The organism is Bradyrhizobium stylosanthis, assembly GCF_001641335.1.
Lineage (GTDB): Bacteria > Pseudomonadota > Alphaproteobacteria > Rhizobiales > Xanthobacteraceae > Bradyrhizobium > Bradyrhizobium stylosanthis.
In genome coordinates this window covers 279,495-334,230 of sequence record NZ_LVEM01000002.1, presented here as the reverse complement: position 1 = coordinate 334,230, position 54,736 = coordinate 279,495, and the positions used below count along the sequence as shown (strand labels likewise).

General features: G+C 65.5%; 59 protein-coding genes (2 of these 59 only partly in view). 32 read left to right on the top strand and 27 right to left on the bottom strand.

From position 1 onward, the window contains the following. A protein-coding gene (locus A7X65_RS13505) for a DUF4411 family protein (RefSeq protein WP_063685478.1) crosses the window boundary here: on the top strand, positions 1-116 show its final stretch. 394 nt of this gene lie to the left of the window's left edge; 116 of the gene's 510 nt are visible here — the last part of the coding sequence; the start codon falls outside the window, past its left edge; the stop codon is at positions 114-116. A 127-nt stretch (positions 117-243) separates the two neighbouring features. On the opposite strand, the gene A7X65_RS41645 is transcribed toward A7X65_RS13505, so the two are convergent. Next, positions 244-1,386 (bottom strand): hypothetical protein, encoded by a 1,143-nt coding sequence (locus A7X65_RS41645; RefSeq protein WP_167358241.1) that lies wholly within the window; start codon positions 1,384-1,386, stop codon positions 244-246. 279 nt (positions 1,387-1,665) lie between these two features. On the opposite strand from A7X65_RS41645, the gene A7X65_RS13495 reads away from it, so the two are divergent. From A7X65_RS13495 to A7X65_RS13475, 5 genes are all read left to right on the top strand, one after another. After that, positions 1,666-2,280: an ATP-dependent DNA ligase gene (locus A7X65_RS13495; protein WP_063685474.1), complete on the top strand. Its 615-nt coding sequence runs from the start codon at positions 1,666-1,668 to the stop codon at positions 2,278-2,280. A 37-nt stretch (positions 2,281-2,317) separates the two neighbouring features. Beyond that, complete coding sequence (locus A7X65_RS13490; RefSeq protein ID WP_156527789.1) at positions 2,318-2,839, top strand: hypothetical protein; 522 nt, start codon at positions 2,318-2,320, stop codon at positions 2,837-2,839. Next, positions 2,836-3,066, top strand: coding sequence for a hypothetical protein (locus A7X65_RS13485; RefSeq protein WP_063685470.1), 231 nt, complete (start codon positions 2,836-2,838; stop codon positions 3,064-3,066). The genes A7X65_RS13490 and A7X65_RS13485 overlap by 4 nt, the downstream gene beginning before the upstream one ends. Positions 3,067-3,160: 94 nt before the next feature. Continuing rightward, positions 3,161-3,673 (top strand): hypothetical protein, encoded by a 513-nt coding sequence (locus A7X65_RS13480; RefSeq protein WP_156527788.1) that lies wholly within the window; start codon positions 3,161-3,163, stop codon positions 3,671-3,673. A 230-nt stretch (positions 3,674-3,903) separates the two neighbouring features. Continuing rightward, positions 3,904-4,644, top strand: a complete 741-nt coding sequence (locus A7X65_RS13475; RefSeq protein WP_063685466.1) for a sulfate transporter family protein — start codon at positions 3,904-3,906, stop codon at positions 4,642-4,644. 41 nt (positions 4,645-4,685) lie between these two features. On the opposite strand, the gene A7X65_RS13470 is transcribed toward A7X65_RS13475, so the two are convergent. From A7X65_RS13470 to nth, 3 genes are read right to left on the bottom strand one after another with little or no spacing between them, the layout of a single operon-like run. Then, complete coding sequence (locus A7X65_RS13470) at positions 4,686-6,314, bottom strand: MFS transporter (RefSeq protein WP_063685464.1); 1,629 nt, start codon at positions 6,312-6,314, stop codon at positions 4,686-4,688. Continuing rightward, positions 6,301-7,428 carry an HlyD family secretion protein gene (locus A7X65_RS13465; protein WP_063685462.1) on the bottom strand — a complete coding sequence of 376 codons (1,128 nt, stop codon included), beginning with the start codon at positions 7,426-7,428 and terminating at the stop codon, positions 6,301-6,303. Before A7X65_RS13465 ends, A7X65_RS13470 begins: the two co-directional genes overlap by 14 nt. Before the next feature lie 23 nt (positions 7,429-7,451). After that, positions 7,452-8,213 (bottom strand): endonuclease III, encoded by a 762-nt coding sequence (nth, locus tag A7X65_RS13460; RefSeq protein ID WP_063685460.1) that lies wholly within the window; start codon positions 8,211-8,213, stop codon positions 7,452-7,454. Positions 8,214-8,235: 22 nt separating this feature from the next. On the opposite strand from nth, the gene A7X65_RS13455 reads away from it, so the two are divergent. Both A7X65_RS13455 and A7X65_RS13450 read left to right on the top strand, forming a co-directional pair. Further along, a complete protein-coding gene (locus A7X65_RS13455; protein WP_063685458.1) occupies positions 8,236-8,754 on the top strand; it encodes a DUF2244 domain-containing protein in 519 nt (172 codons plus the stop codon). A 55-nt stretch (positions 8,755-8,809) separates the two neighbouring features. Then, positions 8,810-9,706, top strand: coding sequence for a methylated-DNA--[protein]-cysteine S-methyltransferase (locus tag A7X65_RS13450; protein WP_063685456.1), 897 nt, complete (start codon positions 8,810-8,812; stop codon positions 9,704-9,706). A gap of 136 nt (positions 9,707-9,842) precedes the next feature. On the opposite strand, the gene A7X65_RS13445 is transcribed toward A7X65_RS13450, so the two are convergent. The 8 genes from A7X65_RS13445 to dnaK all read right to left on the bottom strand — a co-directional run bounded on the left by A7X65_RS13445 (position 9,843) and on the right by dnaK (position 17,260). Then, positions 9,843-10,466, bottom strand: a complete 624-nt coding sequence (locus tag A7X65_RS13445) for a 2,3-bisphosphoglycerate-dependent phosphoglycerate mutase (RefSeq protein WP_063685454.1) — start codon at positions 10,464-10,466, stop codon at positions 9,843-9,845. Positions 10,467-10,485: 19 nt separating this feature from the next. After that, entirely contained in the window at positions 10,486-11,301 is an 816-nt protein-coding gene (dapB, locus tag A7X65_RS13440) for a 4-hydroxy-tetrahydrodipicolinate reductase (RefSeq protein ID WP_063685452.1), read from the bottom strand. Positions 11,302-11,563: 262 nt separating this feature from the next. Further along, entirely contained in the window at positions 11,564-11,875 is a 312-nt protein-coding gene (locus tag A7X65_RS13435; protein ID WP_063685450.1) for a DUF1330 domain-containing protein, read from the bottom strand. An 82-nt stretch (positions 11,876-11,957) separates the two neighbouring features. Next, complete coding sequence (gene pyrF / locus A7X65_RS13430; protein WP_063685448.1) at positions 11,958-12,671, bottom strand: orotidine-5'-phosphate decarboxylase; 714 nt, start codon at positions 12,669-12,671, stop codon at positions 11,958-11,960. Positions 12,672-12,677: 6 nt separating this feature from the next. Beyond that, positions 12,678-13,256, bottom strand: coding sequence for an NADPH-dependent FMN reductase (locus tag A7X65_RS13425; RefSeq protein WP_063687666.1), 579 nt, complete (start codon positions 13,254-13,256; stop codon positions 12,678-12,680). A gap of 56 nt (positions 13,257-13,312) precedes the next feature. Next, positions 13,313-13,912 carry a class I SAM-dependent methyltransferase gene (locus tag A7X65_RS13420; RefSeq protein WP_063685446.1) on the bottom strand — a complete coding sequence of 200 codons (600 nt, stop codon included), beginning with the start codon at positions 13,910-13,912 and terminating at the stop codon, positions 13,313-13,315. Between the two features lie 88 nt (positions 13,913-14,000). Then, the gene (dnaJ, locus tag A7X65_RS13415) at positions 14,001-15,113 is read right to left on the bottom strand and encodes a molecular chaperone DnaJ (RefSeq protein ID WP_063685443.1); all 1,113 of its coding nucleotides are present in this window, start codon (positions 15,111-15,113) and stop codon (positions 14,001-14,003) included. A gap of 245 nt (positions 15,114-15,358) precedes the next feature. Next, positions 15,359-17,260, bottom strand: coding sequence for a molecular chaperone DnaK (gene dnaK, locus A7X65_RS13410; RefSeq protein WP_011083506.1), 1,902 nt, complete (start codon positions 17,258-17,260; stop codon positions 15,359-15,361). Positions 17,261-17,655: 395 nt separating this feature from the next. Between dnaK and A7X65_RS13405 the strand changes: the two genes are divergently transcribed. Together A7X65_RS13405 and pncA are read left to right on the top strand one after the other, a co-directional pair. Beyond that, positions 17,656-18,597, top strand: a complete 942-nt coding sequence (locus A7X65_RS13405; RefSeq protein ID WP_063685441.1) for a hypothetical protein — start codon at positions 17,656-17,658, stop codon at positions 18,595-18,597. A 253-nt stretch (positions 18,598-18,850) separates the two neighbouring features. After that, complete coding sequence (gene pncA / locus A7X65_RS13400) at positions 18,851-19,573, top strand: bifunctional nicotinamidase/pyrazinamidase (RefSeq protein WP_063685439.1); 723 nt, start codon at positions 18,851-18,853, stop codon at positions 19,571-19,573. Positions 19,574-19,726: 153 nt separating this feature from the next. On the opposite strand, the gene grpE is transcribed toward pncA, so the two are convergent. After that, a complete protein-coding gene (gene grpE, locus A7X65_RS13395) occupies positions 19,727-20,332 on the bottom strand; it encodes a nucleotide exchange factor GrpE (protein ID WP_063685437.1) in 606 nt (201 codons plus the stop codon). Positions 20,333-20,428: 96 nt separating this feature from the next. After that, on the bottom strand, positions 20,429-21,517 hold the full coding sequence (gene hrcA / locus A7X65_RS13390; protein WP_063685435.1) for a heat-inducible transcriptional repressor HrcA: 1,089 nt from the start codon (positions 21,515-21,517) through the stop codon (positions 20,429-20,431). Positions 21,518-21,685: 168 nt separating this feature from the next. Here hrcA and rph point away from each other — a divergent pair, with 168 nt between their 5' ends. The 3 genes from rph to hemW are packed head-to-tail and all read left to right on the top strand — an operon-like array spanning position 21,686 to position 24,246. Next, a complete protein-coding gene (gene rph, locus A7X65_RS13385; protein WP_063685433.1) occupies positions 21,686-22,399 on the top strand; it encodes a ribonuclease PH in 714 nt (237 codons plus the stop codon). Between the two features lie 10 nt (positions 22,400-22,409). Further along, entirely contained in the window at positions 22,410-23,045 is a 636-nt protein-coding gene (gene rdgB, locus A7X65_RS13380) for an RdgB/HAM1 family non-canonical purine NTP pyrophosphatase (RefSeq protein WP_063685431.1), read from the top strand. Between the two features lie 16 nt (positions 23,046-23,061). Then, positions 23,062-24,246, top strand: coding sequence for a radical SAM family heme chaperone HemW (hemW, locus tag A7X65_RS13375; RefSeq protein ID WP_063685428.1), 1,185 nt, complete (start codon positions 23,062-23,064; stop codon positions 24,244-24,246). A 117-nt stretch (positions 24,247-24,363) separates the two neighbouring features. Here hemW and A7X65_RS13370 read toward each other — a convergent pair whose 3' ends face one another. Beyond that, positions 24,364-25,599 carry a penicillin-binding protein activator gene (locus A7X65_RS13370; RefSeq protein WP_063685426.1) on the bottom strand — a complete coding sequence of 412 codons (1,236 nt, stop codon included), beginning with the start codon at positions 25,597-25,599 and terminating at the stop codon, positions 24,364-24,366. A gap of 339 nt (positions 25,600-25,938) precedes the next feature. On the opposite strand from A7X65_RS13370, the gene rsmI reads away from it, so the two are divergent. Genes rsmI through gshB form a run of 3 tightly spaced genes read left to right on the top strand, consistent with a single transcriptional unit; the run spans position 25,939 to position 28,232 of the window. Next, positions 25,939-26,889 (top strand): 16S rRNA (cytidine(1402)-2'-O)-methyltransferase, encoded by a 951-nt coding sequence (gene rsmI, locus A7X65_RS13365; RefSeq protein WP_063685425.1) that lies wholly within the window; start codon positions 25,939-25,941, stop codon positions 26,887-26,889. After that, complete coding sequence (locus A7X65_RS13360; RefSeq protein ID WP_063685423.1) at positions 26,876-27,277, top strand: YraN family protein; 402 nt, start codon at positions 26,876-26,878, stop codon at positions 27,275-27,277. Before rsmI ends, A7X65_RS13360 begins: the two co-directional genes overlap by 14 nt. Positions 27,278-27,287: 10 nt before the next feature. Next, a complete protein-coding gene (gene gshB / locus A7X65_RS13355; RefSeq protein WP_063685421.1) occupies positions 27,288-28,232 on the top strand; it encodes a glutathione synthase in 945 nt (314 codons plus the stop codon). A gap of 162 nt (positions 28,233-28,394) precedes the next feature. On the opposite strand, the gene A7X65_RS13350 is transcribed toward gshB, so the two are convergent. Next, positions 28,395-29,393: a helix-turn-helix transcriptional regulator gene (locus A7X65_RS13350; protein ID WP_245323504.1), complete on the bottom strand. Its 999-nt coding sequence runs from the start codon at positions 29,391-29,393 to the stop codon at positions 28,395-28,397. A gap of 334 nt (positions 29,394-29,727) precedes the next feature. On the opposite strand from A7X65_RS13350, the gene A7X65_RS13345 reads away from it, so the two are divergent. The 6 genes from A7X65_RS13345 (at position 29,728) to A7X65_RS13320 (ending at position 35,320) form a co-directional block, all read left to right on the top strand. Beyond that, positions 29,728-30,051: a hypothetical protein gene (locus A7X65_RS13345; RefSeq protein WP_245323503.1), complete on the top strand. Its 324-nt coding sequence runs from the start codon at positions 29,728-29,730 to the stop codon at positions 30,049-30,051. Positions 30,052-30,091: 40 nt separating this feature from the next. Next, positions 30,092-30,448 carry a BA14K family protein gene (locus tag A7X65_RS13340; protein WP_082884926.1) on the top strand — a complete coding sequence of 119 codons (357 nt, stop codon included), beginning with the start codon at positions 30,092-30,094 and terminating at the stop codon, positions 30,446-30,448. A gap of 467 nt (positions 30,449-30,915) precedes the next feature. Then, complete coding sequence (cpaB, locus tag A7X65_RS13335; RefSeq protein ID WP_063685419.1) at positions 30,916-31,731, top strand: Flp pilus assembly protein CpaB; 816 nt, start codon at positions 30,916-30,918, stop codon at positions 31,729-31,731. Positions 31,732-31,741: 10 nt separating this feature from the next. Then, positions 31,742-33,259, top strand: coding sequence for a type II and III secretion system protein family protein (locus tag A7X65_RS13330; RefSeq protein ID WP_063685417.1), 1,518 nt, complete (start codon positions 31,742-31,744; stop codon positions 33,257-33,259). Between the two features lie 40 nt (positions 33,260-33,299). After that, complete coding sequence (locus A7X65_RS13325) at positions 33,300-34,034, top strand: CpaD family pilus assembly protein (protein ID WP_063685415.1); 735 nt, start codon at positions 33,300-33,302, stop codon at positions 34,032-34,034. Continuing rightward, a complete protein-coding gene (locus A7X65_RS13320; protein ID WP_063685413.1) occupies positions 34,031-35,320 on the top strand; it encodes a CpaE/TadZ family protein in 1,290 nt (429 codons plus the stop codon). Before A7X65_RS13325 ends, A7X65_RS13320 begins: the two co-directional genes overlap by 4 nt. Before the next feature lie 34 nt (positions 35,321-35,354). On the opposite strand, the gene A7X65_RS13315 is transcribed toward A7X65_RS13320, so the two are convergent. After that, complete coding sequence (locus A7X65_RS13315; protein ID WP_063685411.1) at positions 35,355-36,152, bottom strand: tetratricopeptide repeat protein; 798 nt, start codon at positions 36,150-36,152, stop codon at positions 35,355-35,357. Between the two features lie 80 nt (positions 36,153-36,232). After that, on the bottom strand, positions 36,233-36,478 hold the full coding sequence (locus tag A7X65_RS13310) for a PilZ domain-containing protein (protein WP_018644993.1): 246 nt from the start codon (positions 36,476-36,478) through the stop codon (positions 36,233-36,235). A 220-nt stretch (positions 36,479-36,698) separates the two neighbouring features. Here A7X65_RS13310 and A7X65_RS13305 point away from each other — a divergent pair, with 220 nt between their 5' ends. From A7X65_RS13305 to A7X65_RS13285, 5 genes are all read left to right on the top strand, one after another. Next, positions 36,699-38,237 carry a YifB family Mg chelatase-like AAA ATPase gene (locus A7X65_RS13305; protein ID WP_063685409.1) on the top strand — a complete coding sequence of 513 codons (1,539 nt, stop codon included), beginning with the start codon at positions 36,699-36,701 and terminating at the stop codon, positions 38,235-38,237. A gap of 108 nt (positions 38,238-38,345) precedes the next feature. After that, on the top strand, positions 38,346-38,813 hold the full coding sequence (locus A7X65_RS13300) for a hypothetical protein (protein ID WP_063685407.1): 468 nt from the start codon (positions 38,346-38,348) through the stop codon (positions 38,811-38,813). A 135-nt stretch (positions 38,814-38,948) separates the two neighbouring features. Beyond that, complete coding sequence (locus A7X65_RS13295; protein ID WP_063685405.1) at positions 38,949-41,174, top strand: PAS domain-containing hybrid sensor histidine kinase/response regulator; 2,226 nt, start codon at positions 38,949-38,951, stop codon at positions 41,172-41,174. A gap of 338 nt (positions 41,175-41,512) precedes the next feature. After that, positions 41,513-42,142 (top strand): histidine phosphatase family protein, encoded by a 630-nt coding sequence (locus A7X65_RS13290; protein WP_063685403.1) that lies wholly within the window; start codon positions 41,513-41,515, stop codon positions 42,140-42,142. A gap of 111 nt (positions 42,143-42,253) precedes the next feature. Continuing rightward, positions 42,254-43,300, top strand: coding sequence for an AI-2E family transporter (locus A7X65_RS13285; protein ID WP_063685401.1), 1,047 nt, complete (start codon positions 42,254-42,256; stop codon positions 43,298-43,300). Between the two features lie 40 nt (positions 43,301-43,340). Here A7X65_RS13285 and coaA read toward each other — a convergent pair whose 3' ends face one another. The 7 genes from coaA to hisB form a co-directional block, all read right to left on the bottom strand. Next, positions 43,341-44,297, bottom strand: coding sequence for a type I pantothenate kinase (gene coaA, locus A7X65_RS13280; protein WP_063685399.1), 957 nt, complete (start codon positions 44,295-44,297; stop codon positions 43,341-43,343). Positions 44,298-44,317: 20 nt separating this feature from the next. Next, on the bottom strand, positions 44,318-44,644 hold the full coding sequence (locus A7X65_RS13275) for a phosphoribosyl-ATP diphosphatase (RefSeq protein ID WP_061023638.1): 327 nt from the start codon (positions 44,642-44,644) through the stop codon (positions 44,318-44,320). A gap of 76 nt (positions 44,645-44,720) precedes the next feature. Then, positions 44,721-45,494, bottom strand: coding sequence for an imidazole glycerol phosphate synthase subunit HisF (hisF, locus tag A7X65_RS13270; protein WP_063685397.1), 774 nt, complete (start codon positions 45,492-45,494; stop codon positions 44,721-44,723). A 3-nt stretch (positions 45,495-45,497) separates the two neighbouring features. Next, positions 45,498-46,241, bottom strand: coding sequence for a 1-(5-phosphoribosyl)-5-[(5-phosphoribosylamino)methylideneamino]imidazole-4-carboxamide isomerase (gene hisA, locus A7X65_RS13265; protein WP_063687657.1), 744 nt, complete (start codon positions 46,239-46,241; stop codon positions 45,498-45,500). After that, on the bottom strand, positions 46,238-46,888 hold the full coding sequence (gene hisH, locus A7X65_RS13260) for an imidazole glycerol phosphate synthase subunit HisH (RefSeq protein ID WP_063685395.1): 651 nt from the start codon (positions 46,886-46,888) through the stop codon (positions 46,238-46,240). The genes hisA and hisH overlap by 4 nt, the downstream gene beginning before the upstream one ends. Continuing rightward, positions 46,885-47,415 (bottom strand): DUF2628 domain-containing protein, encoded by a 531-nt coding sequence (locus tag A7X65_RS13255; RefSeq protein ID WP_063685393.1) that lies wholly within the window; start codon positions 47,413-47,415, stop codon positions 46,885-46,887. Before A7X65_RS13255 ends, hisH begins: the two co-directional genes overlap by 4 nt. A gap of 63 nt (positions 47,416-47,478) precedes the next feature. Further along, complete coding sequence (gene hisB, locus A7X65_RS13250) at positions 47,479-48,072, bottom strand: imidazoleglycerol-phosphate dehydratase HisB (protein WP_063685391.1); 594 nt, start codon at positions 48,070-48,072, stop codon at positions 47,479-47,481. A gap of 240 nt (positions 48,073-48,312) precedes the next feature. On the opposite strand from hisB, the gene hslV reads away from it, so the two are divergent. The 5 genes from hslV to A7X65_RS13225 all read left to right on the top strand — a co-directional run bounded on the left by hslV (position 48,313) and on the right by A7X65_RS13225 (position 52,658). Then, positions 48,313-48,873, top strand: a complete 561-nt coding sequence (hslV, locus tag A7X65_RS13245; RefSeq protein ID WP_063685389.1) for an ATP-dependent protease subunit HslV — start codon at positions 48,313-48,315, stop codon at positions 48,871-48,873. Between the two features lie 3 nt (positions 48,874-48,876). Beyond that, positions 48,877-49,362 (top strand): GNAT family N-acetyltransferase, encoded by a 486-nt coding sequence (locus A7X65_RS13240; protein WP_063685387.1) that lies wholly within the window; start codon positions 48,877-48,879, stop codon positions 49,360-49,362. Then, complete coding sequence (locus A7X65_RS13235; RefSeq protein ID WP_063685385.1) at positions 49,359-49,976, top strand: DUF2585 domain-containing protein; 618 nt, start codon at positions 49,359-49,361, stop codon at positions 49,974-49,976. The genes A7X65_RS13240 and A7X65_RS13235 overlap by 4 nt, the downstream gene beginning before the upstream one ends. A 53-nt stretch (positions 49,977-50,029) precedes the next feature. Beyond that, positions 50,030-51,334, top strand: a complete 1,305-nt coding sequence (gene hslU, locus A7X65_RS13230) for an ATP-dependent protease ATPase subunit HslU (protein WP_063685384.1) — start codon at positions 50,030-50,032, stop codon at positions 51,332-51,334. 199 nt (positions 51,335-51,533) lie between these two features. Then, on the top strand, positions 51,534-52,658 hold the full coding sequence (locus A7X65_RS13225) for a hypothetical protein (RefSeq protein WP_063685381.1): 1,125 nt from the start codon (positions 51,534-51,536) through the stop codon (positions 52,656-52,658). A gap of 52 nt (positions 52,659-52,710) precedes the next feature. Here A7X65_RS13225 and A7X65_RS13220 read toward each other — a convergent pair whose 3' ends face one another. Together A7X65_RS13220 and mltA are read right to left on the bottom strand one after the other, a co-directional pair. Further along, on the bottom strand, positions 52,711-53,301 hold the full coding sequence (locus A7X65_RS13220; protein ID WP_063685379.1) for a Smr/MutS family protein: 591 nt from the start codon (positions 53,299-53,301) through the stop codon (positions 52,711-52,713). Beyond that, a protein-coding gene (gene mltA / locus A7X65_RS13215) for a murein transglycosylase A (protein WP_063685377.1) crosses the window boundary here: on the bottom strand, positions 53,298-54,736 show its 3' portion. It continues 91 nt past the right edge of the window; the window shows 1,439 of its 1,530 coding nt (coding positions 92-1,530); the start codon falls outside the window, past its right edge — the gene reads right to left on this strand; its stop codon occupies positions 53,298-53,300. Before mltA ends, A7X65_RS13220 begins: the two co-directional genes overlap by 4 nt.

Below are 54,736 nucleotides of genomic sequence, written 5' to 3'. Positions count from 1 at the left end.
CCAACCGGAAGGTGCCCGACGTTTGCAATCAATTCGGCATTCGCCCGATGGACAGCTTCGGGTTGATCAGGGCTCTGGATTTCTCAACGTCTTGGCGTGCCGCAGCAGGCGTGTGACCCTGATCCGATACGGGAACAATCCACGGGGAGACACGCATAACGAGGGTCTTCCGCGAGCGCTGGAGTCCCAATCCAAGCCAGCGCCTGGGCCACCATCAAGGACAGTCAGCAGGAAAAGGCGCGGCTATTTGCTTGTTTGTCGCGGCGTCACGTGAGGTCCGAGGGAATTTGGCAGCACTTGCTGGACTTTTTGCCTGACCAGATCTTCCTCGAAATCGTGCTGAAACGAACTGCCGTTCTCGTAAGAGATGACGAGACGAAACTTTCCCCACTGATCGAAGAAATCACGAACGGTCAAAGCCGGTTCGAATGTGAGATCGAGTTGGACCGGCGCGTCTGTCGGGACGTCGACATCGGTTACGGGAAGTTCCTTGCCGACCGAATGAACGGCCGCCTTCAACTGTTCCGTGTGTCCAGTTAGCCCGGAAATGACGTAGGCCTCTCTGAAGCGAAAGGGCATCAAGCTTTGGCCCTGAAAGATCAACCCGTTGACTGCGGCCGTTGGCCCACCGCCAGACCCGACAATAAGCTGGCCGTTCAAGCTCCAATCCATTGGGCCAGATGTCGTCGATGGTACTGGCTGACCCGCTGGGCTCGATGATTGCGAACCACCTTGCCGAGCATTTGCTAAATCCCGACGGACCGAAGCTAGCTCGTCCGCACGCGCATCCCGCTGTTTAATGGCCTCGGTCAATTGCGATTGAAGAGGTGCTTTGGCTTCAGAAACTGCCGTATCCAGTTGAGCTTGCGTATAGCCCTCAGCTTTGTTGCGGACCAGCCATCCAACCGATGCAGCCGGTACCACAGCAACCAACAGCAGAAGAAGCAGCCAGGCGGGCTTGCTGTTAGAGAGGGTGACAATCTTCCCCGCGAGCACTTCGTGGTTGGGTTTCCATTTTGGCCATGTGAGGCCTGCAGCTACTAGGACAGCGGCTATAGTCCAACAAGCGAGGATGCACGCACCGACCAAGTACCAATTCGGATGCTCGCTCTTAAGCGCGACGGCAACGGAAACGGAGGGCGGGACAGTGAGGAAGGCGCCCCCCAGCAAAGGAAGGAAGCGTCCGACGAACGTATCGTTTGGCGATGTTGAAGGCTTAGGCTTCACTCCAGCCAGCACCCCTTCCATAGCCTTCGTCATCTCTGGAGAAGGCCCCCGGGCCAACTCGGCCGCCTTGGCCAATTCGGCAGGATCAAGCCGTTCTGCCATAGCTTTCACTGTCGACTGAAGACTTGCCGAAGACTGCTGGCTCGCTGATTTTGCCACCTCGCTCGCCCGGCCGCGAGACGGACCCAACATTTGCCTTTTGAGTGCGGCGTGAGGATCGTTGCGCCCCAGCACATCTGAAGCCGAGACTCCCACAGCATGCCGCTGGTCGTCGCTCCGCGACGCCTCCGGAGCGGGAGCTTTCGTGGCTGGCTGCTTGTCTTGGTCGTCAGGCACGGTTGCCCCTCCGAAGAGACTCACTCTCCGGTAGCTCGCCTAGGAACCGGAAGGCCGTCAAGGGAGATTCGCAATTTGGCCGCAAATCCCTATCTTTAGGCCATGCGCAGCACGTTTGAGTTTGCCCTGGCGGTCAAGGCGGCCGAGGTTCCTTCTGGTCCCGACTGGCTTCATGAAATCAAACACGATGGCTACCGGATGATGGTAATCCGGGAGGGCAAGGTCGTGCGCGTCAGGAGCAAGACCGGGCTCGATTGGACGAAGCGCTTTCCCTGGATCGTCGAGACCGCGCTGAAGCTGCGCCCGGATCGGTTCGTGATCGATGGCGAGGCGGTGGTCCTGGGCGTGGACGGGATATCCGACTTCGATGCCCTGCAGTCCGGCAAATACAATGACGAGGTCCAGCTCTACGCCTTCGATATGCTCGCGGGCGAAGGCGACGACTATCGCAAGCTGCCGCTGTTCCTCCGCAAGCAGAACCTGGCGCGCCTCCTGGTTCGCCGCCCCGAGGGCATCCAAGCCGCGCCCTTCGAGCAGGGCGAGATCGGGCCCGACCTATTCCGCGCCGCTTGCAGGATGGGCCTTGAGGGCCTGGTGTCCAAGCATCGCGAGCGCGCCTATCGCGCGGGCCGGTGCGATCATTGGGTGAAGGTAAAAAACCACGATCATCCGGGGTACGGCCGCGTCAAAGACGTTGCGCGAGCGAAGCGCCGATGACAGTGGTATTTCCTCATCGTCAATGATGGAAATTGCAATGGCCCTTCCAAGCCGCGCTCAGACCTTCGCGTTCGAAACCTGCCGGGATTTACTGGATAAACTTGAGAGGGAAATCGACCGATATCAAAAGGTCGACGGCCGCGACGAGGATGGGCCGGAAGCTCTCTTAGAACTGGTGGATCAGCTAAGGGACAGCGCATTCAACGCAGCCGTGACGGCTTGGCAATTGTGCGATTGGGTGTTCAACGACATGACGCCCGAGCAGCGTCAGAAGGCGAAGATCAGCAGCCTTGGTGATCTGCAGGCATACGCGAGGGACAATTGTCGGGCACTTTACCTCTGTCGGCACGCCGCCACGGCGTCCAAGCACTGGGAAGTCAGCCATAAACCTGATCCCGACGTTCAGGTTGAGGTTTGGCACGACGAAACAGGCTGGACCATCCACTTCGTTGACGGGGCGAACAGTCAGTCCGCCTACGTTGTTTTCGAGTCCGCGCGCGCGTTTTGGAATGAATTTATTCGCGGCCATGGCATAGGCAAAGGACAGGACGAGCTATGACAAAATTTCTGAAGCAAAAAATCGAACAGACGCAGCGCGACATTCAAACCATCCGAGAGAGTCTGGCCGCCTCTCGCGAGGAAATGGCGAGCAACCCGAGCAGAGCGCGCGAGATCGTTAAGGAGAATGTGGACGCCATCAGAGAGGGATGGCGTCTGAAGGACGAGTTGAAGCTGCTGCAAGAGGAGCTGGAGCGCCACCAAGCAGCAGGCCCTGGCCCCTCTTAGTTCCGGTTTCCACAGCGACGTTATCTTAAGCGCTGGCCGGGTAGACCATGGCGCTTGTATGCTCCCAGGAGTTGCGAGGGTCGGGAGCGCGGGGATGGGGCATATTGAGGCAACGGGCTGGATCGCGATCTATGCTGCCGTGGTGTCGACGTGCGCGTTTGCGCTCAACTTCAGAACGTGGATCGAGAACAGGCCCCTGCTACACCTGAGCCTTATGGTCGACGGCATGATCGTGAGCCCAGGAAGCGGCGTCGAGGAAAAGGACCTAACGATCCTAACCGTGACCAATCGCGGTCGCGCGCCGACGATGATCACGAACATGGTCATCTTCGAAATGAACTCGTGGTGGCAGCGGATAAGGATCAGGCCCGAGAAAAGCTTCGTCGTCGCCAACCCTCAAATGGCCGGTTATCCGCCGAACGTTCCGGGCGATTTGGAGCCCAACAAGAAATGGACGGGGTTCGCGCGCCCTCGGCGCGACTTGATGCCGGACTGGCCTAACCACCGATATTGGATCGGCGTCTATACCAGCCATCGCGACCGCCCGTACTTGATCAGGCTGCCCAAGGCCAAGCCCGGACCACCGGAGAATTCCAAGAAGGTTTAGGCGCGCCGGGGATCGAGCCGCGCAAGGGGCGCGCGGCGAAAAAATACTTGGAAACGCCTGGAAAAAGCATTTCCCGACACTGGGCCGACACTAGCGGCGTCTGCTATTGAGTTCATTGACCTTTTCCCCCCGTGGCGTATCCCGCAAGGGGAGAAGGTAGAGAAGCCGCCCTTGCCGAAGCCACATTGCATCTCTACCTCTCGCGCAGAGTTTACCTCAGAGGGTCCCCCATGCTGGATGCCGCCGTGAAGGCGCTGTCGCAAATGATCTCGCCGCCGATGCGCACGATCCTGTGGCGATCGATCGGGCTCGCGCTCGTGCTGATCACCGTGTTGGCCATCGGCCTGCAGCGGCTGCTGAGCTGGTTTGCGACCTCCGGCGAGGTCTGGCTGGAGGGCCTCCTCGGGCCGGGCTGGCATTCCTCGCTCGAGGTCCTGTCCTGGATCGTCTCGATCGCGGCGGGGCTCGGCGTCGTGTTCGGCGGTATATTCCTGATGCCCGCGATCACCTCGCTGGTGGCGAGCCTGTTCGTCGACGACGTCGCCGACATCGTCGAGCGCGAGCATTATCCCGCCGAGCGGCCGGGCACGGCGCTGCCGTTCAGCCAGGCGATCTTCGAGGGCGTCAAGACGGCGCTGCTGACGATCCTGGTCTATCTCGCCGCGCTGCCGCTGGTGCTGTTCGCCGGCGCCGGCTTCCTGATCTTCTTCCTTGCCGCCGCCTGGCTGCTGGGCCGCGAATATTTCGAGCTCGCCGCGATGCGCTTCCGCTCGCCGGAGGAAGCCAAGGCGATGCGTCGCGACAATGCCGCGACCATCTTCACCGCCGGCCTCTTCATCGCCGCCTTCGTCTCGATCCCGATCGTCAATCTGGCGACGCCGATCTTCGGCATGGCCTTCATGGTCCACATGCACAAGCGCCTGTCGGGCCCGCGCCCCGAGCTGATCGAGCCGGCCCGGCAGATGCGGTGACAGTGCGCTCCCTCTCCCGCTTGCGGGAGAGGTAACCGGCGCTACGCGACCCGTACGCCGCACTTCCGCAGCAGCATCTTGGCAAAGCCGAACGGGGCCGGTGTGAACGGGCCCGGCGGCGCGCGGGTGATCAGCGCGATGAAGCCGAGCGCCGATATCGCGAGCCAGAAGCACAGCCAGAAGCCGTCGATATAGGCGAGCACGTTGGCCTCGCGCTGCACCAGTCCCGCGAGCGTGCCGACCGCGCGCGCCTGCGCCGATCCGGCCCCGTGAGGGACAAAATGATCGGCAAGCCGCTTCAGCATCAGCACCACGTCGACATCGCCAACGGCGAGGTTCTGGCCGATATAGAAGGAATGCACCTGCTCGCGGACACGCAGCCAGGTTCCCATCAGCGCCACGCCGATCTCGGCGCCGCCGAGCCGCATGATCTGGATATAGGCGGCGAAGGAGGTCGCGCGGCTCGGATCGGAGTTCGACAGCAGCGTGATGATCAGCGGCAGCAAGGTCAGCGACTGCCCGATCGCCTGGAGCACCACGATGCCGATGAAATCCTCGCGCGCCCAGACATGAGTGAGCTGGGTGCCCCAGAGATTGGCGGCAGCGAAGCAGGCAAAGCCGAGCACAGTCACGGTACGGGTGTCAAAATGGCGAAGCAGCCAGATCGAGAGCGGCACCAGCACGAACATCGGTAGCGCGCCCCAGGTCAGCAACAAGAGGCCGCTCTGCTCTGGCCTGAGCAGACCGACAGTGCCGAGAAAGTTCGGCACCAGCGACGAGTTGGAGAGGCTGGTCAGCGTGTAGAGCAGGATCAAGACCAGGCCCAATCCGATGTTGCGCGAGAACAGCACATCCACATGGGCCCAGGGTTGGCGCACCAAAGATTCGTTGATCAGGAAGCCGGCAAACAACACGGCTCCGCCAATGAGCAGTGCCATCACCGTCCCGTTGCCGAGCCAGTCGAGGCGATTGCCCTGATCGAGGCCCGCGTAAATCATCGAAACCGACGTACCGAGCAGCAGCATGCCGCCCCAATCGGCCTCGCGCAGCAATGCGCGGTTCACGGCCTCGCTCGGCGTGCCCAGATAGACCATCAGGCCCATCAGCGGCGCGATCACCACGCTCTGCCAATAGACCCATTGCCAGCCGAGATGATCGACATAGAAGCCGACCAGCGAGCTCGACGTATCAAACGCAAAACCGACGCGGATCGAATAGAGCGCGATCGCCGGCAACCACCAGCGCATCGGCAAATTGCGAAAGATGATCATCAGCGTCGCCGGCACGAAGGTGCCAAGCAGGAGGCCGTGCACGACGCTGAGCGCGATCAGTGTCGTATAGTCGTGCACGAGGGGGACGATCAGCGAGATCACGGCATAGATCAAACTCGGGATGCCGAGCACGCGGCGAAGACCGAACACGGTTGCGAGCCACGGCACCGCGGGTGCGATCAGGATCTGCGATCCGATGCCGGCGGTGGACAGCCACGCACCCTCGTCGAATGAAAGCGAGAACGCGCCGCGCAGATCCGGCAAGCCGACTGTGGTCAGGCGGCTGTCGACATTGGTGAGAAACGAGCCCAGCAGCACCGCCGCCACCGCGAACAGCGGCTGGGGTGCGATGCCGCCGCGCGAGACCGGTCCGCGGCGGGCATCGTCATTTTCCGCCATCGCCGCCCGCAGTATTGATGCTGGTCACCACCGACATGCCCGGCACCAGCCGCGCCAGCAGCGGCTGGTTGGCGTCGAGCTGGATGCGCACGGGAATGCGCTGCACGACCTTGGTGAAATTGCCGGTCGCATTGTCGGGCGGCAGCAGCGCGACCTGCGCGCCGGTCGCCGGTGCGATGCGCTCGACCTTGCCGCGCAGCTTCTCGCGCGGGAAACTGTCGACGGTGATTTCGACCGGCTGGCCCGGCGCCACATGCGTCAGCTGGGTCTCCTTGTAGTTCGCGATCACGTACACTTTCGGCAGCGGCACGACGTTGATGAGGTTGGTGCCGATATTGACGTAATCGCCGGGCTGCACCTGGCGCTCGCCGACGACGCCGTCGAACGGCGCGGTGATGGTCGTATAACCAAGCTTGAGCTTCACGCTTGCGAGCGTCGCCTTGGCCGCCTCGACATCGGCGGCACGCTGCTTCCTGGTGCCCTGCAGGACCTCGAGCTGGTGCTGCTGGGCGGCGATCACGGCGCGGCTGGCGCGCACGTCGGCCTGCGCCTTGGCGTAGCCGGCAACCGCCTGCTCGAACCGCTGGCGCGTGCCGGATTCGGTCTGCGACAGCGATTTCTGTCGATCCTGCTCCTGCTGGGCCTCGATCTCGAGCGCTTCCGCCGAGAGCCGCGCGGCCTGGGCCTGCGCGATGGTCGCATATTGCAGCTCGATCTGGTTGGAGAGATTGTCGAGCACGGCTTGCGCGGCGGCAACCGCGGCCTCGGATTGCGCGACCTGTGCCTGATAGTCGGCGGGATCGATCTGGATCAGGAGATCGCCGGCCTTGACGCGCTGGAAGTCGGTCACCGCCACGGTCAGCACCTCGCCGGAGACGCGGCTCGACAGCCGCGTCAGTTCGGCGCGCACATAGGCGTCATTGGTGGTCTGGACCACTTCATTGCCGACCCATTCATCGAAACGCAGCGTCGCCAGCGCGACGAAGCCGAGCGCGACGATCACGGCAAACAACGGGATCGCGAGCCGGCTCCACAGCGAGGTCGCTGGCGGTTGGGCGGGCTTTGGCGGCGGCGCGGCAGGCGGTGGCGGCGAAATTTGTTCCTGCTGACTCACGGATGACCCCAAACCGTTTTGTCCTAGACCGTCTTCTCCGGCCACCGGCAGAGATCGTTGATCAGGCACACCTCGCAGCGCGGCTTGCGCGCGAGGCAAGTATAGCGGCCGTGCAGGATCAGCCAATGATGGGCATGCAGCATGAACTCGGCCGGGATCACCTTTTCGAGACCAAGCTCGACTTCGAGCGGCGTCTTGCCGGGCGCAAGTCCCGTGCGGTTGCCGACGCGGAACACATGCGTGTCCACCGCCATGGTGTGCTCGCCGAAGGCCATGTTGAGCACGACGTTGGCGGTCTTGCGCCCCGCCCCCGGCAATGACTCGATCTCCGCGCGCGTGCGCGGCACCTCGCCGCCGAAATCGCTGAGCACCTTGGCCGACAGCGCGATGACGTTCTTCGCCTTGGTGCGATAGAGGCCGATGGTCTTGATGTACTCGCGAAGACGCTCCTCTCCGAGGTCGAGCATCTTCTGCGGCGTGTCGGCGATCTCGAACAGGGCCCGCGTCGCCTTGTTGACGCCGGCATCGGTGGCCTGCGCCGACAGCACCACGGCGACCAGCAGCGTGAACGGGTTGACGTGCTCGAGCTCGCCCTTCGGCTCCGGATTGGCCTTGCGGAAGCGGCAGAAGACCTCGCGGATCTCCGCCGGCGTCCAGGGTTTCATGGCCTTGAGCGATTTCTTTGCCGGGGCCGATTTCCTAGCGGGCTTGGCGACGGCCGCCTTTGCCTTTTTCTTCGGCACGGCGGCTTTGCGCGGGACCGGCTTGCGGGTGATTTTCGCCATGATCGGGATATACTGAGGGACGATGAGCACAGGCAACGAAATTGAGCGCGAGAACGAACCTCAGATCTTCTCCGCGCTGCTGACGCCGCACCGCTCGCTGAACCGCACCGGCTTCCTCGCCGTGATGCTGTTCCTGAGCGTCGTCAGCTTTGCCACCGGGATCGCCTTCCTGATGAAGGGCGCCTGGCCCGTGCTCGGCTTCTTCGGCCTCGACGTGCTCGTGGTCTGGTGGGCCTTCAAGGTCAATTTCGGCACCGCCCGGGCGCGCGAGGAGATCACCGTCACGACCTCCGAACTGCGCGTGAGGCGCATCAGCCATCATGGCCAGGTCGCCGAATGGACCTTCAATCCGCTCTGGGTCCGCCTCGATATGGAAGTCGACGAGGATTTCGGCATCGAGCACCTCTATCTGATCTCGCGCGGCCACCAGATCCGCATCGCGAGGTTCCTCGGGCCTGAGGAAAAGGCAAGTTTTTACAAAGGCTTGGTCGAGGCGCTCAACGCTGCCAAGCGCGGGCCGACCTACAACCCGATCAACTGACGTCGCGTCGGAAATCGGGTGGTTTCAAGCCCGCCCCTCTCCTACATTTCCGGCCATGATGACACTCGCGATCCATGACCAGCGCCTGGCCAAGCCGGGCCCCCAGAACGCAGCGCTGCGCGACTATGATTCCGTGCGTCGGGCGATCGCGTTCATTTCCGAGAACTGGCGCGCGCAGCCGACCATCGAGGCGATGGCGGATGCGGCCGGCGTCACGCCGGATGAACTGCACCATCTGTTCCGCCGCTGGGCCTCGATCACGCCGAAGGCATTCATGCAGGCGCTCACCCTCGACCACGCCAAGGGGCTGCTGCGGGATTCCGCCAGCATCCTCGATGCGGCCCTCGACTCCGGGCTCTCGGGTCCGGGCCGGCTGCACGACCTCTTCGTCACCCACGAAGCGATGTCGCCGGGCGAGTGGAAGAACGGCGGCGCAGGGCTGACCTTGCGCTACGGCTTCCACCCCTCGCCGTTCGGCACCGCCATCGTGATCGCGACCGACCGCGGCCTTTCGGGCCTCGCCTTCGCCGATCCCGGCGAGGAGAAGATCGCGCTGGCCGACATGACGCGGCGCTGGCCGAACGCGACCTATGTCGAGGATCACGAGGGCACCGCGCCGCTTGCCGCGCGCATCTTCGACAGCAAGCTCTGGCGGCCCGACCAGCCGCTGCGCGTGGTGCTCATCGGTACCGATTTCGAGGTGCGGGTGTGGGAAACGCTGCTGAAGATTCCGATGGGCCGCGCGGTGTCCTATTCCGACATCGCCTGCAACATCAGCAACCCGAAGGCCTCGCGTGCCGTCGGCGCCGCCGTCGGCAGGAATCCCGTCTCGTTCGTCGTGCCCTGCCACCGCGCACTCGGCAAGAGCGGCACGCTCACCGGCTATCACTGGGGCATCACCCGCAAGCAGGCGATGCTGGGCTGGGAAGCCGGGCGGGTCGGGGTGCAGTAATCGCCGTCCCGGCAAAGGTCTCGTAGGGTGGGCAAAGGCGCAAAGCGCCGTGCCCACCAATTTGTCTTAAGTCGCCGACGCTACGTGGGCACGCTTCGCTTTGCCCACCCTACGGCACCGTGCGTGCTGCGAAAGCCTACCCCGCCAGATCCAGCTTCGACGCCACGGTCGAATCCGCGTTGAGCCGGTAGATGATCGGCACGCCGGTCGCGAGCTCGCGCTTCAGGATGCCTTCCGGCGAGAGCTTCTCCAGCACCATGATCAGTGCGCGCAGCGAGTTGCCGTGGGCGGCGACGAGGGTGCGCTTGCCGTTGAGCACGCCGGGCAGGATCTCCTGCACGTAGTATGGCAGGGCGCGCGCCAGCGTGTCCTTCAGGCTTTCGCCGCCGGGCGGCGGGACATCGTAGGAGCGGCGCCAGATCAGCACCTGGTCCTCGCCCCACTTCTTGCGCGCGTCGTCCTTGTTGAGGCCGGAGAGATCGCCATAGTCACGCTCGTTCAGCGCGAGATCCTTCGAGGTCGGCAAGCCCTTCTGGCCGAGCTCGCCGAGGATGAGGTCGAGCGTGTGCTGCGCGCGTGTCAGCACGGAGGTGTAGGCGACGTCGAACACGAGGCCCTGCGCCTTCAGCTTGCGGCCGGCTTCCTTGGCCTCTTTGACGCCGAGCTCGGTGAGGTCGGGGTCCTTCCAGCCCGTGAACAGGTTCTTCAGATTCCATTCGCTCTGGCCATGGCGCACGAGCACGAGGAGTCGTTCACTCATCAACTGATTTCCATGTTGTTCAGATGTCGGATAGGCCGAGCACGTCGGCCATGGAGTAGTGCCCCGGCGGCTTGCCGTGCGCCCACAGCGCTGCCTTGAGCGCGCCGTGCGCGAACAGCATGCGGTCCTCGGCCTGGTGAGACAGCGTCAGGCGCTCGAACGGCCCGAGGAAGGTCACGCTGTGATCGCCGGCCACGGTGCCGCCGCGCAAGGAGGCGAAACCGATATTGCCCGGCCGGCGCGCGCCGGTAATGCCGTCGCGGCCGCGCTCGGAATGCTCGTCGAGGGTGACGCCGCGGCCGCTGGCTGCGGCCTGGCCCAGCATCAGCGCCGTGCCCGAGGGCGCATCGACCTTCATGCGGTGATGGGTCTCGACGATCTCGATGTCGAAGCTCTGGTCCAGCGCCTTGGCGACACGCTTGACCACGGCGGCGAGCAGGTTGACGCCCAGGCTCATATTGCCCGACTGCACCACGACTGCGCGGTTGGTGACGCTCTTGATCACGGCGTTGTCGGAGCCCGACAGCCCGGTCGTGCCGACGACATGCACGAGGCCGCGCTCGGCGGCGATCGCGACATTGGCGATGGTCGCGGCCGGCACGGTGAAATCGAGAATGCCGTCGGCCTCCTTCGACATCGCCCAGAGATCGGCCGACAGCTTGACGCCGTTGGCGGGGAGCCCTGCGAGCACGCCGGCATCCTTGCCGAGCAGCTCCGAGCCCGGCGCCTCCAGCGCGCCCGCCAGCACCGCGCCTTTGCTCTCGGCAATCGCCCGCACTAGCGCGCGGCCCATCCGGCCGCCGGCTCCTGCAACAATCAAGCGCATGTCGGACATGGTGTAATCCTCTTCGGAGGCCGTTGTAGCGGGGGGATGGAGTTCCGGCAACCGAGGCCCACGCGCGGGACGCACGCACCCACCCTCCCCTGGAGGGGGAGGGTCGATCGCGCGCAGCGCGAGCGGGGTGGGGTGACGGTGCCTCAGCGACGAACAGTGCCCGCATGGAGAGATCACCCCACCCCGCTGCGCATTTCGCTTCGCTGTATGCTCAGCGACCCTCCCCCTCCAGGGGAGGGCAAGAGAGCGCCGCAGTCGAAATCTACGACTCCGCCGGCTGCGGGCCGTCATAGCCCTCGATGATGATGAGGTCGGCCACCGAGTGCGGCTGGCGCACCTTGATATTGGCCTGGTATTCCGGCGAGTTGTAGCAGTCGATTGCGGTCTGGTAGCTTGGGAATTCGATGACGACGTTGCGGGTGCGGCTGGCGCCTTCGACGGTGGTGAACTTGCCGGCGCGGACGACGAAGCGGCCGCCCCACTTCTTGAAGATGGGACCGTTGGCGACGGCATAGGGCTTGTAGCCCTCGTCGCTGCTCACATCGACGCGTCCGATCCAGTAGCCCTTTGCCATTGTTCTTCTCCCTTGTTGTCGGTGGTTGGCAGTCTCTATTTGAGCATGATCTGATCGGAAAACCGCTGCACACTTTTCCGGATCATGCTCCAAGCGCCTGCGCGATCTCGGCGTGAATGGCTTCTGCCGTCGCCTTGGGGTCGGCGGCCTCGACCACCGGCCGTCCGACGACGAGATAGTCGGCGCCGGCGGTGATCGCGCGGCCCGGCGTCATGATGCGTTTCTGGTCGCCGCTGGCCGAACCCGCCGGGCGGATGCCGGGTGTCACGAGCGTCATCTGGTGGCCGACGATCTTGCGAAGGCTGCCGACTTCCTCGGGCGATGACACCAGCCCGTCGATACCGAGAACCTGCGCCTGCTGCGCGCGCGCTTCGACCAGCTCGGAGACACCGAGCCGATAACCTGCGGCGTGCAGATCGTCCTCGTTGTAGGAGGTCAGCACCGTCACGGCGAGAATCTTCAGGCTGGCACTGCCGCGTCCCTCGACGGCGCCTTTCATGGTCTGCGGATAGGCATGCACGGTCACGAAAGTTGCACCGAGCTTGGCAACGCTCTCGGTACCGCGCGCGACAGTGTTTCCGATGTCGTGCATCTTGAGATCGGCAAACACCTTCTTGCCCTTGTCGGCGAGCTTGCCGATCAGCGGCAGGCCGCCGGCATAAGCGAGCTGATAGCCGATCTTGTAGAACGAGACGCTGTCGCCGAGCCTTGCGATCATCGCTTCCGCGGCCTCAACGCTCGGCAGATCGAGCGCAACGATCAGGCGGTCTTTCGGGGCGATTTCGGCTGGCGTCATGTCACCTCACATCATGCGTTGGGAAATATCGATCAATTGCGCAACCAGCTCCTTCAGCCCTGCGATATCGCTCTCGTGCTTCAGCCTGTCCATATCGTCATAGGCTTCGTGGGCAAAGGCGAGCGTGAGCTGGCTGGCAATCACATTGGCGTGGCAGGAGGTCAGGATCAGGCGCAACGCCTGGAGCGCGCGGGCGGCGCCGAGGCGGCTCTGCGATGCGCCTGCGAGCGCGAAAGCACGGCCGCGAAACACCTCGCCGCGCGCCTCGTGCAGTTCGTGGACGCGGCTGACCCAGTCGATCGCGTTCTTGAGCAGCGGCGGCACCGAGGCATTGTATTCGGGCGAGACGATCAGCACGCCATGATGCGCGCCGATCATGCGCTTGAGATTGATCGCGTGCTTGGGCACGCCGGATTTCGCCTGGAGATCGCCGTCGTAGATCGGCAGCGGAAAGTCGGCGAGCGAGATCCGGGTGACGTCGACGCCGGCCTGGGCGAATGCATGGGCGATGACCGCCGCCAGCTTCGCATTGTGCGAGCCGGTGCGCAGCGAGCCGGGAATGACCAGGATCTTCGGAGCTGACATCCAATCCAATACGTTCGGCGAAACGAGCCCGCCGCGCATAGAAGGAGCCGGCGGAATTAATCCTTGCGATACACCCAGACGCGGGCCGGCGGAAGGTTCATCCAGATCCGTTCCGAGGCCTCTGTGGACACGCCGGGCAGCGATTTCGGGATCGGCGGCACCACCGCATAGGTGAATTGGACGAAGGGCGCGCCGGGCGCCAGTGCCGTGAAGGCGTCGCGAATGAGCCGCAGCCGCGTCAGCATCGGTTTCGTGACGAGCGGCAGGCCGGACACCACGGCCGAAGCCGGCGCACCCAGCACGTTCCAGAGCGTATCGCGCAGGCGGTAGGCATCGCCCTGCACGACCTTGGCTTGCGGGTAGCGATCACGCAGCAGCGCGCAGAAGCCGGGATTGTATTCGACGAGGACGAGGCGCTTCTGATCGACGCCGCGCTCGATCAGCGCCGAGGTGATGGCGCCGGTGCCAGGCCCGAGCTCGACCACGGGCGCGTCGGAATCGACGTCGACATAATGAGCCATGGTCCGGGCCAGCAACTTGCCCGACGGCATCACCGCGCCCATGTGGAGGGGCTTTTCGATCCATGATCTCAGAAAGCGCACCTCGTCATCGAGACGAGGCTTCTTCAACGCACGCGCGGACGATGGCAATGGCATGTCAGGACCGGACGGGACCGCGGGACCGCGGCGTGTCAGAAAATGGTCATAAAGACGTATAGGCCGCAGGCGGTATGGTCAAGCCGAGTCAGTTCGCTCGATTACCGAAGAAGTCCTTGACCTTGGCGAAGAAACCCTCGGCTTCCGGCTGGGTATTCCCGGAGGAGAGCTTTTCGAACTCGGCCAGCAACTCCTGCTGCTTCTTGGTGAGATTTTGCGGGGTCTCGACCACGACCTGGACGTACATGTCGCCGGTCTGGCGCGACCGCAGCACGGGCATGCCTTTTGATGCAATGCGGAATCGGCGGTTGGACTGGGTCCCGGCGGGCACCTTCACCTTCGCCTTGGCCTTGTCGATGGTGGGCACCTCGAACTCGCCGCCGAGGGCGGCCGTCACCATCGAGATCGGCACCCGGCAATGCAGGTCCGCGCCGTCGCGCTGGAAGAACTGGTGCTGGGCCAGCGACAGGAAGATGTAGAGGTCGCCGGGCGGACCGCCGCGCACGCCGGCCTCGCCTTCGCCGGCGAGCCTGATCCGCGTGCCGTCCTCGACGCCCTGGGGAATGTTGACCGACAGCGTCCGCTCGCGCGTGACGCGGCCCTGGCCCGCGCAGGACGGGCAGGCGTCCTCGATCATCTGGCCGCGGCCCTGACAGCCGTGGCAGGTGCGTTCGAGCGTGAAGAAGCCCTGCGACTGCCGCACGCGGCCGGCGCCGCCGCAGGTCGAGCAGGTCTTCGGCTTGGTGCCGGCCTTGGCACCGATGCCCGAGCAGGTGACCGAGACCGGGATCTCGATCTGCGCGGTCTTGCCGCCAAAGGCTTCCTCGAGCGTGATCTCCATGTTGTAGCGCAGGTCGGCACCGCGCTCGCGGCCGCCACGGCCGCGCTGCCCGGCCATGCCGAACAAATCTTCGAAGATGTCGGAGAAGGAGGAAGCGAAGCCCGCACCGAAACCGGCACCACCGCCACCCTGCTCGAAGGCCGCGTGGCCGAAACGGTCGTAGGCGGCGCGCTTGTCCTTGTCCTTGAGGACTTCGTAGGCCTCGTTGATTTCCTTGAACTTGACCTCGCTGGTGTCGTCCCCGGGATTGCGATCGGGGTGGAACTTCATCGCCAGCTTGCGAAAGGACGATTTCAGGACGGAATCGTCAGCGGTGCGTTCGACTTCGAGGGTTTCGTAATAGCAGCGCTTGGTGGACATGGCAGGCTCGGTCTATCCAATCGCGAGTCAAGTCGGAGCGAAACAACGTCGCCACGCGACGATATAGGCAGCCTTCCGCGTCGTGGCAGAGGGCTGCATGGCAGCGTTGAGAATAACGGCTGGGAATTGATCGATCGTAACGGGCATCCCGCCCGTACCGCCCGACACGACAGCCTCCCCCCTGAAGGGGGAGGCCGGTGAAGCGTGTGGGGTCCAAGCCGTCCGCATCATGACCCTCTTGGGGCTTATGCGGACTTCTTGTTGTTCTTGTCGTCGTCGACTTCGGTGAACTCCGCGTCGACGACGTCGTCCTTGGCCGCATCCTTCTTGGCGTCGGCCTCGGCCTGCTGCTTGTACATGGCCTCGCCGAGCTTCATCGAAGCCTGCGCCAGCGTCTGGGTCTTGGCCTTGATCGCCTCGGCATCGTCGCCCTTCAGCGCTTCCTTGAGGTCGCTGACGGCATCCTCGATGGCGCGGCGCTCGGTCTCAGCGACCTTCGAACCGTGCTCGGCCAGGGCCTTCTCGGTCGAATGCACCAGGCCATCGGCCTCGTTCTTGGCAGTGACGGCCTCGCGGCGCTTCTTGTCCGCCTCGGCATTGGCCTCGGCGTCCTTGACCATCTTCTCGATGTCGGCTTCCGACAGACCACCAGAGGCCTGGATGCGGATCTGCTGCTCTTTGCCCGTGGCCTTGTCCTTGGCCGAGACGTTGACGATGCCGTTGGCGTCGATGTCGAAGGTCACCTCGATCTGCGGCATGCCGCGCGGAGCCGGCGGAATGCCCATCAGGTCGAACTGGCCGAGCATCTTGTTGTCGGCCGCCATTTCACGCTCGCCCTGGAAGACGCGGATGGTGACGGCATTCTGATTGTCTTCAGCCGTCGAGAACACCTGGCTCTTCTTGGTCGGGATCGTGGTGTTGCGGTCGATGATGCGGGTGAACACGCCGCCCAGCGTCTCGATGCCCAGCGACAGCGGGGTGACGTCGAGCAGCAGCACGTCCTTGACGTCTCCCTGGAGCACGCCGGCCTGGATCGCGGCACCGATCGCCACGACTTCGTCCGGGTTGACGCCCTTGTGCGGCTCCTTGCCGAACAGCTGCTTCACGACTTCCTGGACCTTCGGCATGCGCGACATGCCGCCGACCAGCACCACTTCGCCGATCTCACCGGCGGTGACGCCGGCGTCCTTCAGCGCCTTGCGGCAGGGCTCGACGGTCTTCTGGATGAGGTCGTCGACCAGCGCCTCGAACTTGGCGCGGGTGAGCTTCATCGTCAGATGCTTCGGGCCGGTCTGGTCCGCGGTGATGAAGGGCAGGTTGATCTCGGTCTGCGTCGTCGACGACAGCTCGATCTTGGCCTTTTCAGCGGCTTCCTTCAGGCGCTGCAACGCGAGCTTGTCGTTGCGCAGGTTGATGCCCTGCTCCTTCTGGAACTCGTCGGCCAGATAACCCACGAGGCGCATGTCGAAGTCTTCGCCGCCGAGGAAGGTGTCGCCGTTGGTCGACTTCACCTCGAACACGCCGTCGCCGATTTCGAGAATGGAGATATCGAACGTGCCGCCGCCGAGGTCGTACACGGCGATCGTGCCGGTCTTGGTCTTGTCGAGACCATAGGCGAGCGCAGCCGCGGTCGGCTCGTTGATGATGCGCAGCACTTCAAGGCCAGCGATCTTGCCGGCGTCCTTGGTCGCCTGGCGCTGGGCGTCGTTGAAGTAGGCGGGAACGGTGATGACGGCCTGGTCGACCTTCTGGCCGAGATGGGCTTCCGCGGTCTCCTTCATCTTCTGCAGGATGAAAGCGGAGACCTGCGAGGGCGAGTAGGTCTGGCCGTCGGCCTCGACCCAGGCGTCGCCGTTGGAAGCCTTCACGATCTTGTACGGAACGAGCTTCTTGTCCTTCTCGACCATCGGGTCGTCGTAGCGGCGGCCGATGAGGCGCTTCACTGCGAAGAACGTACGCTCGGGATTGGTGACGGCCTGGCGCTTGGCAGGCTGGCCGACGAGGCGCTCACCGTCGTCCGTGACGGCGACGATCGAAGGCGTCGTGCGCATGCCTTCGGAATTCTCGATGACTTTGGCGTTCTTGCCATCCATTACGGCGACGCACGAGTTCGTGGTGCCGAGGTCGATCCCAATGACCTTTCCCATGGTCCTGATATCCTTGTTTTTGCGGCAGGTTGGCTGGGCCCAGAAGGCACCCGAACCGAAACCCCCTAAGATCAAACATCCGCGATATTGCGATGATTGAGGCTCATATAGGAGGGGGGGAGGGGGCCGCAAGGACCGAAACCACGTTTCGGCCGTGAAAACATTAGGTTTTAAGAGATGATATCCGGGCTCAACCGCCCTTGCGGGTGAGGAAATATTAACAGGTCCGGTGATCCGCCACCCCCGGCCGCTGCAATCCGCCCCACCCTGTTACGGCAGGGCCAAACCCGCTAAAAGGCGGGCCGGCCTGCAGCCCCCGCCAAGGCTGCTTCGCGCGACAAAGCGCCCTTTGGCCGACCATCGAACGGCCTCAATGTGAACCAATCAGAGTGCCCATGAAGCTGACCCGCCCCCTCGCCGCGCTCGCCCTGCTCATTGCCTCCACGCTTCCGGCCCTGGCGGCCGATGCCGTTTTCCCGCCGGGCCTGCGCCTCGGCATGGTGCCGCTGGTCGGTCTCAGCACGGCCAAGACCTTTCCGGGCTTCGAGAGCGAGGACGGCAACGTCAAGGTGTTGATCACCGAGCTGCCGCCGGCGGCCTATGGCGAGGTCGTGAGCGCCTTCAATGCCAATCCGGCCGGCACCGGCGGCGTCAAGCAGGACAAGATCGAGACGCCCGCGGGCCTCGCTTATTTCACCACCGAGAGCGGCAAGGCCGGCGACACCCCGGTGAAGCGCTATTCGATGATCGTGCCGGGCGCCGGCTTCTCCGGCTATGTCGCGGTCCAGATCCCCGAGAATGCGACCAAGATCTACACCGACGAAGCCGTGCGGCAGATGTTTGCGAGCGCCACCACGCGCAAGCAGGTTTCGGCCGAAGAGCAGATCGCGCTGATGCCGTTCAAGATCACCGATCTCGCCGACTTCAAGGACATCCGCACGCTGGCGCCGGGCTCGAGCATCATCCTGGCCGACGGCAATGAGGGCTCGGGCTATGAAGCCAAGCCCTTCATGATCCTCGGCCTGATCGGCGCGACCCCGCAAGCCGCCGACGACCGCGCGCGCTTTGCCCAGGAGGCCGCGCTCCAGATCCCCGGCGTGCGCGAATCGCGCGTGACCATGTCCGAGCCGATCCGCATCAACGGCCAGCAGGGCTTTGAGACCCGGATCGACGGCGTCAGCGGCAAGGACAAGGTGCCGGTGACCGTGGTGCAGTGGATCCGCTTCTCCAGCGGCGGCGCCTCGCTGCGCATCATCGCCAGCGCCCCCCGCGACCAGTGGCAGGCCGCCTTCACCCGCTTCCGCGCCGTGCGTGACGGGATTCAGCCGAAGGGGTAAGGCGAAGGCGCCGCAACACACTCGCTGTCGTCCCGGCGCAGGCCGGGACCCATAACCACAGGGAGTGGTTGTCTGGCGAGCTTTTAACTCCGAGTCATCGCAAAACTATTGCTGCGGCGTATGGGTCCCGGCCTTCGCCGGGACGACAGGGCACGCCCAACCGCTCACCAAAGCCGGCTGCATTTTCGGGCTTCAGTTCGCTCGCGCCCGGAACTAGGCTTCGCCTCCATTGGCTCACGAGGGGAGGCGAACGATGCTGGATCGGCGACAGATTTTAGCAGCACTTGGAACGACGGCGCTCGCGACGCTGGCGCCGTCCGCGCTGTTGGCGGCCGCGTCGATCAAGCCGGACGATGCCTCCGCGCTGCTCGTGATCGACGTGCAGAACTGCTTCCTGCCAGGCGGAAGCCTCGCGGTGAAGGAAGGCGAGCAGGTGGTGCCCGTCATCAACAAGATGGCAAAATCGTTCGCGAACGTGGTGATGACGCAGGACTGGCACACGCCGGGCCACGTTTCGTTTGCTTCGACCCATTCCGGCAAGAAGCCGTTCGAGACCGTCGATCTCGCTTACGGCAAGCAGGTGCTGTGGCCGGACCATTGCGTGCAGGGCACCGACGGCGCCGCGCTGTCGAAGGACCTGTCGATCCCGCACGCCGAGCTCATCATCCGCAAGGGTTTTCACAAGGACGTCGACAGCTACTCGGCCTTCCTCGAAGCCGACGGCAAGACCTCGACCGGACTCGCGGGCTATCTGAAGGGCCGCAAGATCAAGCGCGTCTTCGTGGCGGGATTGGCAACGGATTTCTGCGTCGCCTGGACCGCGCTCGACGCGCGCAAGGCGGGCTTCGAAGTCTATGTCGTGGAGGACGCCTGCCGCGGCATCGATACCCAGGGCTCGCTGGCAAAGGCCTGGGCCGACATGGCCAAGGCCGGCGTGAAGCGGATTCAGTCTGCGGATATCGCGGCGAGCGCGTAGCCGGGGCGCACGCCGGCCAGACCCTCATCCTGAGGAGCGCGCCACTTCGCGCGCGTCTCGAAGGATGAAGGCCGAGATGATGCAGCCGGGCCTGCATGGTTCGAGACGGCGCTGGCGCGCCTCCTCACCATGAGGGTTGGGAGCTGACGTCGCTCAGTTCACTTCGTTGCTGTTCGCCGCCGGCGCGGGCTTCGCGCCGCCCTTGGCGACACCGACCAGAGCGGGGCGCAGCACGCGCTCGCCGATGGTGTAGCCGGCCTGCATGACCTGCACGACGGTACCTGACGGCACCGACGCATCAGGCACCTCGTACATCGCCTGATGGAAGTTCGGATCGAACTTCTGGCCCTGCGGATCGAGCTTCTTCACGCCGTGCTTTTCAAGTGCGCTGAGCAGCGAGCGCTCGGTGAGCTCGACGCCCTCGATCAGCGCGGTCAGGCCGGGATCGGCCGCCGCTCGCGCTTCGGCCGGAACGGCATCGAGCGCGCGCTGGAGATTGTCGGCGATGTCGAGCACGTCGCGGGCAAAGCCGGTGATACCGTAGAGCTTGGAGTCGGCGACTTCCTTGGCGGTGCGCTTGCGCAGGTTCTCCATCTCGGCCAGCGTCCGCAGCATGCGGTCGCGGGCCTCGGCGGCTTCCTTCTGCAACAGCTCGACCGAACCCGGCTCGGGATCGTCGGGCATGATGTAGGGTTTCGACACCACGGGCTCGCCGCTCGGCGCGGTCGTGTCTTCGGGTTGCCGGTCTCGATCGGTCATCGGCTCTAATCTCGAACTCGTTTCCAGGGATTGTTGGCCCGGATATCGTGCCTAAAGCTCCGAAAATCAAGCGCCCGTGATCGGCGCAAATGCCGGTCAGCCCCCCAGCAGGCGGCTGACGATGCGGGCGGCATAGTCCACGGTCGGGATCACGCGGGCGTAATTCAGCCGCGTCGGCCCGATTACGCCGAGAACGCCGACGATGTGGCCGGCGGCATCCCGATACGGCGAGATGATCGTGGAGGAGCCGGACAGGGAAAACAGCTTGTTCTCCGAACCGATAAAGATGCGCACGCCCTCGGCGGTCTCGGCGCGGCCGAGCAGGTCGATCACGCCGCGCTTGGTCTCGAGATCGTCGAACAGCAGGCGAACCCGCTCCAGATCCTCCAGCGCGTGCAGATCCTCCAGCAGATTGGCATGGCCGCGGACGATGAGCTGGCGGTCCTCGCTCTCGCCGCCGGACCAGCTGGCGATGCCGGCCGAGATCACCTTCTGGGTCAGCTGGTCGAGCTCGGCGCGGGCCTCCCCGAGCGCGGTTTCGAGCTCGAGCCGCGCCTCGGCCAGCGTGCGGCCGCGGATGCGCGCATTGAGGAAATTGCCGGCCTCGGTCAGCGCCGACGAGGGAACTCCGGGCGGCAGCGTCAGCACGCGGTTTTCGACCTGGCTATCCTCGCCGACCAGGATCACCAGCGCCTTTTCCGGTTCCAGCCGGACGAACTCGATGTGCTTCAGCCGCGCATTGGATTTCGGCGTCAGCACCACGGCGGCAGCCCGGGTCAGGCCCGACAGCCGCGTCAGGGCCTGATCCAGCGCCGCCTCGACCGACTGGGCCTGGCCGACGGAGGTGAGCTGGCTCTGGATCGCCTGCCGTTCGGCATCATTGAGGTCGCCGACCTGCATCAGGGCGTCGACGAAGAAGCGCAGGCCGAGTTCCGTCGGCAGCCGGCCGGCGGAGGTGTGCGGGGCGTAGATCAGGCCGAGCTGTTCCAGATCGGCCATGACATTGCGGACCGAGGCCGGCGACAGCGGCATGGCGATCAGGCGGGAAATGTTGCGCGAGCCCACCGGCTCGCCGGTCGCGAGATAGCTTTCGACAATTTGACGAAAGATGTCGCGGGAACGCTCGTTGAGCTGGGCGAGGCCTGCGCGCGGCGCGATCAGATGGATCGGATCGTGATGGGCCACAGACGGTAACTCCTCTCAGATACTCATAATTTGTCCATCCAGGACGGTTCTGACAAGCGTGGCGTTTGCGGGGTGGAAAAGCAGGGGTGAAAAAGCCTTGCTGCCCACCCTCACCCCACCTACAAGCACCGCGAACAGCCCATTTCCGAGATTTCTGGAGGATTTCCCATGCGGCCAAGCCGCCGTGCGCCCGACGAATTGCGCCCCGTGACGCTCGAGCGCGGCGTGGTCAAATATGCGGAAGGCTCCTGCCTCGTGAAATTCGGCGACACCCATGTGCTGGTCACCGCCACGCTGGAAGACCGCCTGCCGCCGTGGCTGAAGGGCCAGGGCCGCGGCTGGGTCACCGCCGAATACGGCATGCTGCCGCGCGCGACCTCCGAACGCACCCGCCGCGAGGCCTCCGCGGGAAAACAGAGCGGCCGCACCGTCGAGATCCAGCGCCTGATCGGCCGCTCGCTTCGCACCATCGTCGATCTCGAGGCGCTCGGCGAGCGCCAGATCACGGTCGATTGCGACGTGCTCCAGGCCGACGGCGGCACCCGCACGGCCTCGATCACCGGCGCCTGGGTCGCGCTCGCCGATTGCATCAACTGGATGAAGGCGCGCAACATGATCAAGGCCAACGTGATGCGCGACAACGTCGCCGCGATCTCCTGCGGCATCTACAATGGCACGCCGGTGCTGGACCTCGACTATGCCGAGGATTCGGAAGCCGAGACCGACGCCAATTTCGTCATGACCGGCGATGGCCGCATCATCGAGGTGCAGGGCACGGCGGAACGCGAGCCGTTCACGCAGGACGAGTTCCTGAAGCTGATCGGCCTTGCTCAGAAGGGCATCGCGCGCCTGGTGGACTTGCAGAAACTGGCCGTCGCGTAGTCAATAAGCCATGCACCGCCGAATCACCGGAAAGCTCGTCATCGCGACTCACAATCCCGGCAAGCTCGCCGAGATGAAGGAGCTGCTCGCGCCTTACGGCATCGAGGCGGTGTCGGCCGGCGAGCTCGGCCTTGCCGAGCCCGATGAGACCGGCAACGACTTCCGCAGCAATGCCGCGATCAAGGCGATCGCGGCGGCGCAGGCGGCCAAGCTTCCCGCGTTCGCCGATGATTCCGGCATCGTGGTCGACGCGCTCGACGGCGCCCCCGGCATCTACAGCGCGCGCTGGGCCGGCCCGGGCAAGGACTTCAACGCGGCCATGGCACAGATCGAGCGCCTGCTGCAGGAGCGCGGCGCCACCACGCCCGCAAAGCGCACCGCGCATTTCGTGTCCGCGCTCTGCGTCGCCTGGCCCGACGATCATCTCGAAGAGGTCGAGGCGCGCGTCGACGGCACGCTGGCCTGGCCGCCGCGCGGCACCGCCGGCTTCGGCTACGATCCGATGTTTTTGCCCAATGGTTACGACCGCACCTTCGGCGAGATGACCAGCATCGAGAAGCACGGCCTGCCGCCGCTTGGCCTTGGCCTGTCGCATCGCGCCCGCGCCTTCGTGAAACTGGCGGAGATCTGCCTTGAGCCGCGATAGAGCGTTTTCGAGCGAAGTGGATACCGGTTCGCGCCAGGAAAACGCGTCAACAAAAGAATCTGAAGCTTTCGGCGTCTACGTGCACTGGCCGTTCTGCCTGTCGAAGTGCCCCTATTGCGACTTCAACAGCCATGTCCGCCACGCCGCGATCGACGAGGCGCGCTTCGCCTCCGCCTTCGCGCGCGAGATCGCAACGACCGCCGCGCGCGCGGGCGGCCGCGAGGTCACCTCGATCTTCCTCGGCGGCGGAACGCCGTCGCTGATGCAGCCTTCGACCGTCGGCGCGGTGCTCGATGCCATCGGCAAGCACTGGACCGTCGCTGGCGACGTCGAGGTCACGCTGGAAGCCAATCCGACCAGCGTCGAGGCCACGCGTTTTGCCGGCTATCGCGCCGCCGGCGTAAATCGTGTTTCGCTCGGCGTGCAGGCGCTGGACGATGCCTCGCTGAAGGCACTCGGCCGCATGCACAGCGCGCGCGAGGCGCTCGATGCCGTCGCCATCGCACGCCGCTCGTTCGAGCGCTATTCGTTCGACCTGATCTACGCCCGTCCCGACCAGACGCCGGCGATGTGGGCCGACGAGCTGCGGCACGCCATCGATGAGGCGGCCGAGCATTTGTCGCTCTATCAATTGACGATCGAGGAAGGCACGCCGTTCTTCGGCCTGCACCAGGCCGGCAAGCTGAAGACGCCGGACGAAGCGCTCTCGCGCGCGCTCTACGACATCACCCAGGAAACCTGCGACAAGCTTGGGCTGCCCGCCTACGAGATCTCCAATCACGCGCGGCGCGGCGCCGAGTGCCGGCACAATCTGGTGTACTGGCGTGGCGAGGAATATGCCGGCGTCGGCCCGGGTGCCCATGGCCGCCTCGACATCGACGGCGTGCGCCATGCCACCGCCACCGAGAAGCGTCCCGAAGCCTGGCTGATGCGGGTCGAGACCAACGGCGACGGCGTCGTCACCGACGATCTCCTCAACAGCGAAGAGCGCGCCGACGAATTCTTGCTGATGGGATTGCGTTTGGCCGAGGGCATCGACCCCGAGCGCTACAAGGCGCTCTCCGGCCGCTCGCTCGATCCCAAGCGCATCACGCTGCTGCGCGAAGAAGGCGCGATCACGGTGGATGCGACGGGCCGCCTGCGCGTAACGAGCAGCGGTTTCCCGGTGCTCGATGCGGTGGTTGCGGATCTCGCGGCGTAGCGAGATGCCGTAGGGTGGGTTAGCCGAAGGCGTAACCCACCAACTTCGTTCGGTGTGTGCGGAAGCATGGTGGGTTACGCCTTCGGCTAACCCACCCTACAGCACCGTCGTCCCGGACTACGCCCCAAAACTCTTCGGCGAGCCCGCGACCGCGACGCCGCCGCCGGTCGTCACCTTCATCACCGCGAGCCCACGTTCGTTGGTACCGTCCGCGCGGAAGCGGAACAGGCCGTCGATGCCGGCGAAGCCGGAAGGATTGGTGAGCACGTCGGGCGAGAAGCGCGTGGTGCCTTGCGTGCGCGCGAGCGCGGCGACGAGGGCGACCGCGTCATAGGCGAGCGTTGCGGTGCGGATCGGCTCGCCGCCGAACTTGGTGCGGTAGCGGCCGGAGAAGGCGCGGAAGCCGGCCGGATCCGGCGCGGCGTAGAGGCCGCCCTGCAGCGCCGGGCTCGCATAGACGCGCGGATTGTCCCACAGGCCGGTGCCGAGCAGCTGGATGTTGCGCAGATTCGCGCCTGCCGCGGTCATCGCGTCCGCCACTTGAACCACGGCATCGCCGTCATCGGCGATGAACAGCGCATCGGCGCTGCCGAGCTGCTGCGCCACGGTGCGCGCCGGTGCGGCGCGATCGGCGCCGTATTTCTCGAACGCGACGATGCGGCCGCCGCGCCGCGGCACCGCCGCCTTCACCGCGGCCTCGACCACATTGCCATAGGCATTGTCGGGTACCAGCACAGCGAAGGAGCGCTTTCCGATGCTGGCGGAATATTCGACGATGCGGTTGACGTCGGACTCCGGCAGGAACGAGAGCAGATAGACGCCGCGGCCGGCGATGCTGGAATCGGTCGAGAACGCGATCACCGATATGTTTCGCGTGCGTGCGACCTGAGCCACCGCCGGCACCGACTGCGCGAACAGCGGCCCCAGGATGATCTCGGCGCCTTCGTCCACCGCCTGCTGCGCACCGGCTTGCGCGCCTTGCGGGCTGCCATTGTCGTCCTTGATCAGGAGCTGGATGTTCGGATTCTGGAACTCGGCCAGCGCCATCTCGGCGGCATTGCGCATCGATTGCGCGGCAAGGCCGGCGTTGCCCGAGGCCGAGAGCGGCAGGATCACGGCGACCTTGACCCCGCCGGTGCCGGCGGTCGTCGCCTGTTGCGGCGGACCGGCCGGCTGGGCCGGCGGCGCGGAGGAGCTGGAGAACGGGTTGGAGAACTGGCTGAGGCTCTGCTGCACGCCGGCGCAGGCCGACAACAGGGGCGCACCGAGCAACAGTCCGAGCGCGCTCCGTCGGGTTGCCCCTGACGGCAGGCGGCCCTGAACAGGAGATTTCGGATCACTCGGGCCCAGCATGGCAACTTCTCTTCTGACCAGCGATCGCCAGCCGGTCACAACATTCTTGGCCGCGACACAAGCCGCGGATTCAGGCATATTGTCGGCAAATAGTTAACCAAAACAAAAGGATAATAACCACTTAACACGGCTGCGTTCCCGTCCTGGCCAGCTCTTCGCCGCTCCTCACACAGCATCAAGGCGGTGTTTCCGTCGCGAATATGGCGCGAGGGCCCACACTCCCTCGTGACGTGATCCCGGATCGATCACATTCCCGTCCGTTCCTCACCCCTCACCTCGGCGCGATCTTTTCCAGGGGCTGTTCCCAGCCCTGCGGATCGTGCCTAAGTTGGCTTCATTATGCGCGCAAAGCCGGCCCCGATAAATACGCCTGAAGGCCCAGACGCCGCCCCGCGCGGCTTCTCCATCGATGCCCATCGGCTCCCGGCCCCGAAGGCGGCGCCGGGCCTGCATCTGGTCGCGACCCCCATCGGCAATCTCGGCGACATCACCCTGCGGGCCCTGCAGACGCTCGCCGGGGTCGATGTCATCGCTTGCGAGGACACCCGCATCACGCGCCGCCTGACCGAGCGCTACGACATCTCGGCCCAGCTCAGGCAATATCACGAACACAACGCCGAGGCCGCGCGCCCGAAAATCCTGGAGGCGCTGGCGGCAGGTGGTTCGGTCGCGCTGGTCTCGGACGCCGGCACGCCGCTGATCTCCGACCCTGGATACAAGCTGGTGCGCGAGGTCTGCGCCGCCGGCCATGCCGTCTACGCGCTGCCCGGTCCCTCCTCGGTGCTGGCGGCGCTGTCGGTCGCGGCATTGCCGACCGACCGTTTCTTCTTCGAAGGCTTTTTGCCGGCCAAATCCGCCGCGCGAAAATCGCGTTTGGCCGAGCTCGCTCGTATCGATGCCACGCTGGTGATGTTCGAATCCGGCAACCGCGTGCAGGATACGCTGGCGGAGCTTGCCGAGATCATGGGGACGCGCGAGGCCGCGATCTGCCGCGAACTCACGAAACTGCACGAGGAGATATCGCGCGCGACGCTTTCAGAGCTGGCGCGCGACGCCGACGGGCTGGAGACGCGCGGCGAATTCGTGCTGGTGATCGCGCCGCCGGCGGCCGATGCGGAGGTGCTGACGTCGGATGCGCTCGACGATCTCCTGCGCGACCAGCTTGCCGCGCACAGCGTCAAGGACGCCGTGGCGCATGCGGTCGCGCTCTCGGGCCGGCCGCGCCGCGAGGTCTATGCCCGCGCGCTCGAGCTCGCAAAAGACTCGCGGGGCGGCGATGGCGAAGACTGAGACCCCTGCGGAACCGAAGGTCGCCTCGCCCGAGCGCGTCGCCGCGTTCCGCACCGGTATCTCGGCAGAGAGCCGCGCCGCGGCCTTTCTCATGGCCAAGGGCTATCGCATCCTCGCCAAGCGCTTCCGCACGCCGCATGGCGAGATCGACCTGGTGGCGCGCCGCCGCAACCTCATCGCCTTCGTCGAGGTCAAGGCGCGTGCCAGTCTCGACGATGCGGCCTATGCGGTGACGCCGCGCCAGCAGCAGCGCATCATCGACGCCGCCCAAGGCTGGCTCGTGGCGCATCCCGAGCATGCCGAATTCGAATTGCGATTCGACGCCATGCTGATTGCGCCGCGCTCACTTCCGCGCCATGTGTTGGCGGCATTCGACGCCTCGACCTGAAAGGCAGACCATGAAACTGAACGTCGCCGTCCAGATGGACCCCATCGCCCGCATCAACATCAAGGGCGATTCCACCTTCGCGCTGCTGCTGGAGGCGCAGAAGCGCGGCCATGGCCTGTCCTATTATACGCCCGACAAGCTCTCGATGGTCGGCGAGGAGATCGTGGCCCCGGTCCAGCTCCTCACGGTGCGCGACGAGCCCGGCGATCATTTCACGCTGGGCGAGCCCCGGCGCGAGGCGCTCAACGATTTCGACGTGGTGCTGCTGCGCCAGGACCCGCCGTTCGACCTCGCCTACATCACCTCGACGCACCTCCTGGAGCGCATCCATCCGAAGACGCTGGTGGTCAACGACCCCGCCTCGGTGCGCAACGCGCCGGAAAAGCTGTTCGTGATGAACTTCCCGCAGCTGATGCCGCCGACGCTGATCTCGCGCGACCTCGACGAGATCAACGCCTTCCGCGACAAGCACGGCGCCGTCGTGATGAAGCCACTGCACGGCCATGGCGGCGCGGCGGTGTTCCGCGTCATGCCGCAGGACATGAATTTCGGCTCGCTGTTCGACATGTTCTCGGTGACGTTCAGGGAGCCGTGGGTGATCCAGCAGTTCATTCCCGAGGTGAAGCACGGCGACAAGCGCATCATCCTCGTCAATGGCGAGTTCGCCGGCGCGGTGAACCGCGTGCCGGCCGCCGACGACCTGCGCTCCAACATGGTCCGTGGCGGCGCGGCGCAGGAGACCGAGCTCACCCCGCGCGAGCGCGAGATCTGCGCCACCGTCGGCCCGGCGCTGCGCGAGCGCGGCCTGCTGTTCGTCGGCATCGACGTCATCAACGGCAATCTCACCGAGATCAACGTGACCTCGCCCACGGGCATCCGCGCCATCGCGCGGCTCGGCGGCCCTGACGTCGCGGCGAAGGTCTGGGACGTGATCGAGCAGAAGCGGAAGAAGTAGGGCGCGCTACTCTCTCCGTCGTCCCGGCGAAAGCCGGGACCCATAACCACAGGCCGCGGTTTGACGAAGACTGGTCGCGCGGCAATTCTACAGCCCGCAATCGAGAGATCTCGCGGTATGGGTCCCGGCCTCCGCCGGGACGACGCCGTTGAGACTGTTCGTTCAGCCGCAAAAGCCCCGCGCGCGCCGGACCGTCTCTGACGGATACAGGCCGAATGCCGAGCGGTACGACGCCGCAAACCGGCCCATATGGGTAAAGCCCCACTTCAGCGCGACCTCGCTGACCGGAAGCAGATTCTCCGGGCGCGACAGCTCGTCGTGGATCGCCTCGAGCCGGATTTTCCTGAGATAGGCGACGGGCGTCGTCCCGTGGATCCTGCGAAAGCCCGATTGCAGCAACCGGCTGCTGATCCCGGCATTGCCGGCGATATCGGCGATCGTCAGCGGCAGATGAAGATTGGCCCGCATATACTCGACCGCCCGCCTGACATGGCGAGGCGGCGCATCCATGGGATGGCGGCTCAAGCGGTCGGTCAGCCGGTGCGGAACATTCTCGAGGATCAGCTGCATCGCGGCTTCCGAGAGCAGCGCGCTGGCTTTCGGCGAGCGCGCCAGGATTCCGTCGTGCAGGCCGGCGGTACTGGCACGAATGAGCTGACACAGGAGCTGCCCGGCACTGCTCGACACATCGAGCTTCGGCGTCAGATCCAGATCTTCCAGCGCCGCGTTTCCGAACGTCGCGGACAGGGCCCTGGTCACCACATCCGTATGCAATGTCAGCGTGACGCTCGAATATCGTCCATCCACCGCTTCGACGCTCTGCTGCCGCAGATTCGGAAGCGACACGATCGCCACGTCGGATGAGGTTCGCTGTACGCTCTTTCCTGCAATGACGATCTCGGCCTTGCCGGCATTCAGCACGCTGATCGCGAGCTCGCCCGACGAACCGCCATACGCATAGCGCCAGTCCCAGCCTGCGGACAGCTCCGCCCGCACCACATCCATGCCGGCGCCGACCGCAACGTCCGCATGCCAGCGAAACGATCCGTCAGGCTTCGGCGCCGATTGCGCGTTGATCCCATGCGGCCGGAGCATGTCGAGCAGATCCTGAAACGACGACCCCGATCGTGCGGGCGGCGCGGCGATTATGTCTTCGACCATGGTGTCCATCGTTCGGGGCGTCCGTTCGTGCGGTAGATGCATCATCAGGCTAGCACAATTTGGGTGAATTCAGGCCCGGCGCCCGCGCCCGATATCCGATTGCCGCACCAAACATCCACATCGCGCAGGCGCGCGGCGGCAGTCCGGCCGGATTGCGAACGCCTCCATCCCGAATGCGACGGCGTGCATGGACTTGCGGCGCGGTTGGCCTAAATCCCCGCGACTGCGTCAAACAGGTATTGAAAGCATGCTGACAAGAACAATTTGCGCGCTCGCGCTCATGGCCCTTTCGTCGATGCCGGCGCGGGCCGAGAGCTGTGCAGATCACTATCAGATGAGCGGCGTTCCCCTGGTGACGGGCACGACCCACAAGGTCTGGATGATCTTCCCGTCCGCCAATCCCGCTGCCGCTCTCGACAAAGTCTCCCGCGCCGTGCTGGCGGAGGGCTTTGTCGACGTGAACGTGGACAAGGCGCTGGGCACACTGACCACGCAGCAGGAGACCACCGGGTCCGGACGGCCGCAGACGTTGCGCGTCGTCGTTCGCAAGGAGGGCAGGGGCAGCCGCGTCGATGCGGTCTTCATCATGCCGCCGGGCCAGGTGGCGCCGGGCATCACCGCCAATCTCTGCCGCGTCGTGGATGCGGCCGGCCGGTAGCGCGGCCATCCGTGAAGTTGCAAGCGAAACAGGAAATCCAATGCGCATCGATCATGTCTTGAAGCTTGTCTTGATGACCGCCGCCGCAATGCTCCCGGCCACCGCGAACGCCGCTCCATTGCAGAGCATCGCGCGTGCCGCGGGTGAGGTCCCGGCGCTGACCGAGAAAGTCTGGTGCCGTTACGGACCGTGCTATGACAACGGCGCCGGTGTCGGCGGACTGGTCGGCGGCCTCATCGGCGGCGCCATCGCGGCCGGTGCCGCGACCGCCGCCGCGCAGCAGGAAGCGGCGGCCGCCCAGCAGCACGCGGCGTCGTGCGCCCAGCGTTACCGCTCCTACGATCCGGCATCGAACACGTACGCGGCAAAGGACGGCCGGCGGTATCCCTGCCAGTAAGTCCAGCAGTGCATTGCGCACAACTGCGCCTCCAACGTCGTCCCGGCGAAGGCCGGGACCCATAACCACAGTCCGTGGTTTTGCGAAGATTGGTCGGCCGGTTCTATTACCGTCATACTCGAAGCACCTCGCGGTATGGGTCCCGGCCTTCGCCGGGACGACACTGGTGATGTGGCGCACTGCTTCCATCTCACGACCGCGAGCACGCAGCTCCCGACATACGAGTCACTAACCACCCGTTCACCATGACGCCCCGCGCCTCGTTCGAACGCGGGAGCGCACACGCGTGAAACTACGGGGCCACTGGCCGACCGGATAACGCGACGTTCACCATCTGCTCAAAACTGGCAGCATCACTGGCCATCACGTTCGGGCTCGCAACAACCCTTATACTTTTACTCCCTACTCATCGACACGGGGGAACCCGCCAGGTGCGGTTCGAGTGCCCCGCGTAAGAGTAGAAGTGTATGAACACCGCACGCATTGTCGTTCTCGTCATCGCGCTGGGCGCCGGCGGCGTCGCCGCGTATCTGGCGAGCGGCTATCAGAATGCGCCCGCGCCCGTCCATCCCGTCGCCGAAAAGCTGCCGACGGTCGAGGTTCTGATCGCGAAGAACGACATCCAGCTCGGCCAGGCCGTGAAGCCTGACGATCTGCAATGGCAGTCCTGGCCGGCGGCGACCGCGAGCAACGCCTTCATCCGCCGCGATGCCAGGCCCGACGCCCAGAACCAGATCGCCGGCGCGATCGCACGCGTGCCCTTGATGCAGGGCGAGCCGATCCGCGAGCAGAAGCTGGTGCGCGCCGAAGGCTCCGGCTTCATGGCCGCGATCCTGCCGTCCGGCATGCGCGCCGTCTCCACCGAGATTTCAGCCGAGACAGGCGCCGGCGGCTTCATCCTGCCGAACGACCGCGTCGACATCGTGCTGACGCGCCGCCTGAAGAATCCCGACGCCAACGGCGCGCTCGCGGGCAACGACCTCATCCTGTCCGAGGTCATCCTGACCAATATCCGCGTGCTCGCGATCGACCAGGCGCCGAAGGAAAAGGACGGCCAGAACGCTGTGCTCGGCAAGACCGTCACGCTCGAGCTGAAGCCCGACCAGGTCGCCACGCTGTCGGCCGCGCGCCAGGGTGGCACGCTGCAGCTCGCGCTGCGCAGCATCGTCGATGTCAATGCAACAGAACTCACCGCCGAGGACCTCGCAGCCAAGCGGTCCGGTGGCGGGGTCAACGTGATCCGTTACGGCGTGCAGGCGCGGCAACTGACGTCACAGAAGTGATGGGGTTAGGATGAACTACGGGGATGATCGGACGGGCCTGCGCATTCGGGGGAACAGCGCATGCACGTTCTGGACGGGGGCGATGCTGATCCTGGGGCTGCTCGCAGCGCCCGGGCTGGTCAGCGCCGCGGAAGCGCCGGTCGGCGACCAGGCGCCGCTGCAGGTGCCGGATCTCGGCCTGACGTCGGTCGGGTCGATCGCGCCGGCGAAGACACGTTTTCTCTCGCTCGGCGTCGGCAAGTCGGTCGTCATCGACCTGCCGCGCGAGGTCAAGGACGTGCTGGTGGCCGATCCCAAGATCGCCAATGCGGTGATCCGCTCGGCCCAGCGCGCCTACATCATCGGCGGCACGGTCGGCCAGACCAACGTCGTGTTCTTCACCGCCGACGGCCAGCAGGTCGCCGCCTATGACATCGCGGTGAAGCGCGACCTCAACGGCATGCGTACGGCGCTGCGCCAGTCCCTGCCGGGCGTGCAGATCGAAGGCGTCGGCGACAGCGTGATGCTGACCGGTTCGGTCTCGAGCCCGGTCGAGGCCCAGCAGGCCGGCGACGTCGCCGCAAAGCTGGTCGGCGGCTCCGACAAGGTGGTCAACAACATCGTCGTGCGCGGCCGCGACCAGGTCATGCTCAAGGTCGTCGTCGGCGAAGTGCGCCGCGACATCGTCAAGCAGCTCGGCGTCGATCTCAGCGCCAGCCTGAACGCCGGCACCGCGGTGGTGAACTTCAACAATTCGAATCCGTTCACGATGTCCGGCGGCCCGCTCGTCGGCACCAACGGGCTCGGCGTCGCCGGCCTCGCCAAGGGTATTGCCACGGTCAGCGCCACGATGCGTGCGATGGAAAGCGCCGGCGTGATGCGCACGCTGGCCGAGCCGAGCCTGACCGCGATCTCGGGCGAATCCGCGACCTTCATCGCGGGCGGCGAATTCCCGATCCCGTCGGGCTACGCCTGCGATCCCGTCACCCATGTCTGTACCACCCAGATCACCTACAAGAAGTTCGGCATCTCCCTGAACTTCACGCCGGTCGTGCTCAGCGAAGGCCGCATCAGCCTGCGGGTGATGACCGAGGTCTCCGAACTGTCGAACCAGCAGGCGATCACCGTGACGCAGGCGGTGTCGTCGAACACCACCAACTCGATCACCATTCCCTCGATCCAGACCCGCCGCGCCGAAACCACGCTGGAAATTCCGTCGGGCGGCTCGATGGCGATGGCCGGCCTGATCCAGCAGCACACCAAGCAGGCGATCAACGGCCTGCCCGGCGTCGACCAGGTGCCGATCCTCGGCGCGCTGTTCCGCAGCCAGGACTACGTCAACAACGAGACCGAGCTGATGGTGATCGTGACGCCCTATGTGGTGCGCGCGGTGGCCCAGAAGGAATTGTCGCGGCCCGACGACGGCTTCGCGCCGGCCTCGGACGCGCAGACGGCGTTGCTTGGCCGCATGAACCGCCTCTATGGCATCGCCCGCCGCGTCGATCCGATCGACGGCGTCCGCGGCGATTTCGGCTTCATCATCGACTGAGACGACCGGCTTGGGGAACGGGGCAAGAGGGGATCAAGCGATGACGAAGATGACAGCCGATCGACGTCGCGGCCTTGGCATCGCACTGGCGCTGACGGGACTCTCCGTCTTGCTCGGCGCCTGCAACACCACCGGCGAGATCGTCACCCAGACGGTCCCGACCGACTATCGCCAGCGTCACCCGATCGCGGTGCAGGAAGCCAAGAAGTCGATCGTGATCTTCGTCGGCAAATCGCGGGGCGGCCTCTCCGATGCGCAGCACACCGACGTCGCGGGCATCGCGCGCGAGTGGGTGCGCGAAGGCACCGGCTCCGTGGTCGTGGACGTGCCGGTCGACGCTTCGAATGCGCGCGCTGCGGCGGCGACCTATCAGGAAATCCGTTCCGTGCTGGCGTCCGGCGGCGTGCCCTCGCGCGCAATCGTCAGGCATCCCTACCGGCCCGAGGATCCCGGCCTGCTGCCGACCATCCGCCTCAGCTATTCCCGCATCGCCGCAGTCGCGGGTCCCTGCGGGCTGTGGCCGGAGGACGTCGGCCCGAGCATCCTCGACCCCGGCTACAACGAGAACCGGCCGTACTTCAATCTGGGCTGCGCCAGCCAGCGTAACCTCGCGGCGATGATCGACAATCCCGCCGACCTCGAGCAGCCGCGGGCCGAAACCCCGGTCTATACCGCACGGCGTGACATCGCTTTCGATCGCTATCGCAAGGGCTCGCCGGTCGGCACCCCCAGTCCCGACGCCGAGAAGGCCAAACTCAGCGAAACAGGCAAATGACAGGCTTCAACGACGAAGAAGCGGACGACCCGCAGCACCCCGAGGAACACATCGCGCCGGTTCCTCGCATCTCCGTGCAGGCGTTTTGCGAGACCGACCAGACGCTCAAGGCGGTGACCGCGGCCGGCGAGGATCGCCGGCTCGCCAAGGCGCATCTCACCGCCAGGGAAGGCGGCCTCGCGGCGGCGATCGAAGTCTATGAGTCGATGCCGACGCCGAACGTGATCGTGATCGAATCCGACGGCACGCGCGACATCCTCGAAGGTCTCGACGATCTCGCCGGCGTCTGCGATCCCGGCACCCGCGTCGTCGTGATCGGCAGCCCCAGCGACACCGCGCCCTATCGCGAGCTCGTGCGCCGCGGCGTCAATGATTATGTGGTGGGCCCGGTCGAAACGCTCGACGTGGTCCGCTCGATCTGCAGCCTGTTCTCGGCCTCCGAAGCCATCATCACCGGCCGCGTCATCGCGGTGGTCGGCGCCAAGGGCGGCGTCGGCGCCTCCACCGTCGCGCACAACGTGGCCTGGACCATCGCGCGCGACCTTTCGCTCGATTCCGTCGTGATCGATCTCGACCTCGCCTTCGGCACTGCGAGCCTCGACTACAATCAGGACCCGGTGCAGGGCATCGCCAATGCCGTGCTGTCGCAGGAGCGTCCCGACACCGCGCTGATGGAACGCCTGCTCGCCAAATGCAGCGAGCGCCTCAGCCTGCTCGCCGCGCCCGCCACGCTCGACCGCGTCTACGATTTCGGCGCCGAAGCGTTCGATGCGGTGTTCGACACGCTGCGCATGACCACGCCCTGCATCGTGCTCGACGTTCCCCATCAATGGTCGGGCTGGACGCGGCGCGCGCTGGTCAATGCCGACGACATCGTCATCGTGGCCGAGCCTGATCTCGCGAACCTGCGCAACACCAGGAACATGCTGAGCGTGCTGAAGGCGGCGCGGCCGAACGATCGGCCGCCGCTGTACTGCATCAACCAGGTCGGCATGCACAAGCGCGCGGAGATCGAGGTCAAGGCGTTCGCCAAGACCATGGAGAGCCAGCCGATCGCGGTGATCCCGTTCGATTCGAAGCTGTTCTCGACCGCGGCCAATAACGGCCAGATGATCGCGGAGGTCGCCAAGAACCACCGCACCACCGAGCTGTTCCAGAACATGGCGAACCGCCTTGCCGGCCGCGGCGAGGTGAAGAAGCCGAAGCGCTCGCTGCTCGGGCCGCTGCTGAAGAAGCTGAAGGGCCGGTCCGGTCGCGGACCCGCCCCGCATCGCAAGGCGTCCTAGGAAACAGGAATCGCAAGGATCGGAAGAGGGCGGACTATTTGTCCGCCCTTTGCTGTTTCTTGGCCAGCACCTGCCGCAGCGCCGTGACCTTGGCCGCGGCCTGGTCCGGCGGCAAATCGGCCTTCACGAGGATTTCGGCTTCGGCCTCGCGGCCCTGCAATCCCAGCACGAGCGCGAGATTGGCGCGGACCCGCACATCGTTCTGATTGCGCTGATAGGCGCGGCCGAGCACCTGTTCGGCCTTCGAGAGGTTGTTTTGCAGCATGTAGGACAGGCCGAGGTTGGACAGGACCTGCGGCTCGTCCGGCACGATCTTCAGCGCGCTCGCATAATATTGCTGCGCTTCCTCGTTGCGGCCGAGCTGGTCGAGCGCCGCGCCCTGCGCCGACAGGATGCGCCAGTCGGGATCCTCGGGCGAATGCGCGCGGCCGAGCACATCGAAAGCCTGCTGGAAATTGCCGTTGTCGGCGAGCGCGCGGCCGTAGCCGGCGAGCAGCGCCTTGTTGCTGGGATGGGCGAGCACGGCCTGCTCGAGCACCGCGACGGCCTGGGCACGCTGGCCGCTGGCGCGCAGCGCCTTGCCGTACTCGATCGCGATGGCGGGATCGCTGGGCTTGGCGCGATAGCGCTCGCGCAGCGCGTCCATATCCGGCCTCGCCTCGGCCCTGGCCTCGGACTTGGCGTCGGCCTTGCCGGCTGTTTCCGTCCTGCCGCCGAGCGCGCCGGTGACGTCCTCGATGCCAGTCGTCTGACAACCGCCGAGGGCAACCACGATGAGGGCGGGAAGCAGCAATCTCGCCGGGGGGGAGGCGAGAGACGAACGCTTGGACATACTCTGATCACTCGGCAACTGATCAGAGATGCTTGCCGATTAACGCTAAAGTCCCGTTAAGGACGCGCGTCCGTGGGGGGTCAGTCGACGAATTCGGCGCCGAATTCGCAGCCGATGCGCCAGCGCAGGCGGCATTGGCGGGAGTAATCCGGCGCGAAGATGATGGTGAATTGCGGCGGCACTTCCAGGAATTCCGCCACGACCTTCACGCCCCCGTCCGAGATATCCGTGATCGTGCAATCCCGCGGCAGCGAGCCCGCGCCAAAATGGATCTTGGCGAGCCGGCTGCACACCCGACGTTCGCTTCTCCGGCGATTTGCAAGCATTTGAACTCTTCACCCGTTAGACCACGGCCCATCCCGCACCCAAGGAATAGCGAACATTCGTTGGGATGTGCTGAGGACAGAAGCTTGCATTCGAGGCGTAGTGTCTGCGTCCCGTTGACGATCGGTTAGGGCTCGCGCCCGGGCTTGTTCCCGTAATGTTCTTGCGGAACGCGGCGCATCCTGCTACCCTTGATTGTGCAAACGGGCAGGCTGGTTCGGCATGGTTCAACGGGTATCCACCGTCGCCTTTGAGGGGATCGAGGCCCGCGCGGTCGACGTGCAGGTGCAGGTCGCGCCGGGCCTGCCGGCCTTCGCCATCGTCGGGCTGCCCGACAAGGCGGTATCGGAGGCGCGCGAGCGGGTGCGCTCGGCGCTGATCGCCTCGGGGCTGGCGCTGCCGGCGCGGCGGATCATCGTCAACCTGGCGCCCGCCGATCTGCCCAAGGAAGGCAGCCATTACGACCTGCCGATCGCGCTCGGGCTGATGGCGGCGATCGGCGCGATCCCGCCGGATGCGCTGACCGGTTTTACCGTGCTCGGCGAGCTCGGGCTCGACGGCTCGATCGCGCCGGTGGCCGGCGTCCTTCCCGCCGCGATCGGGGCCAATGTGCGCGAGGAAGGGCTGATCTGCCCGGCGTCCTGCGGATCGGAAGCCGCGTGGGCGAGCCCCGACATCCAGATCATCGCCGCACAATCGCTGATCCAGATCGCCAACCACTTCAAGGGCACGCAGGTGCTGTCGCGGCCCTCGCCGAAAGTGCACGAGGCCGCCGCCTCGAAGCTCGACCTGCGCGACATCAAGGGCCAGGAGAGCGCCAAGCGCGCGCTGGAGATCGCGGCCGCGGGCGGGCATCACCTCCTGATGATCGGCGCGCCCGGCGCCGGCAAGTCGATGCTGGCCGCGCGCCTGCCCTCCATTCTGCCGCCGCTGTCGCCGGGCGAGCTGCTCGAGGTCTCGATGATCGCCTCCGTCGCCGGCGAGATCGAGGGCGGCGCGCTGACGTCGCAGCGGCCATTCCGCTCGCCGCATCATTCAGCCAGCATGGCCGCGCTCACCGGCGGCGGCATTCGCGCAAAACCCGGCGAGATCTCGCTCGCGCATCAGGGCGTGCTGTTCCTCGACGAATTGCCGGAGTTCGATCCGCGCGTGCTGGATTCGCTGCGCCAGCCGCTGGAGAACGGCGAGGTCTCGGTCTCCCGCGCCAATCACCGCGTCACCTACCCTGCCCGCTTCATGCTGGTCGCGGCGATGAATCCGTGCCGCTGCGGCAACGCCTTCGAGCCCGGCTATGCCTGCAAGCGCGGCCGCATCGATCGCTGCACCTCCGACTACCAGTCGCGCATCTCCGGTCCGCTGATGGACCGCATCGATCTGCGCATCGAGGTCCCGGCCGTGACCGCGGCCGATCTGATCCTGCCGCCGCCGGCCGAAGGTTCGGCCGAAGTCGCCGCGCGCGTGGCGGCGGCACGCGACATCCAGCTTGCGCGTTATGCGGATGCCGGCCTGCCGCATGTCCGCACCAATGCCGAGGCGCCCGCCTCCGTGCTGGAGGAGATCGCCAAGCCCGACGCGCAGGGTCAAAAACTGCTGCGCGACGCCGCCGAGACCATGCGGCTGTCGGCGCGCGGCTATCACCGCGTGCTGCGGGTGGCGCGCACGCTCGCCGACCTCGACAACGCCGACAGGATCGGCCGGCTGCATCTCGCCGAAGCCCTGTCCTACCGCGCACTCGCGGAGGATGTGCGGCAGCCGGCCTGATCATTCCGCGCATCAACCCGGCGGTAACGAGTTTCCTTTACCCTCTGCAAACCATAAGGCCCACCGAGTTTCTGGAGTCGTTCACTCGGGCCTGGCGAGTAGAGTGTCATGTTGCGTCTCAAGATCCTGGCCTCCGTTGTTCCCCTGCTGGCGGCAGCCGCGTTTGCCCGCGGCGAGATCGGATCGGTCTCGCATCCCTGCATCGCCCTCGGTGAAACCTCCGTCGAGCTGACATCCCTGTTCTGGACGGCCGGCGTCCATGTCGCCTTCACCGACGATCCGGCGCGCGCCACCGTCAAGGTGCAGATCACCGAGGACGCAGACGCCGCGGACTTCGCGGTGGTGGACGACGGCCTCGGTTCCGAAACCGATTCCTGTCAGGCCAGTCCGGCAAACCGCCTCGTCACCATCGCGGCGCAGCCGGTCGACGGCGGCCCGGTGATCTATCTCTCGACCGACGGCCCAGCCGATTACCGCATCTATGTGCGCTCGAAGACATTCTCGCAGCGCGAGGCGGCCGCGCTGATCGTCGGCGCACACGACGGCCGCCGTCCCTTCCAGGCCGCCTCGCTCTGAGGGCCTCGCTCTGAAGCGTTAACACCTCGTTAGCCTTGTTTGGAGGCTGAACCGAAGCCTCAAGCTGTTCGCAAGGTCGGCGGGAGATCGTCGGCGATCACAGGGGACTGGGGAAAAGGGTCGGGATCGGTGGCGATGGGTCGGACGTTCCGGATCAAGGTGCGCATGCGCCGCTTCAGGCGGCGGCATCCCAGGATCGCCTTCGCGATCCGCTCCTTCATGATCTTCTCGGCGACGTTCGGCGGCGCCTATGGCTTCGTCTCCGGCAGCCGCTCCGAGAATTCCGGTTACGACCCCAATGCATTCGCGATCGGCGCGAGCTTCCTCTTCGCCTTCGCCTGTCTCGGCCTTGCCACGCTCAGCATGCGCTTGCGCTTCGTCAACAAGCGGATGCGCACGCTGGCCGCCCACAACGAGGCGCTGATCGACCGCAATTGGGAGCTGAAGGAAGCCGAGGAGCGCGCCCGCAGCCTGTTCGAGCAGCAGGGCGACCTGATCGTGCTGCGCGACCATCAGGGCCGCATCACCTTCGCCAACGACGCCTATTGCGCGCTGGCCGGACAGGCGCGCGGCGCGCTGGTCGGCACCCGCTTCGATTTCGACGTGGTGGAGCAGGGCGACAGCGCCCGCGAGAGCAACGGCACCCGAATCCACGACCAGAAGATCACGACGCCGCTCGGCGCGCGCTGGATCGCCTGGCGCGAAGGTTACGTGCGGCTCGATGCCGGGCAGCCGGCGGAGTTGCAGAGCGTCGGACGCGACGTCACCGACCGCACCGAGACCGAGCGCGCGCTGTCGGAGGCGCGCGACCAGGCCGACGCCGCCAACCGCGCCAAGTCCCGCTTCCTCGCGATGGCCTCGCACGAGATCCGCACGCCGCTGAACGGCATCATCGGCATGGGCGGCCTGCTGCTCGACACCCATCTGACGCCGGAGCAGGCGACCTACGCCCGCGCGGTGAAGACCTCGGGCGAAGCGCTGATGGCGCTGATCGAGGAGTTGCTCGACTATTCCAAGATCGAGGCCGGCAAGCTCGACCTCGAGCAGCGCCCGCTCGCGCTCTCGACCCTGATCGAGGAAATCACCGAGCTGCTGGCGTCGCGCGCGCAGGCCAAGCAGCTCGAGATTGCCGCCTATGTCGACGAGCGCCTGCCGCTCGAGATCGTCGGCGATGCCGCTCGGCTGCGTCAGGTGCTGCTCAACCTCGCCGGCAACGCCATCAAGTTCACCGCTCACGGCGGCGTGGCGCTGATCGTCGAGCCCGGCATCTGGCCGAACGAGATCAGCTTCCTGGTCCGCGACACCGGCATCGGCATCGCAGCCGAAGCGCAGCAGCGCATCTTCCGCGAATTCGAGCAGGCCGACGAGCGTGTCGCCCGCACCTATGGCGGCACTGGACTTGGCCTTGCCATCAGCGAGCGCATCGTCAAGCGCATGGGTGGTCGCATCACGCTGACGAGCGAGCCGGGCAAGGGCGCGACCTTCGAGGTCGCGGTGCCGCTCGCACCGTCGCAAGGAAGCGCCGGACAGACTGCCTTCCCGAGCCCCGACCTCACCGGCAAATCGGTGCTTCTTGTCGCCGAGGGAATCGAGGCCTCGCTGATCGCGCGGCGGCTGGAGCGCTGGGGCGGACAGACCTGCCTCGTGAACGATGCCAAGGCCGCGGAAGCGCTGTTGCCCGAACGCTCATGGCACGCGGTGCTGGTCGATCGCACCATTGGTTCGGCCATCGCCGACCGGCTGGGTGACGCGGCGCGGGCGCATGCGCCGCAACGGCTGGTGCTGCTGACGTCGAGCTCGCGCCACGAGAAGATTTCGTCCGCCTTCACCGGCTTCCTGGTCAAGCCGCTGCGCGCGGCCTCGCTCGCCGCACGACTCGCGCTGACGCCGGAGGTCGCTTCGCCCGACCTCGCGCCGGAGCCGCCGGCCGAGTCCGCCAGCGCGGCGCCGGCGAAAGGGCTCTCCATCCTCGTCGCCGAGGACAACGAGATCAACGCGCTGTTGATGCGCTCGCTGCTGACCAAGCTCGGCCACCGCGTCGTCATCGCCGTCCATGGCGAGGCCGCGCTGGAATCCTGGCTCGCAGCCAGCTCGGCCGGCACGCCCTATGATCTCGTGCTGATGGACATCCAGATGCCGCAGCTCGACGGCATCGAGACAACAAAGCGCATCCGCGCGCATGAAGCCGCCACCGGCGCCCGGCACACGCCGATCCTGGCGCTCACGGCCAACACGCTGGTGGAGGATCGCTATGCGTGCTTCGAGGCCGGCATGAACGGGTTTCTGATCAAGCCGCTGGATCGCGAGAAGCTCGACGAGGCGCTGGCGGGACTGGCGGCGTCGCGGCACCTGGCGGTGTAGCCCGCGCTCTCACCGCGTCATTGCGAGGAGCTCTTGCGACGAAGCAATCCAGACTGGCTCCGTGGAGGGATTCTGGATTGCTTCGCTGCGCTCGCAATGACGATGTACGGGCAGGCGCGGCCACAACACAGATGTCGTAGGGTGGGCAAAGCGAAGCGTGCCCACGCATCGTTTGATAAAGCGCACAGGCCGTGGGCACGGCACTTCGCACCTTTGCCCACCCCACGGCTCCTGCCCCACAACTTCACGATAACCTGATCTCGACCGGCAATCGACAATTGAAATCGACGGCACGGCGCGCCACCATCCTCCGGGGCATTGCATAGCGGATTTCGCGCATGAGTATGCTTTTGCGCCTCGCGATCATTGTCCTTCTCGCCGGCCTATCCCGGGGCGCCGCGGCCGATACGCCGGACCTCATCTCATCGCTCAGGCAAGGCGGCTACGTGCTGGTGTTCCGGCACACCGCCACCGATGACAGTCAAAAGGATGTCTACCCCTTCAGGTTCGACGACATGAGCGCCCAGCGACAGCTCAGTGAAAAGGGCAGGGACATGGCCCGCCAGATCGGGGCGGCAGTCAAGGCGCTCGCGATCCCGGTCGGCGAGGTCTACACCAGCCGGCTGAACCGCGCGATCGAGACCGGCAGGCTGATCTCCGGCCGCGAGGTGAGGCCGCTCGATGCGCTGACGGACAGCAGCAATGCCAGCGCATCGGGAATGGCAAACCCGGCCGGCGCAAATGCAAAGGCCGGACAGGCCGTACGCCAGCTCGTCGATGCATCCGTGCAGGCAGGCACCAACACGGTCCTGGTCACCCACAAGACCAACATCGCAGATGCCTTTGGCAAGGACGCCGGCGACGTGCAGGAAGGCGAAGCTTTCGTCTACCGGGCCAACAGCACCGGACCCGCCACTTTTGCGGGGCGCATCAAGCCTGCGGATTGGCTGGCCAGCGCCGGCAGGTGACAGACCGCATCGAACCCGGGCATTGGCGCGACGTGACGGCGTGACTTGCCGCCGCGCCACTGTCCTGTGCTACCAACGTCCGGCGAGCAGCGACTGAAAGGCCGGCGACACGTGAGAACATCGGAAGACCGCTCATTCCTCGTCTTGCTTGCGGCAATCTCCGTCGCGTTCGGCTGGCTGCTTTGGCCGTTCTCCGGCGCATTGCTGTGGGCCATGCTGCTGGCGATCATCTTCGCGCCACTCCATCGACGGTGCCTGGAAACGCTTCCCGAATGGCGCAACCTCGCTGCACTCTCCATCGTCCTCGTCGTAGTCGTCATGGTCCTGATTCCCGTGGCCGTCGTCATCGCCTCGCTCGTCGATCAGGGAGGAGAGCTGTACCAGCGCGTTCAGACCGGGGAGATCAGTATCGCTCACCCCCTGCAGCAACTGAAATCCGCGCTGCCTGACTGGGCGACTTCCATCTCAGACCGCCTGGCCGGCATCGATCTTTCGACCCTGAAGGAGCGCCTCTCGGGTCTGGTTGTCCCGGCCGGCCAACAGCTGGCCGGGCATGCGCTCAACATCGGTCAGTTGACCGTGGAGTTCGCCGCAAGCCTGCTCGTCATGCTGTACCTGCTGTTCTTTTTCCTGCGCGACGGCGACGAGCTGAACGCACGCATCCGCGCCGCGCTGCCGCTGCGGGCGAGCCACACCGCCGAGCTCCTGAATGCGTTCACCCTCTCGGTTCGCGGGACGATCAAGGGGATCATCCTCGTTGCACTGATCCAGGGAGCGCTTGGCGGGCTGATCTTCTGGCTGCTCGGCCTGACTGCGCCGCTGCTGGCCGGCGCAATCATGGCGCTGCTCTCGCTTCTGCCCGTGCTCGGCTCCGCCCTGGTCTGGATGCCGGTCGGCCTCTATTTGCTCGTGGCAGGCGCAGTCACGAAGGGAATCATCCTGCTCGCGTTCGGCACCTTCGTGATCGGTCTTGCCGACAACTTTTTGCGCCCTGTCCTGGTCGGCCAGTCGATCCGGATGCCAAGCTATGTCGTGCTGCTCGCCACCCTGGGCGGGCTTGCGACGTTCGGCGCGAACGGATTCGTCATTGGCCCGCTCGTCGCCGCCATGTTTCTGGCGGCGTGGCACATCTTCGTTAGCGCGAAAGAGCGGAGTTGACCCGCCGCGTGGGGTGACGGGCCCCCTGGAGCGCTCGCGCTTACAGACGCCTGAGCGCCACGCTCTCCACCACGTGATCAGCGCCCTTCTTCAGGATCAGCGTCGCGCGGGGGCGGGTGGGCAGGATGTTGTCCTCGAGATTGGCGAGGTTGGTGCGTTCCCAGATCGCGGTCGCCGTCGCCGTCGCTTCCTCGTCCGAGAGCAGCGCGTACCGGTTGAAGTAGGATTTTGGATTGGTGAACGCGGTGTCGCGCAGCGCCAGGAAGCGCTTGATGTACCAGCGCCGCAGCGCCGCCTCGTCGGCATCGATATAGACCGAGAAGTCGAAGAAGTCGGAGACGACAGGCACCGCCTTGCCGTCGCGCGGCAGCTTGCCGGTCTGCAGGACGTTGACGCCTTCGACGATCAGGATGTCGGGCTGGTCGACCTCGGCCCACTGCCCCGGCACGATGTCGTAGGTCAGATGCGAATAAACGGGCGCGCGGACGTGGCGCCGTCCCGACTTGATGTCGGAGAGGAAGCTCAGCAGCAGCGGCAGATCGTAGCTTTCGGGAAAGCCCTTCTTCTGCATGATGCCCTGCCGGTCGAGCACCGCGTTGGGATAGAGGAATCCGTCGGTGGTGATCAGCTCGACCTTCGGGCGCGGCGACCAGCGCGCCAGCAGCGCCTGCAGCACGCGGGCCGTGGTGGACTTTCCGACCGCAACCGAGCCGGCGACGCCGATGATGTAGGGCACCTTGCGGTCGCGGATATTGAGGAACTGGCGCTCGGAATAATACAGCCGCTGCATCGCATCGACATAGATCGAGAGCAGGCGCGACAACGGAAGATAGATGTCCTCGACCTCCTGCAGGTCGAGGCGGTCGTGCAGCGAGCGCAGCCGGTCGAACTCGCCCGGCTCCAGCGTCATCGGCGTGTCGTCGCGCAGACGCGACCATTCCTCGCGCGTATAGATGCGGTACGGATTATATTGCTGCTCGGGTGCGCGGACATCCATGACGCGACTCTCCACCTCGGCTAGCTGCCGCTCTTGCGCGACGCTTTCTCTTCCAACCCAGACATGTTCGTCCGCTTGTCCAGCGCGGCTTCGACCTCTTCCAGCTTTACGCCGCGGGCCTTGAGCAGGACAAGGAAATGATAGAGCAGGTCGGCACTTTCGGCGATCAGATGCGCGCGATCGTTTTCGACTGCTGCGATTACGGTTTCGACTGCTTCCTCGCCGAACTTTTTGGCGCAATGCTCGGCGCCCTTGTCGAGGAGCTTGCGGGTATAGGAGGCCTCGCCACCGGACGCCGCGCGGGCGTCAATGGTCTCGGCCAGGTCGTGGATCGTGAAACGCGGCATAGAGAGCACTCAAAACACGTCCGGCTGAACGAGCCGGTCCCACCGGCCTGTGTAGCATTTTTATGAAGCGGAGTCGTCAGGCATCCAGGCGCATGGGCAGCCCGCGCCGGGACATGTGCTCCTTGGCTTCGCGGATGGTGAATTCCCCGAAGTGGAAGATCGAGGCGGCCAGCACGGCCGTGGCGTGGCCGTCGCGGATACCGTCGACGAGGTGGTCGAGGTTGCCGACGCCGCCCGAGGCGATCACCGGAACGGGAACGCTATCGGCGATCGCCCGGGTCAGCGGGATGTCGAAGCCCTGGCGGGTGCCGTCGCGGTCCATCGAGGTGAGCAGGATTTCACCGGCGCCGAGCGAGACAACCTCCTGGGCGTATTCGATGGCGTCGATGCCCGTGGAGTTGCGGCCGCCGTGGGTGAAGATTTCCCAGCGGTCGCCGCCCGGGCGCTTCACCCGCTTGGCGTCGATCGCGACCACGACGCACTGCTCGCCGAACTTTTCAGCAGCTTCCTTGACGAACTCGCGCCGCGACACCGCGGCGCTGTTGATCGAGACCTTGTCGGCGCCGGCACGCAGCAGCGTCTTGATGTCGTCCACCTTGCGCACGCCGCCGCCGACGGTGACGGGCATGAAGCAAGCCTCGGCCGTGCGCCGGACCACGTCCAGCATGATGCCGCGGTTCTCGTGGGTCGCGGTGATGTCGAGGAAGGTGAGCTCGTCCGCGCCGGCGGCGTCATAAGCGATCGCAGCTTCGACGGGATCGCCGGCATCCCTGAGATCGACGAAGTTGACGCCCTTGACGACCCGGCCGTCCTTGACGTCGAGGCAGGGGATCACGCGCACCTTGAACATGTGTCAGCTCCCGGGCGCGCGCGCGTTGCGGATCAGGGTGAGGGCGGCGGCGGGATCGAGCCGGCCGTCGTAAAGCGCGCGGCCGGCAATGGCGCCGGCGAGCTTTTTCGCGCGCGGGGTCAGCATCGCCTTGACGTCCTCGATCGAGGCGAGCCCGCCGGAGGCGATCACGGGGATCGAGATGGCGTCGGCGAGCGCAATGGTCGCATCGAGATTCAGCCCCTTGAGCAGGCCATCGCGCGCAATGTCGGTGAAGATGATGGCGGCAACGCCGGCATCCTCGAATCGCTTGGCGATCTCCAGTACCGTGACCTGCGAGGTCTCGGCCCAGCCTTCGACTGCGACCTTGCCGTCGCGCGCGTCGAGCCCGACCGCAACGCGGCCGGGAAACTTTTTCGCCGCGGACTTCACCAGTTCAGGGTCGCGCACCGCGGCGGTGCCGATGATGACGCGGGTGATGCCCTTGTCGAGCCAGGCTTCGACGGTCTTGAGATCGCGAATGCCGCCGCCGAGCTGCACCGGTATCTTGATCGTCTTCAGCATCGCCTCGACGGCCTCGGCGTTCACCGGCTTGCCGGCGAAGGCACCGTCGAGATCGACGACGTGGAGATACTCAAATCCCTGCTCGACGAAACTCTGCGCCTGGGCTGCGGGATTGAGGTTGAACACGGTCGCGCGCGCCATGTCGCCTTGCTCGAGGCGCACGCATTGGCCGTTCTTGAGGTCGATCGCAGGAAAGAGAATCACGGTTTCCATCGCAGGAAGTTCGAGATCAGGGCCAAACCGAAACGCTGGCTCTTCTCGGGGTGGAATTGAGTGCCGATTGCAGTGTCCTTCGCGACGATCGCGGTGACAGGCCCGCCGTAGTCGGCACGCGCCAGCACATCCGCCTCGCTGGCGGGATTGAGGTGGTAGGAGTGCACGAAATAGGCGTGCTGGCCCTTGGGACCGAGCGGCAGCCTGTTCAGAACCGGATGCTCGCGCAGCACTTCGAGCGTGTTCCAGCCCATGTGCGGGATCTTCAGGCTTTCGTCGCGCGGCGTGATCTTCTCGACGTCGCCACCGATCCAGTTCAGGCCCTCGGTGATGACGTGCTCCTTGCCGCGGCTTGCCATCAATTGCATGCCGACGCAGATGCCGAAGAACGGCCGCGCCTTGACGCGCACCGCTTCGGTGATCGCCTCGACCATGCCGTTGACCGAGTCGAGCCCGCGCCGGCAATCGGCGAAGGCACCGACACCCGGCAGCACCAGGCGGTCGGCCTCATAGGCCTGGTCCGGATCGCTGGTGACGAAGACCTTTTGCGGATCTTCCAGGCTGCGCGCGGCGCGCTCGAAGGCTTTCGCGGCGGAATGCAGGTTACCGGAACCGTAATCGATGATGGCGACGCTCATCTTGACCCTCCCGGTTCTGGAAACAATCCAATGATGCCGCCGGCCGGAATCGGCGGCGGGTTCGAAAACTGCTGGCCCGGCGTGCCGCGGGTCGGCGGCGGACCGCCGCGGTCGACGGCCCATTGATCGTTGACGATGCCGTGCTGCTTCTGGCTCCAGCGCTCGAAGAAACGGCGCTCGGCGGTGTCATGGTCGTCGGCGACGACGATGTCGAGCTGCCGCCACTTGCCGCGCGACAGCGTCCAGCGCCGCAGGCTGGAGGCCTCGAGGCCCATCAGCAGCGCGATGACGATATCGGCGAAGAAGATCGAGCTGCGGCCGATGCCGAGGCTGGAGAGGCCGGCATGGAAGGCGGCCATGAAGATCAGCCAGCCGATCAGCACCAGCCACAGCCGGTTCCACAGCAGCCAGAACGGGCCGAAGATCATCGCCCAGAAATGGAAGCCGTCGCGCACGAAGACGAATTTGTCGGTCGCGCGCAGATCGGCGCCGCCAGGGAAGGGAGCATGAACTGTGTAGACAGGCATGGTGATGCCCCGCTCTCTAAATTCAGTGATGCCGCCGGCGTCGTACGCCGCAAGACGAAGATGTCAGCCGCCGAGCGAGCCCTTGGTGGACGGGATTTCGCCCGCCGCCTTCGGATCGATCGCAACGGCGGTGCGCAGCGCCCGCGCCAGACCCTTGAAGCAGGACTCGGCGATATGATGGCTGTTATCGCCATATAGGGTCTCGACGTGCAGAGTCACGCCGGCGTTGATGGCGAAGGCCTGGAACCACTCGCGCACCAGTTCGGTGTCGAACTCACCGATCTTGTCGCGGGGGAAGTCGGCCTTGAACACCAGGAACGGGCGGCCCGAAATGTCGATGACCACGCGCGACAGGGTCTCGTCCATGGGCATGTGCACGCCGGCATAGCGGGTGATGCCCGCCATGTTGCCGAGCGCCTGCTTGATCGCCTGGCCGAGCGCGATGCCGGTGTCTTCGGTGGTATGGTGATAGTCAATGTGCAGGTCGCCCACCGCCTTGACCGTCAGGTCGATGCGGGAATGGCGGGCGAGGAGATCGAGCATATGGTCGAAAAAGCCGATGCCGGTCGCGATATTGGCCACGCCGGTGCCATCGAGGTTCACGGAGACCTCGATGTCGGTTTCCTTGGTCTTGCGCTTGATCGTCGCGGTGCGCATTGAAAGCTGGCTTTCACCTTCGTTTGAGCCTGACCCTCTCGGAAAACCGGTACCCACTTTTCCGGGTCATGCTCGGAGCCGAAAACGCCAGTCTATTAACAGCCAAATGACACCTTCGCTACTGCGGGAACGGCTGGCGGGGCCTCTACTTCTGCCTATGGTGAGCGAAATTCGGCCCGGAACGGCCCGTTGTGCGCCCGGCTCCGACCGCCTAAATCAGGCCGGACAACGAGGTATTTCATGCAGGATTCCCAGAACAGCTCCCCCGGCTGGCACGGCACCACGATTTTGACGGTCCGCAAGGACGGCAGGGTGGTGATCGGCGGCGACGGCCAGGTTTCGATCGGCCAGACCGTGATCAAGTCCAACGCCAAAAAGGTCCGCAAGCTCGGCAAGGGCGACGTGATCGGCGGCTTCGCCGGCGCCACGGCCGACGCCTTCACCCTGTTTGAACGGCTGGAGAGCAAGCTCGAGCAGTATCCGGGGCAGCTGACCCGGGCCGCCGTGGAGCTCGCCAAGGACTGGCGCACCGACCGTTACCTGCGGCGGCTGGAGGCCATGATGATCGTGGCCGACAAGGACGTCTCGCTGGTCCTGACCGGCACCGGCGACGTGCTCGAGCCCGAGGCCGGTGTCATGGCGATCGGCTCCGGCGGCAATTACGCGCTGGCGGCCGCCCGGGCCCTGCTCGACACCGACAAGGACGCCGAAACCATCGTCCGCCGCTCCCTCGACATCGCCGCCGACATCTGCGTCTACACCAACCGCAACCTGACCATCGAGAGCCTGGCGAGCGGCTAGGCCATGGCGGCCGCCTGCACCTTCAGCCCGATGACAGCGGCCGACCTGCCGCTGATCCGGCGGTGGCTGGGTGAGGCGCATGTACGGGAATGGTGGGGCGACCCGGACGAGCAGTTCGCGCTCGTCAGCGGCGACCTCGCCGAGCCGTCGATGGACCAGTTCATCGTGTTGTCCGGCGACAAGCCCTTCGGCTATCTTCAGTGCTACCGCCTGACCGCCTGGAATACGGGCTTCGGGCCGCAACCGGGGGGCACGCGTGGGATCGACCAGTTCATCGGCGAGAGCGACATGATCGGGCGCGGTCACGGCTCGGCGTTCATCCGCCAGTTTGTCGATGAGGGCTTCCGGCACGGCCTGCCGCGCATGGTCACCGATCCCGACCCGCTCAATGCGCGAGCGCTGCGCGCCTACGAGAAAGCCGGCTTCGTCCGCGACCGCATGGTCGAGACGCCGGACGGGCCGGCCTTGTTGATGGTGCGCGAACCATGACGCTGGTTCACGCACGCGAGAGCAAGGCCGCGTTTCCACCGCTCGGCTGGGCCGGCATCGCGCTGTCGTTGCTGGCGCTGCAGGCCGTGATCCTGTTCGCGATGGGGCGCGTGCCGATCTGCACCTGCGGCTACGTTAAGCTCTGGCACGGCGTGGTGAACAGCTCGGAGAATTCGCAGCACATCGCCGACTGGTACACCTTCTCGCACATCCTGCACGGCTTCCTGTTCTACGGCCTGACCTGGCTGCTGTTCGCGCGGCTGCCGTTCCTGCCTCTGTCCTGGCCCGCCCGTCTGATCATCGCGATGCTGATCGAGGGCGCCTGGGAGATCGTCGAGAACTCGCCCTTCATCATCGAGCGCTACCGCGCCGGCACGATCTCGCTGGACTATTTCGGCGACAGCATCGTCAATTCGGTTTCGGACAATCTGGCCATGATGCTCGGGTTCCTCGCCGCGCGCGTGCTGCCGGTGTCGGTGACCGTCCTGCTGGGCCTCGCCTTCGAGATCATGCTGGCGCTCCATATTCGCGACAATCTGACGCTGAATATCCTGATGCTGATCCATCCGATCGACGCCGTGAAACAATGGCAATCGGGTCCGCCGATCATCTGACGGCCGAAAAAAGCGGCTTGTCCCGGCCCGCATCTGACCCTAGCTAAGGTCCCATGACAGACTTCTCTCCCCGCGAAATCGTTTCCGAACTCGACCGTTTCATCGTCGGCCAGGGTGACGCCAAGCGCGCCGTCTCGATCGCGCTGCGCAACCGCTGGCGCCGGCAGCAGCTCGAAGGCTCCCTGCGCGAAGAGGTGCTGCCGAAGAACATCCTGATGATCGGGCCGACCGGCGTCGGCAAGACCGAGATCGCGCGGCGTCTGGCCAAGCTCGCGAACGCGCCGTTCCTGAAGGTGGAAGCGACCAAATTCACCGAGGTCGGCTATGTCGGCCGCGACGTCGAGCAGATCGTGCGCGATCTCGTCGAGGTCGCGATCGCCCAGGTGCGCGAGAAGAAGCGCAAGGACGTGCAGGCGCGCGCGCAGCTCGCCGCCGAGGAGCGCGTGCTCGACGCGCTGGTCGGCGCCAATTCCAGCTCGGCGACGCGGGAATCCTTCCGCAAGAAGCTGCGCGCGGGCGAGCTCAACGACAAGGAAATCGAGATCGAGACGCAATCCTCCGGCGGCGGCATGCCGATGTTCGAGATCCCGGGCATGCCGGGCGCGCAGATGGGCGCGATCTCGATCGGCGACATCTTCGGCAAGCTGGGCGGCCGCAGCAAGACGCGGCGACTGACGGTGGAAGGCTCGCACGAGATCCTCGTCAACGAGGAATCCGACAAGCTGCTGGACACCGAGCAGCTCACGCTCGAGGCGATCAGCGCGGTCGAGAACAACGGCATCGTGTTCCTCGACGAGATCGACAAGATCTGCGCGCGCGAAGGCCGTGCCGCCGGCGACGTCTCGCGCGAGGGCGTGCAGCGCGACCTGCTGCCGCTGATCGAGGGCACCACGGTCTCGACCAAGCACGGCGCGGTGAAGACCGACCACATCCTGTTCATCGCCTCCGGCGCCTTCCACGTCGCAAAGCCCTCCGACCTGCTGCCGGAATTGCAGGGCCGCCTGCCGATCCGCGTCGAGCTGCAGGCGCTCACCCGCGACGACATGCGCCGCATCCTGACCGAGCCCGAGGCGTCGCTGATCAAGCAATATGTCGCCCTGCTGCAGACCGAGGGCGTGGCCCTCGACATCACCGACAGTGCCATCGATGCGCTGGCCGACGTCGCGGTCGCCGTCAATTCCACCGTCGAGAACATCGGCGCGCGGCGGCTCCAGACCGTGATGGAGCGGGTGCTGGACGAGATCTCCTTCACCGCCCCCGACCGCAGCGGCGAGACCATTCGGGTCGATGCCGATTACGTGCAGAAGCACGTCGGCGACCTCGCCAAGAACGCGGACCTGAGCCGGTTTATTTTGTAGTTCACCAAGGCCGCGCTATTCATTCCAGCGTCGTCCCGGCCTAGTGCGCGATTGCGCACGGGGGCCGGGACCCATACTCACCGGCGGTCCTTGGTGGAAATGAAAGCGGCGCCAGCGTTGCCTAAAAACAGACATTTGTGGCTATGGGTCCCGGCCTGCGCCGGGACGACACCGGAGTTTGACGCGCCGCGGGTGCCACGTGCTCGCTGATCTCCGCAAAAACCCTTGGCGCCTGCTGCTCGCGATCAACGCCGCTGTCATCGCGGGCGTATTCGTTCACAAGATCCAGCTGCCGCCTTACGTCCCCTACATCCATCTCCTCGTCGACTACCATCTCGGCTTCATCAAGCGCGCGCTGATCGGGGCAGTCGTCGCGCTGTTCACCGACAAGGTGCCGGTCTGGCTGGTGTTCGCGCTCGGCGGCGCGGCGTGGCTGGTGACGCTGGGGCTCTACACAAAACTATTCCAGAGGACGTTCGGCTTCACCGCGAGGACGCTGCCGCTGTTCGTCTTCACCGCGGGCTCGCCGTTCTTCCTCAAGAACTTCATGCACACGCTCGGCCATTTCGACATCTATGGCTGCGCGCTGGCGATCGTCCTGCTCCTGATGCCGGCGGGCTCGTTGCTGTTCGTGGCGACGGCAGCGGTGTTCTCGATCGCGCTCGTGCTGATCCACCACATCCATCTGCTGATGTACGTGCCGACCATCATCACCATCGTCGTGATCCGGCATTATCTCACCCACGGCTGCCATCGCGGCAATGTCGCATTCGGCGTGATCGCCCTCGCCATCGTCGCCGCGCTGTTCTTCGCCGCGCAATTTTTGGGAACGATGCCGATTCCCGAGGCGGACTTCGTGGCCTATCTGAAGACCCGGATGGCCGATCCGTCGCGGATCGATCTCTTGCAATTCGCCTACATCTGGTACCAGCCGCTGGCGAAGGAGATTGCGGACACCTGGGGCCGCCTGCCGCACAACATCCTCGGCGTGCCCGTGTTCGCACTGCTGGTCTGGCTGCACACGCCGCTCTGGCGCGTCTTCGCGAACCTGATCGGCGCGCTCAAAAGCGAGACGCACCGCCGCCTTGTCATCGCCGCGCTAGCAGGCGTCAGCCTCGCCTATCTCGTGATGTTCGCAATGGTGTTCGACTATTCGCGCTGGATCTCGAACTGGGCGGTCTGCATGATCCTGATCCTGCATGCGGTGAAGATGCTGCCGGCCGCGCGGGAGACGGCATTGATTCCGGCGGAAGATCAGAAGACCAACATCTTCGGCCTGGTCGTCACGCTGATCCCGCGCGTCGGGATCGTCCGGCCGTTTTGACTAGGCATGATCTGATCGGGAAACCGGTGCCCACTTTCCCGGATCATGCTCGCTAAAACCTCGCCCTGCGAATCCGCACATACAGCGCGCCCTCGCCGCCATGGCCGATATGGGCGGTCTCGAAGCCGACCACGAAGGCGCGGAATTCGGGCAGGCTGAGCCATTCCGGCACCTGGCGGCGCAGCACGCCGCTTTCGCCGCCGCTCCTGCCCTTGCCGGTAATGACGAGCACGAAGGTCAGGCCGTCATGATGGGCGCGGTGCAGGAAAACGGTCAGCGCACGATGGGCGCGCATCTGGGTCATGCCGTGCAGATCGAGCCGCGCCTCGATCTCGCTGCGGCCGCGCGACAGTTTCGTGCGCTCGCGCTTGCCGAGCGGCGCCAGCGGCGGGACCGCCGGCTTTGCGACACGCGGCGCCGGCGCGGCGGCAACGGGCCTCACCGGCTGCGATGGCCGGCTCGCCTGTGCCACGGGCGAAGGCCCGGCAGGCGGGGCGGCATGCGCCTTCGCCACGCGATGCTTCCTGAGCGGCTTGACCTGTTTGGCGACAAGGTCCCACAGCGCGCGCTCCTCCTCGCTCAGCGCGCGGCGGCGCGGCGAGGGGCGAGGCTCCAGCACGGGCGGACGGGACGAGCGTTTCATTGCTGCCGATGGGAACGGTTCTTCACTGGCCGGCGCGGCTCGCGCGCGGGCTCGATCGCGGGACGCGGCACCGGTAGCGGGACAGGACCGGCGGTGGCAACCGTTTCGTTCTTGCCCGGCGCCGCGGCGGCAGCAGGCGTCCCCGCCTTGCCCAGGTCTGTTTGCGGAAACAGCTTTGCGATCTTCTCCGAGGGCCTGGGGTCCGGCACCGGCAACTTCGCGGCACGCATGCTGGGATCGAGGCCTTTCGGCACCAGCATGACAAAGTGCATGGGGTGGCGCAGCCGCCCGGAGACGCGGCCGGCTTCCTGCCCGGCACCGAAATAGAGATCGGCGCGCGCGGGACCGATGATGGCCGAGCCGGTGTCCTGCGCGATCATCAACCGGTGGAACGGCGTCTTCGAGCGCTCGGAGTCGATCGGCAGCTCACCCTCGATGAAGAACGGCGTGCCGTAGACGTGCAGCGCCTTGTCCACCGCGATCGAGCGGCCGGCCGTGAGCGGAATGCCCTGAGCGCCCACCGCCTCGTCCTTGTCGGAGAGATTGACCTCGCGGAAGAAGATGTACGAGCGGTTCTGCCGGCGCAGCTCCTTGGCGCCGTCAGGATTCTGCGCCATCCACTCCCGGATCCTCTGCATCGACATCTCTTCCTTCGGAACGATGCCGCGCTCGATCAGGACACGCCCGACGGCGGTGTAGGGATAGCCATTGTAGGCGTCGTAGTTCAGGCGGACCACGCCGCCGTCGTCGAACTTGATCCGCGCCGAGCCCTGGATCTGCGCGAACAGCAGGTCGGTCGGGTCCTTCAGCCAGGCGATCTCCAGCCCGCGCCCTGCGATCTTGCCGTCCTCGATCTCGCCGCGGTCGTAATAGGGCACCAGCTTGCGGCGGCCGATCTTGCGATAGACCGGACCCTTGTTGGGCAGACTGACGGAGTCCTGCTTGTAGCCGCGCACGAACAGGTTCGAGGGCCGGCGATAGACCGGGACATTGAAAACGTCGGTCTGCGTCCGCGACCCCTCCAGCACCGGCTCGTAATAGCCGGTGACGAAGCCGTCGGGCTCGCCGAGGCGCGAGATGCGCAGCGGCGCGAAATTCTCCTCGAAGAAGGTTTTTGCCTTGGCGTCGTCACTGAGCTCGAGCGTTTTGGCGACCCGGCACGGTTCGCTCAACGAACCGCCAAGCGCCTTCGGCTCGGACGCGCCGGTTTGCCCATTGATCGACTTGCAGCTGGCGCGAAATGTCTTGTAGGCCGCGAGATGATTGTCGTCGCTCCAGCCTTTTACGTCGGTCCAGGCCAGCGGCAGATATTGCGCGCCTGAAATCTCGAACGGCAGGGGGAGCTGCGGATAGGGCAAGGCCCGCGGCGGTGCGGCCGGCACTTGCGGGATGTGGTGATGATGGCCGCGGTAGTGGCGCCGCGCCGCCTCGGCGC

Bases quoted from the DNA above. Each gene is read 5' to 3' on its own strand.
- A7X65_RS13495 (WP_063685474.1), top strand. From the start codon at position 1,666: ATGCGCAGCACGTTTGAGTTTGCCCTGGCGGTCAAGGCGGCCGAGGTT.
- A7X65_RS13490 (WP_156527789.1), top strand. From the start codon at position 2,318: ATGGCCCTTCCAAGCCGCGCTCAGACCTTCGCGTTCGAAACCTGCCGG.
- A7X65_RS13485 (WP_063685470.1), top strand. From the start codon at position 2,836: ATGACAAAATTTCTGAAGCAAAAAATCGAACAGACGCAGCGCGACATT.
- A7X65_RS13480 (WP_156527788.1), top strand. From the start codon at position 3,161: ATGGGGCATATTGAGGCAACGGGCTGGATCGCGATCTATGCTGCCGTG.
- A7X65_RS13475 (WP_063685466.1), top strand. From the start codon at position 3,904: ATGCTGGATGCCGCCGTGAAGGCGCTGTCGCAAATGATCTCGCCGCCG.
- A7X65_RS13470 (WP_063685464.1), bottom strand. From the start codon at position 6,314: ATGGCGGAAAATGACGATGCCCGCCGCGGACCGGTCTCGCGCGGCGGC.
- nth (WP_063685460.1), bottom strand. From the start codon at position 8,213: ATGGCGAAAATCACCCGCAAGCCGGTCCCGCGCAAAGCCGCCGTGCCG.
- A7X65_RS13455 (WP_063685458.1), top strand. From the start codon at position 8,236: ATGAGCACAGGCAACGAAATTGAGCGCGAGAACGAACCTCAGATCTTC.
- A7X65_RS13450 (WP_063685456.1), top strand. From the start codon at position 8,810: ATGATGACACTCGCGATCCATGACCAGCGCCTGGCCAAGCCGGGCCCC.
- A7X65_RS13445 (WP_063685454.1), bottom strand. From the start codon at position 10,466: ATGAGTGAACGACTCCTCGTGCTCGTGCGCCATGGCCAGAGCGAATGG.
- dapB (WP_063685452.1), bottom strand. From the start codon at position 11,301: ATGTCCGACATGCGCTTGATTGTTGCAGGAGCCGGCGGCCGGATGGGC.
- A7X65_RS13435 (WP_063685450.1), bottom strand. From the start codon at position 11,875: ATGGCAAAGGGCTACTGGATCGGACGCGTCGATGTGAGCAGCGACGAG.
- pyrF (WP_063685448.1), bottom strand. From the start codon at position 12,671: ATGACGCCAGCCGAAATCGCCCCGAAAGACCGCCTGATCGTTGCGCTC.
- A7X65_RS13425 (WP_063687666.1), bottom strand. From the start codon at position 13,256: ATGTCAGCTCCGAAGATCCTGGTCATTCCCGGCTCGCTGCGCACCGGC.
- A7X65_RS13420 (WP_063685446.1), bottom strand. From the start codon at position 13,912: ATGCCATTGCCATCGTCCGCGCGTGCGTTGAAGAAGCCTCGTCTCGAT.
- dnaJ (WP_063685443.1), bottom strand. From the start codon at position 15,113: ATGTCCACCAAGCGCTGCTATTACGAAACCCTCGAAGTCGAACGCACC.
- dnaK (WP_011083506.1), bottom strand. From the start codon at position 17,260: ATGGGAAAGGTCATTGGGATCGACCTCGGCACCACGAACTCGTGCGTC.
- A7X65_RS13405 (WP_063685441.1), top strand. From the start codon at position 17,656: ATGAAGCTGACCCGCCCCCTCGCCGCGCTCGCCCTGCTCATTGCCTCC.
- pncA (WP_063685439.1), top strand. From the start codon at position 18,851: ATGCTGGATCGGCGACAGATTTTAGCAGCACTTGGAACGACGGCGCTC.
- grpE (WP_063685437.1), bottom strand. From the start codon at position 20,332: ATGACCGATCGAGACCGGCAACCCGAAGACACGACCGCGCCGAGCGGC.
- rph (WP_063685433.1), top strand. From the start codon at position 21,686: ATGCGGCCAAGCCGCCGTGCGCCCGACGAATTGCGCCCCGTGACGCTC.
- rdgB (WP_063685431.1), top strand. From the start codon at position 22,410: ATGCACCGCCGAATCACCGGAAAGCTCGTCATCGCGACTCACAATCCC.
- A7X65_RS13370 (WP_063685426.1), bottom strand. From the start codon at position 25,599: ATGCTGGGCCCGAGTGATCCGAAATCTCCTGTTCAGGGCCGCCTGCCG.
- rsmI (WP_063685425.1), top strand. From the start codon at position 25,939: ATGCGCGCAAAGCCGGCCCCGATAAATACGCCTGAAGGCCCAGACGCC.
- A7X65_RS13360 (WP_063685423.1), top strand. From the start codon at position 26,876: ATGGCGAAGACTGAGACCCCTGCGGAACCGAAGGTCGCCTCGCCCGAG.
- gshB (WP_063685421.1), top strand. From the start codon at position 27,288: ATGAAACTGAACGTCGCCGTCCAGATGGACCCCATCGCCCGCATCAAC.
- A7X65_RS13350 (WP_245323504.1), bottom strand. From the start codon at position 29,393: ATGGTCGAAGACATAATCGCCGCGCCGCCCGCACGATCGGGGTCGTCG.
- A7X65_RS13345 (WP_245323503.1), top strand. From the start codon at position 29,728: ATGAGCGGCGTTCCCCTGGTGACGGGCACGACCCACAAGGTCTGGATG.
- A7X65_RS13340 (WP_082884926.1), top strand. From the start codon at position 30,092: ATGCGCATCGATCATGTCTTGAAGCTTGTCTTGATGACCGCCGCCGCA.
- cpaB (WP_063685419.1), top strand. From the start codon at position 30,916: ATGAACACCGCACGCATTGTCGTTCTCGTCATCGCGCTGGGCGCCGGC.
- A7X65_RS13330 (WP_063685417.1), top strand. From the start codon at position 31,742: ATGAACTACGGGGATGATCGGACGGGCCTGCGCATTCGGGGGAACAGC.
- A7X65_RS13325 (WP_063685415.1), top strand. From the start codon at position 33,300: ATGACGAAGATGACAGCCGATCGACGTCGCGGCCTTGGCATCGCACTG.
- A7X65_RS13320 (WP_063685413.1), top strand. From the start codon at position 34,031: ATGACAGGCTTCAACGACGAAGAAGCGGACGACCCGCAGCACCCCGAG.
- A7X65_RS13315 (WP_063685411.1), bottom strand. From the start codon at position 36,152: ATGTCCAAGCGTTCGTCTCTCGCCTCCCCCCCGGCGAGATTGCTGCTT.
- A7X65_RS13310 (WP_018644993.1), bottom strand. From the start codon at position 36,478: ATGCTTGCAAATCGCCGGAGAAGCGAACGTCGGGTGTGCAGCCGGCTC.
- A7X65_RS13305 (WP_063685409.1), top strand. From the start codon at position 36,699: ATGGTTCAACGGGTATCCACCGTCGCCTTTGAGGGGATCGAGGCCCGC.
- A7X65_RS13300 (WP_063685407.1), top strand. From the start codon at position 38,346: ATGTTGCGTCTCAAGATCCTGGCCTCCGTTGTTCCCCTGCTGGCGGCA.
- A7X65_RS13295 (WP_063685405.1), top strand. From the start codon at position 38,949: ATGGGTCGGACGTTCCGGATCAAGGTGCGCATGCGCCGCTTCAGGCGG.
- A7X65_RS13290 (WP_063685403.1), top strand. From the start codon at position 41,513: ATGAGTATGCTTTTGCGCCTCGCGATCATTGTCCTTCTCGCCGGCCTA.
- coaA (WP_063685399.1), bottom strand. From the start codon at position 44,297: ATGGATGTCCGCGCACCCGAGCAGCAATATAATCCGTACCGCATCTAT.
- A7X65_RS13275 (WP_061023638.1), bottom strand. From the start codon at position 44,644: ATGCCGCGTTTCACGATCCACGACCTGGCCGAGACCATTGACGCCCGC.
- hisF (WP_063685397.1), bottom strand. From the start codon at position 45,494: ATGTTCAAGGTGCGCGTGATCCCCTGCCTCGACGTCAAGGACGGCCGG.
- hisH (WP_063685395.1), bottom strand. From the start codon at position 46,888: ATGAGCGTCGCCATCATCGATTACGGTTCCGGTAACCTGCATTCCGCC.
- A7X65_RS13255 (WP_063685393.1), bottom strand. From the start codon at position 47,415: ATGCCTGTCTACACAGTTCATGCTCCCTTCCCTGGCGGCGCCGATCTG.
- hisB (WP_063685391.1), bottom strand. From the start codon at position 48,072: ATGCGCACCGCGACGATCAAGCGCAAGACCAAGGAAACCGACATCGAG.
- hslV (WP_063685389.1), top strand. From the start codon at position 48,313: ATGCAGGATTCCCAGAACAGCTCCCCCGGCTGGCACGGCACCACGATT.
- A7X65_RS13240 (WP_063685387.1), top strand. From the start codon at position 48,877: ATGGCGGCCGCCTGCACCTTCAGCCCGATGACAGCGGCCGACCTGCCG.
- A7X65_RS13235 (WP_063685385.1), top strand. From the start codon at position 49,359: ATGACGCTGGTTCACGCACGCGAGAGCAAGGCCGCGTTTCCACCGCTC.
- hslU (WP_063685384.1), top strand. From the start codon at position 50,030: ATGACAGACTTCTCTCCCCGCGAAATCGTTTCCGAACTCGACCGTTTC.
- A7X65_RS13220 (WP_063685379.1), bottom strand. From the start codon at position 53,301: ATGAAACGCTCGTCCCGTCCGCCCGTGCTGGAGCCTCGCCCCTCGCCG.